The 46,797-nt window shown below is 43.0% G+C and carries 50 protein-coding genes, 1 pseudogene and 1 riboswitch (1 of these 52 cut by a window edge); of the genes and pseudogenes, 31 read left to right on the top strand and 20 right to left on the bottom strand.

Translation table 11 applies throughout. From position 1 onward, the window contains the following. Positions 1-127 precede the first annotated feature (127 nt). Complete coding sequence (locus tag BLR82_RS05275; protein ID WP_074597915.1) at positions 128-1,033, bottom strand: Rossmann-fold NAD(P)-binding domain-containing protein; 906 nt, start codon at positions 1,031-1,033, stop codon at positions 128-130. 100 nt (positions 1,034-1,133) lie between these two features. Here BLR82_RS05275 and BLR82_RS05270 point away from each other — a divergent pair, with 100 nt between their 5' ends. Beyond that, positions 1,134-1,355, top strand: coding sequence for a hypothetical protein (locus tag BLR82_RS05270; RefSeq protein ID WP_074597914.1), 222 nt, complete (start codon positions 1,134-1,136; stop codon positions 1,353-1,355). Positions 1,356-1,412: 57 nt separating this feature from the next. Here BLR82_RS05270 and BLR82_RS05265 read toward each other — a convergent pair whose 3' ends face one another. From BLR82_RS05265 to BLR82_RS05255, 3 genes and pseudogenes are all read right to left on the bottom strand, one after another. Next, positions 1,413-2,156 (bottom strand): ABC transporter permease, encoded by a 744-nt coding sequence (locus tag BLR82_RS05265; RefSeq protein WP_074597913.1) that lies wholly within the window; start codon positions 2,154-2,156, stop codon positions 1,413-1,415. 18 nt (positions 2,157-2,174) lie between these two features. Continuing rightward, entirely contained in the window at positions 2,175-3,083 is a 909-nt protein-coding gene (locus BLR82_RS05260; RefSeq protein WP_074597912.1) for an ABC transporter ATP-binding protein, read from the bottom strand. A gap of 350 nt (positions 3,084-3,433) precedes the next feature. After that, positions 3,434-4,009, bottom strand: a pseudogene (locus BLR82_RS05255) (peptide-methionine (S)-S-oxide reductase MsrA); the annotation flags it as partial. A gap of 203 nt (positions 4,010-4,212) precedes the next feature. Here BLR82_RS05255 and BLR82_RS05250 point away from each other — a divergent pair. Then, complete coding sequence (locus BLR82_RS05250; RefSeq protein WP_074597911.1) at positions 4,213-4,824, top strand: YpjP family protein; 612 nt, start codon at positions 4,213-4,215, stop codon at positions 4,822-4,824. A gap of 320 nt (positions 4,825-5,144) precedes the next feature. Here the strand turns inward: BLR82_RS05250 and BLR82_RS05245 are convergent, their stop codons facing one another. Next, on the bottom strand, positions 5,145-8,093 hold the full coding sequence (locus BLR82_RS05245) for a PBP1A family penicillin-binding protein (protein WP_074597910.1): 2,949 nt from the start codon (positions 8,091-8,093) through the stop codon (positions 5,145-5,147). 272 nt (positions 8,094-8,365) lie between these two features. Between BLR82_RS05245 and BLR82_RS05240 the strand changes: the two genes are divergently transcribed. The 7 genes from BLR82_RS05240 (at position 8,366) to BLR82_RS05210 (ending at position 13,093) form a co-directional block, all read left to right on the top strand. Further along, positions 8,366-8,578, top strand: a complete 213-nt coding sequence (locus BLR82_RS05240) for a CDGSH iron-sulfur domain-containing protein (protein ID WP_074597909.1) — start codon at positions 8,366-8,368, stop codon at positions 8,576-8,578. A 47-nt stretch (positions 8,579-8,625) separates the two neighbouring features. Further along, positions 8,626-8,880: a hypothetical protein gene (locus BLR82_RS05235; protein WP_074597908.1), complete on the top strand. Its 255-nt coding sequence runs from the start codon at positions 8,626-8,628 to the stop codon at positions 8,878-8,880. Positions 8,881-8,911: 31 nt separating this feature from the next. Beyond that, on the top strand, positions 8,912-9,526 hold the full coding sequence (locus tag BLR82_RS05230; RefSeq protein WP_074597907.1) for a PH domain-containing protein: 615 nt from the start codon (positions 8,912-8,914) through the stop codon (positions 9,524-9,526). Between the two features lie 301 nt (positions 9,527-9,827). Further along, entirely contained in the window at positions 9,828-11,099 is a 1,272-nt protein-coding gene (locus BLR82_RS05225) for an ammonium transporter (protein ID WP_074597906.1), read from the top strand. Between the two features lie 25 nt (positions 11,100-11,124). Then, entirely contained in the window at positions 11,125-12,087 is a 963-nt protein-coding gene (locus BLR82_RS05220) for a DUF294 nucleotidyltransferase-like domain-containing protein (protein ID WP_245693644.1), read from the top strand. Continuing rightward, positions 12,084-12,815 carry an exonuclease domain-containing protein gene (locus BLR82_RS05215; protein ID WP_074597905.1) on the top strand — a complete coding sequence of 244 codons (732 nt, stop codon included), beginning with the start codon at positions 12,084-12,086 and terminating at the stop codon, positions 12,813-12,815. The genes BLR82_RS05220 and BLR82_RS05215 overlap by 4 nt, the downstream gene beginning before the upstream one ends. A 38-nt stretch (positions 12,816-12,853) precedes the next feature. Further along, positions 12,854-13,093: a MerR family transcriptional regulator gene (locus BLR82_RS05210; protein WP_074597904.1), complete on the top strand. Its 240-nt coding sequence runs from the start codon at positions 12,854-12,856 to the stop codon at positions 13,091-13,093. Between the two features lie 175 nt (positions 13,094-13,268). On the opposite strand, the gene BLR82_RS05205 is transcribed toward BLR82_RS05210, so the two are convergent. The 3 genes from BLR82_RS05205 to BLR82_RS05195 all read right to left on the bottom strand — a co-directional run bounded on the left by BLR82_RS05205 (position 13,269) and on the right by BLR82_RS05195 (position 17,987). Next, entirely contained in the window at positions 13,269-14,477 is a 1,209-nt protein-coding gene (locus BLR82_RS05205; RefSeq protein ID WP_074597903.1) for a S8 family peptidase, read from the bottom strand. Positions 14,478-14,768: 291 nt separating this feature from the next. Then, on the bottom strand, positions 14,769-16,754 hold the full coding sequence (locus BLR82_RS05200; RefSeq protein WP_074597902.1) for a methyl-accepting chemotaxis protein: 1,986 nt from the start codon (positions 16,752-16,754) through the stop codon (positions 14,769-14,771). Between the two features lie 135 nt (positions 16,755-16,889). Beyond that, on the bottom strand, positions 16,890-17,987 hold the full coding sequence (locus tag BLR82_RS05195; protein ID WP_074597901.1) for an MGDG synthase family glycosyltransferase: 1,098 nt from the start codon (positions 17,985-17,987) through the stop codon (positions 16,890-16,892). A gap of 157 nt (positions 17,988-18,144) precedes the next feature. On the opposite strand from BLR82_RS05195, the gene BLR82_RS05190 reads away from it, so the two are divergent. Next, positions 18,145-18,993 carry a metallophosphoesterase gene (locus BLR82_RS05190; RefSeq protein ID WP_074597900.1) on the top strand — a complete coding sequence of 283 codons (849 nt, stop codon included), beginning with the start codon at positions 18,145-18,147 and terminating at the stop codon, positions 18,991-18,993. A gap of 42 nt (positions 18,994-19,035) precedes the next feature. On the opposite strand, the gene BLR82_RS05185 is transcribed toward BLR82_RS05190, so the two are convergent. Further along, on the bottom strand, positions 19,036-19,605 hold the full coding sequence (locus tag BLR82_RS05185) for a YkoP family protein (RefSeq protein ID WP_083334712.1): 570 nt from the start codon (positions 19,603-19,605) through the stop codon (positions 19,036-19,038). Positions 19,606-19,965: 360 nt separating this feature from the next. Between BLR82_RS05185 and BLR82_RS05180 the strand changes: the two genes are divergently transcribed. From BLR82_RS05180 to BLR82_RS05170, 3 genes are all read left to right on the top strand, one after another. Continuing rightward, entirely contained in the window at positions 19,966-20,790 is an 825-nt protein-coding gene (locus tag BLR82_RS05180; RefSeq protein ID WP_074597899.1) for an N-acetylmuramoyl-L-alanine amidase, read from the top strand. A 191-nt stretch (positions 20,791-20,981) separates the two neighbouring features. Further along, on the top strand, positions 20,982-22,238 hold the full coding sequence (gene cypC, locus BLR82_RS05175) for a CYP152 family fatty-acid peroxygenase CypC (RefSeq protein ID WP_074597898.1): 1,257 nt from the start codon (positions 20,982-20,984) through the stop codon (positions 22,236-22,238). Between the two features lie 382 nt (positions 22,239-22,620). Further along, positions 22,621-22,854: a hypothetical protein gene (locus tag BLR82_RS05170; RefSeq protein WP_074597897.1), complete on the top strand. Its 234-nt coding sequence runs from the start codon at positions 22,621-22,623 to the stop codon at positions 22,852-22,854. Positions 22,855-23,184: 330 nt separating this feature from the next. On the opposite strand, the gene BLR82_RS20970 is transcribed toward BLR82_RS05170, so the two are convergent. The 3 genes from BLR82_RS20970 to BLR82_RS20550 form a co-directional block, all read right to left on the bottom strand. Next, a complete protein-coding gene (locus BLR82_RS20970) occupies positions 23,185-23,328 on the bottom strand; it encodes a hypothetical protein (RefSeq protein WP_175486757.1) in 144 nt (47 codons plus the stop codon). A 50-nt stretch (positions 23,329-23,378) separates the two neighbouring features. Further along, a complete protein-coding gene (locus BLR82_RS05165; RefSeq protein WP_083334711.1) occupies positions 23,379-24,170 on the bottom strand; it encodes a PAS domain S-box protein in 792 nt (263 codons plus the stop codon). Positions 24,171-24,259: 89 nt separating this feature from the next. After that, complete coding sequence (locus BLR82_RS20550) at positions 24,260-24,427, bottom strand: aspartyl-phosphate phosphatase Spo0E family protein (protein ID WP_175486756.1); 168 nt, start codon at positions 24,425-24,427, stop codon at positions 24,260-24,262. Between the two features lie 159 nt (positions 24,428-24,586). On the opposite strand from BLR82_RS20550, the gene BLR82_RS05155 reads away from it, so the two are divergent. Next, positions 24,587-25,639 carry a lactonase family protein gene (locus BLR82_RS05155; protein ID WP_074597896.1) on the top strand — a complete coding sequence of 351 codons (1,053 nt, stop codon included), beginning with the start codon at positions 24,587-24,589 and terminating at the stop codon, positions 25,637-25,639. A gap of 42 nt (positions 25,640-25,681) precedes the next feature. On the opposite strand, the gene BLR82_RS05150 is transcribed toward BLR82_RS05155, so the two are convergent. After that, a complete protein-coding gene (locus tag BLR82_RS05150) occupies positions 25,682-27,184 on the bottom strand; it encodes a potassium/proton antiporter (protein WP_074597895.1) in 1,503 nt (500 codons plus the stop codon). 830 nt (positions 27,185-28,014) lie between these two features. Further along, complete coding sequence (locus BLR82_RS05145) at positions 28,015-28,353, bottom strand: hypothetical protein (protein ID WP_074597894.1); 339 nt, start codon at positions 28,351-28,353, stop codon at positions 28,015-28,017. A gap of 228 nt (positions 28,354-28,581) precedes the next feature. Between BLR82_RS05145 and BLR82_RS05140 the strand changes: the two genes are divergently transcribed. The 8 genes from BLR82_RS05140 to BLR82_RS05105 all read left to right on the top strand — a co-directional run bounded on the left by BLR82_RS05140 (position 28,582) and on the right by BLR82_RS05105 (position 36,064). Further along, positions 28,582-28,977 carry a GntR family transcriptional regulator gene (locus tag BLR82_RS05140; RefSeq protein ID WP_074597893.1) on the top strand — a complete coding sequence of 132 codons (396 nt, stop codon included), beginning with the start codon at positions 28,582-28,584 and terminating at the stop codon, positions 28,975-28,977. Next, the gene (locus tag BLR82_RS05135; RefSeq protein ID WP_074597892.1) at positions 28,964-29,863 is read left to right on the top strand and encodes an ABC transporter ATP-binding protein; all 900 of its coding nucleotides are present in this window, start codon (positions 28,964-28,966) and stop codon (positions 29,861-29,863) included. The genes BLR82_RS05140 and BLR82_RS05135 overlap by 14 nt, the downstream gene beginning before the upstream one ends. Continuing rightward, on the top strand, positions 29,838-31,811 hold the full coding sequence (locus BLR82_RS05130) for a DUF6449 domain-containing protein (RefSeq protein WP_074597891.1): 1,974 nt from the start codon (positions 29,838-29,840) through the stop codon (positions 31,809-31,811). The genes BLR82_RS05135 and BLR82_RS05130 overlap by 26 nt, the downstream gene beginning before the upstream one ends. A gap of 18 nt (positions 31,812-31,829) precedes the next feature. Beyond that, the gene (locus BLR82_RS05125; protein WP_074597890.1) at positions 31,830-32,381 is read left to right on the top strand and encodes an RNA polymerase sigma factor; all 552 of its coding nucleotides are present in this window, start codon (positions 31,830-31,832) and stop codon (positions 32,379-32,381) included. Positions 32,382-32,743: 362 nt separating this feature from the next. Further along, positions 32,744-32,790, top strand: a riboswitch (PreQ1 riboswitch). A gap of 121 nt (positions 32,791-32,911) precedes the next feature. After that, on the top strand, positions 32,912-33,409 hold the full coding sequence (queF, locus tag BLR82_RS05120; RefSeq protein ID WP_074597889.1) for a preQ(1) synthase: 498 nt from the start codon (positions 32,912-32,914) through the stop codon (positions 33,407-33,409). A 73-nt stretch (positions 33,410-33,482) separates the two neighbouring features. Further along, entirely contained in the window at positions 33,483-34,115 is a 633-nt protein-coding gene (locus BLR82_RS05115; RefSeq protein ID WP_074597888.1) for a queuosine precursor transporter, read from the top strand. Between the two features lie 424 nt (positions 34,116-34,539). Further along, a complete protein-coding gene (locus tag BLR82_RS05110) occupies positions 34,540-35,292 on the top strand; it encodes an alpha/beta hydrolase (protein WP_074597887.1) in 753 nt (250 codons plus the stop codon). A gap of 196 nt (positions 35,293-35,488) precedes the next feature. After that, positions 35,489-36,064, top strand: coding sequence for a hypothetical protein (locus tag BLR82_RS05105; RefSeq protein ID WP_074597886.1), 576 nt, complete (start codon positions 35,489-35,491; stop codon positions 36,062-36,064). A gap of 101 nt (positions 36,065-36,165) precedes the next feature. Here BLR82_RS05105 and BLR82_RS05100 read toward each other — a convergent pair whose 3' ends face one another. After that, positions 36,166-36,390 carry a KGG domain-containing protein gene (locus BLR82_RS05100; RefSeq protein ID WP_074597885.1) on the bottom strand — a complete coding sequence of 75 codons (225 nt, stop codon included), beginning with the start codon at positions 36,388-36,390 and terminating at the stop codon, positions 36,166-36,168. Positions 36,391-36,548: 158 nt separating this feature from the next. On the opposite strand from BLR82_RS05100, the gene BLR82_RS05095 reads away from it, so the two are divergent. The 5 genes from BLR82_RS05095 (at position 36,549) to BLR82_RS05075 (ending at position 40,067) form a co-directional block, all read left to right on the top strand. Then, positions 36,549-37,085, top strand: coding sequence for a YkuS family protein (locus tag BLR82_RS05095; protein ID WP_074597884.1), 537 nt, complete (start codon positions 36,549-36,551; stop codon positions 37,083-37,085). Positions 37,086-37,381: 296 nt separating this feature from the next. Continuing rightward, complete coding sequence (locus tag BLR82_RS05090) at positions 37,382-38,341, top strand: ABC transporter ATP-binding protein (protein WP_074597883.1); 960 nt, start codon at positions 37,382-37,384, stop codon at positions 38,339-38,341. After that, positions 38,319-39,260: an ABC transporter permease gene (locus BLR82_RS05085; RefSeq protein ID WP_074597882.1), complete on the top strand. Its 942-nt coding sequence runs from the start codon at positions 38,319-38,321 to the stop codon at positions 39,258-39,260. The genes BLR82_RS05090 and BLR82_RS05085 overlap by 23 nt, the downstream gene beginning before the upstream one ends. An 85-nt stretch (positions 39,261-39,345) precedes the next feature. Further along, positions 39,346-39,876 (top strand): DUF6773 family protein, encoded by a 531-nt coding sequence (locus BLR82_RS05080; protein ID WP_074597881.1) that lies wholly within the window; start codon positions 39,346-39,348, stop codon positions 39,874-39,876. Beyond that, on the top strand, positions 39,873-40,067 hold the full coding sequence (locus BLR82_RS05075; RefSeq protein WP_026571775.1) for a helix-turn-helix transcriptional regulator: 195 nt from the start codon (positions 39,873-39,875) through the stop codon (positions 40,065-40,067). Before BLR82_RS05080 ends, BLR82_RS05075 begins: the two co-directional genes overlap by 4 nt. A 38-nt stretch (positions 40,068-40,105) precedes the next feature. Here BLR82_RS05075 and BLR82_RS05070 read toward each other — a convergent pair whose 3' ends face one another. Further along, positions 40,106-40,468: a cupredoxin domain-containing protein gene (locus BLR82_RS05070; RefSeq protein WP_074597880.1), complete on the bottom strand. Its 363-nt coding sequence runs from the start codon at positions 40,466-40,468 to the stop codon at positions 40,106-40,108. 466 nt (positions 40,469-40,934) lie between these two features. On the opposite strand from BLR82_RS05070, the gene BLR82_RS05065 reads away from it, so the two are divergent. Beyond that, the gene (locus BLR82_RS05065; protein WP_074597879.1) at positions 40,935-41,654 is read left to right on the top strand and encodes a Crp/Fnr family transcriptional regulator; all 720 of its coding nucleotides are present in this window, start codon (positions 40,935-40,937) and stop codon (positions 41,652-41,654) included. Positions 41,655-41,750: 96 nt separating this feature from the next. Here the strand turns inward: BLR82_RS05065 and BLR82_RS05060 are convergent, their stop codons facing one another. Further along, entirely contained in the window at positions 41,751-42,155 is a 405-nt protein-coding gene (locus BLR82_RS05060) for a hypothetical protein (RefSeq protein ID WP_074597878.1), read from the bottom strand. Between the two features lie 277 nt (positions 42,156-42,432). Then, complete coding sequence (gene mobA / locus BLR82_RS05050) at positions 42,433-43,020, bottom strand: molybdenum cofactor guanylyltransferase (RefSeq protein WP_074597876.1); 588 nt, start codon at positions 43,018-43,020, stop codon at positions 42,433-42,435. Positions 43,021-43,187: 167 nt separating this feature from the next. Between mobA and BLR82_RS20750 the strand changes: the two genes are divergently transcribed. From BLR82_RS20750 to BLR82_RS05040, 3 genes are read left to right on the top strand one after another with little or no spacing between them, the layout of a single operon-like run. Next, on the top strand, positions 43,188-43,346 hold the full coding sequence (locus BLR82_RS20750) for a cytochrome c oxidase subunit 2A (protein ID WP_139186890.1): 159 nt from the start codon (positions 43,188-43,190) through the stop codon (positions 43,344-43,346). 18 nt (positions 43,347-43,364) lie between these two features. After that, positions 43,365-43,829, top strand: coding sequence for a cytochrome c oxidase subunit II (locus BLR82_RS05045; RefSeq protein ID WP_074597875.1), 465 nt, complete (start codon positions 43,365-43,367; stop codon positions 43,827-43,829). After that, on the top strand, positions 43,830-45,473 hold the full coding sequence (locus tag BLR82_RS05040) for a b(o/a)3-type cytochrome-c oxidase subunit 1 (RefSeq protein WP_074597874.1): 1,644 nt from the start codon (positions 43,830-43,832) through the stop codon (positions 45,471-45,473). Between the two features lie 566 nt (positions 45,474-46,039). Here BLR82_RS05040 and BLR82_RS05035 read toward each other — a convergent pair. Then, positions 46,040-46,516: a GNAT family N-acetyltransferase gene (locus BLR82_RS05035; RefSeq protein ID WP_175486755.1), complete on the bottom strand. Its 477-nt coding sequence runs from the start codon at positions 46,514-46,516 to the stop codon at positions 46,040-46,042. Positions 46,517-46,535: 19 nt separating this feature from the next. Further along, positions 46,536-46,797, bottom strand: the 3' portion of a protein-coding gene (locus tag BLR82_RS05030) for a helix-hairpin-helix domain-containing protein (RefSeq protein WP_074597872.1). 197 nt of this gene lie beyond the right edge of the window; 262 of the gene's 459 nt are visible here — the last part of the coding sequence; its start codon lies beyond the right edge, outside the window; the stop codon is at positions 46,536-46,538.

The raw sequence follows: 46,797 nt of genomic DNA, 5'->3' as shown, positions 1-46,797 counted from the left end.
GATCAACTTCCGTGAAGAAGAGCGACCATCCCGGGAAGAAGATCAACAACAGGAAAAAGAAGAGCGATAATCCGAAAAAGAGGATCAACTTCCGCGAAGAAGAGGATCAATCAACCAACTAGCTGTACTAAGCAATCCTTTCCAAATGCTTTTTGAACAATCCCATCACCAGTAAATGGATAATTGCCTGACTATATTTATAGACAAGCCATGGCAGGGATGGCTGGAATTCATGAATGGCTATCAGGCAATGGTTGCTTGCTGGAAGCTGACAAAACTCCAGCCTGCCAGCAAGGTCAGCAGCAAGAGCGCCTCCGGCTATGTGATAAACAGCTCGGTCTGTATCACTGTTTTCTTCCGAGTAATGGAGAACGAGCAGCGGACGAGTGAGAGAGCGGAAGTAGACGTTGCAAAAGTTTTTCCTCCACTCTGTCTTAATCAACGGCCAACCTGCTCGATTAAGCCAATTTGGATAATGAAATGCTGCCCACTTTGCGTCTTTTCCATGTGGTAAAGTGACTCGTTGAATGGATCGGACACCGTCGGCTGCACCATGCCATTGTGACTGGTAGCGAAAAAGTCGCACTGGAATTGAGATGGTCCTTATTGGTACCCCGGAACTGCTGAGCACTTTTTCTACCTCAACAAGGCTGTCGTTGGAAATCATTCCATTGCTCTCCTCGGGTTTAATAAAAATGATTTTTTTGATCCCCGTCTTTCTGATTGCCCGGGCAAAGCTGTCAGCGGCAAGTACAGCCATATCAGGAAGGGTGGCTTGGGATAAGCGGGCTGCCGTAAACTCTGTTGGATATAAAAATATAGCCAGATTGGCATGCTGCAATCCTTTTTCTACTGAAGTAGGATTAAAAAGATCACATGTATGACAATCTTGGTTTTTCCATTTCTTTTCGGGTGGCTGTTTGCCCGAAATTCTAATTAGGTGATAATTATTGTCCAGTCTGGAAAGAATTTTTTTAACCGGTATTCGACTGGAACCTGCCACAGCAACAGTCCATTGCTTTGTATTCTTCATGGATACCTCCTGGTAGTTTGTCGTATTGTCTGCTTATAACTGTAAAACACTCTGTCGGATTTGTTAAGATGGAAGGAAAGAAAAACGGGGAGAGGATAGGGTGAAAGAGTTTAAAGTAACCTACTTTTTCGATCAGGAGCATTATATCCGTCGGTTCATTTTTGCCGATTCCCAGGAACAGGCCGAAGAGTTGATTCAAAGTGAGCGGGATGATTATGTTTCCTTTCATGACAGCAGGGGAATTTACCATGAGCTCCACCCGCGAGACGTCCGTGTTATTCAAATATCTGAGTATTTCCGAAAACAAAAAAAGCCAAAGTAGGGCAAGAAACAGGAAAAGCATCCATCCGGCGTTAACTGCAGGATGAATGCTTTTGTATCAACTTTTAGCTAATCGTAAGTACCGCTGATATCCGGTTATGGCAATCAGTACGCCGATTGCGCCACCGACGAGCAAGATGGCTAACGGCTGCCATATATCCAGTACTCCACCATCATGGAGAATGATTTCTTTATAGCCTTCCAATCCCCAATATTGCGGGATAAACTTACAGATGGTCTGCATGATGTCGGGCATGATTTCAATCGGCATCCATAACCCGCCAAGCAAAGCTCCTCCCAGTGCAATGATTTGCGTCAGCGCAATCCCCATATTTTCAGTCTTCACCAGCACCGCCATGGCCAACCCCCAACTTGTTGCAAGAAAGGCCTGGAACAAGGACATAACGATAAGCGCGGTCGGATCACCAAGTGGAAGGTCATAAACAAGGACTCCGAACAAGAACAAAACAGCGATCTGCAGGAGGACAATGATCATAAAAGGAATCCATTTGCCCAAAAAGTAACTGCTGACGGAAATCGGTGTACTGGCAATACGAGCGACCATTCCACGCTCTCGATCCTTTATGAAAGTAATCAGGATGGAGATCATGATAAAAAATGTGAACATGACTGTGTACCCAGGAATGATTTGGGTGACAGTTTCTGCATATTCCACCCCTTCCTGACCGGAAAAAACAGCAACAAAGACAATAATGAAAAGAATCGGTAAAATAAAAGTCCAGAACCAAATTCCTTTATCGTGTATATTCTTTTTTAATTCCATTTGAGCTATAGCCCACAAATTAGTTCCTCCTCTCGTTTAGTTATCGCGCAACTTTGTGCCGGTCAACTGGAAGAAAATGTCCTCCAGCTTCGGATAATACAATTCCAATCTCCGCGGTTGCAGATCCAGCTCGCGAAAACGGACGAGCAACTTTTCTAATGTGGCAAGAGGGTTTGCATCCCTGACTAAATAGCCATCCCCTTTAGGAGCGATTTGGTAGGGGTGGAGATGCTCTGCTTCTATAGTATCGCCGGAAACGTATAAAGAAGGGGTGCCGTACTTTTCCATCAGCCCGTTCATGGTTCCATTTTCCAATAATATCCCTTTATCGATCAGACCAATTCTGTCACAAAGCTGTTCTACCTCTTCCATGTAATGACTGGAATAAATAATTGTGCTGCCGTCTGCTCTTAATTGCTCGATAATCGAGAAAATGGATTTTCGTGACTGGGGATCTATTCCCACGGTGGGTTCATCCATGATAACGATGGCCGGCTCATGCAGCAGGGCACACCCAATGTTCAACCGCCGTTTCATGCCACCGGAAAAATTCAGGACAGTATCTTTGCTTCGCTCCGTCAGCCCGATTTTTTCTAACACGTTGTCAATACGATTGTTCAAGGTTCTTCCTGAAATTCCGTAAAGTCGACCGAAAAGCAGCAAATTATCCCTTGCTGTCAATGTTTCTTCCAGACAGAGTTCCTGTGGTATATAGCCAATCAGCTGCTTGACCGCTTGTTTTTCTTTTGCAACAGAAAATCGATCAACGACAATGTCACCTTCAAACTGCTGTAAAATCCCAGCAAGGATTTTCATCAATGTCGACTTTCCAGCCCCATTCGGACCGACAAGACCGAAGCAGGTTCCTTTGTCGATCGTAAACTCGATATTGGTCAGTGCCTGGATTTTGCCATATGACTTGCTCAATTGGGCTACTTCAATCAAATTTTCCCCTCCTTAAAAGTTTCTTTGTAAAAACATCTAGTTAACTTTACGCAAGTTATTGTAAAAAGTTTCAGAATATTTCACGAATCGGGAGTGCCTAAACGAACTAAAGGAATGATTCTTTTCACATGCCTTGTTGCTTGTTCATTGCAATGTTGATAGAAACTGTGACATTGCTTGATTGATTCTCCCGAAACCTCCCCACTAATGGGGAATCGGAACGCGGTACTGCGGATATCCCCTGCGCTTTCCCTGGGCGGCTGGTGTGTAATAGGGAGAGAGGTAAAAAGAAAAAGCCGCCAATCGTTTGCTATTTCGATTGGCGGCTCGGTTATTTTCTGATTGTTCCTTCACCAGCGGATTGATTTTATTGTATGAAGCAGTTTTTCTTGTTCAGCTTCAGCGATTGGCCAGTTTTTGATTTCGGACCTCAACTCCGCCATCGTGACCCAGCCTTTTACAAAACTGTTTAGGCGGGCTGGTAGGGTGGCGTTGTTAAAGATTTCGAAAGAAGGGTACAGTTCTTGCAATTTGTTCACTGCATCTGGGTATCTTTTTATAAAATATTTTTGGTGTCTTTCTTCAGCTAGTGTGAAGCTGTTAAAAGGGGCAATTTCTGTTTGAATTGCCATTGATGACTGCTTTTCCAGTTTATTTTTAACGCTCTGGATTGCCGCCAACTCACTGGCATCTTGGTATAACAACAGAGACAAGTATTGGCGGCCTTTATAGCTGTCCCGGTTAGGATTATGACTATTCCAAAAGTGTTCAAGCAGTGCTTGATAGGAAAGAAGCGACGTATTGAAGTCGACTTGGACCATTTCGGTATGATCGCCGATCGTTTTATAAGTCGGCTTATTTGTTGTCCCGCCGGCATAGCCGGTGCGGGTGCGGACTACCCCTGGTAAATGCCCGAACCGGGCTTCCGTACCCCAGAATCAGCCCATGCCCAGGGTTGCGGTTTGTAAAAAGTCTGTGGTGCTTGTTTTCATGGTACCCCTCCAAAAATCAACTTTTTACTCATGATACGTGTTTGCTTGGACAATGTCCAGTGGATGGTTAAAAAGTTTGATAGACTTTTCAGCATAAAATGATAAACTAAAAGTAGTACATAAAGGGAGACATTTCTATGAAGCTCTGGTTGAAGAAAATATCGGTCATCTTGATTACGTTCATGACGTTGGGTATGTACATCCCGCCAAACTATCTGGATACAAGTGCAGCGGAAAAAGACGAAGTTCTCTCAAAATCCGATTCCGATACTCATGCTTCTGTTGCCGTTGATGTAGTGGACAGGGAAGGTGAAACGGAAACACTGCCTGATGAAACAGCAGACAGTAGTCAGCTGATTGCTTCTTTCACGGAACAAGCTGCTGAACGGACCGTGGCAAAACTCGGTCCCAGGATTTACCCGAAGGTGGAGGATGAATTTACGGCCAATATTCTACCGGCACTCGAGCAAGTGGTCAATGATATTTTATTAGATGCCGGAGAAGAAAAAATCCCTTATTTTGTTATTACGGAACAACCAGGAAGTGGTTATGGAGAGCGTATTTTCAATATCCATGACCAAAAGACTGGTAAAGATGTAGCTAAATTCCATGTGAGGCGTGATAACCGTCCTGGTGAAGGTTACTGGTTTAATTTTCATTACCATGTAAACAGGGACGGCTTTGAAGGGCACTATACAATAGGCGAGATTTATTGGGATAAAAATACGCCGCCGAAGTGGATGGTATAAATAATAGAAGAAGAGAATGGTTGTGGAATATAAAAAAGTTACTAGAACACGTGTGGGAGACACAATTCGCATAGGAATTGATGTCTCTTTGTTTATTGTTTGAAATCCAATGATAATATGGGATTCTATTGGGAAATGTTGTTGATTCTCAACAATCTTGTTAGTTAATTACTCGGGGGCAGGATTTCTTTTAGTCTTGGCCAAATCAATACTCCTTTTTTGTCACTCTTATTCTACCAAATAAAAAAAACTGTGTAAGCAAGAATGCAATGCATTCTTGCTTACACAGTTAGTATTACACTCCCAGCCTTTCTCAGATTTTAACTATCTGCATTTTCCTCATCTGAAGCATCACTTCCATTTTCTCCGGTATTGTCAGAACCTGCTGCATCAGCAGATTGATTTGTCTCGCTCTCACCTTGGCCGTTTTCTGAGGTTTCTTGTCCTTGTCCTGCTGTATCATTCCCTTGACTGTCTTGACTGGAATTCGCATTTTGATTTCCGTTATCATTATTAGTAGATTCAGTTTCATTATTGGTTTCTTCGTCACTGTTTTCACTTGATTGATCAGTGGAATCAGAGTTCTGTTCTTCTTCACCTTGTCCATCTTCCGTGGATTCCTCATTTTCGGAGCCTTCTCCGGACGATCCGCTGTTATCTTCTTGATTATCTTCATTTTGATCTGCGTTGTCCTGAGAGCTATCATTTTCATCCGTTGCTTCTTCCTCGTTTTCTTGTTCCGACTGATTATCCGTTTCCGTTTCTGCGTTGTCATTATCTTCTTCAGCATTACCATCTTCGCTGGATGGCGAACCGTCTTCTTGATTCTCGGCACTTGTATCAGTTTCCTCATTTTGTTGAGAACTGCTTTGATTGTCGTCGTTGCTGGCATTTTTCTTTTCTTTTTCCTTTTCTGTATCGGTATCGACTACGATGGAGGCAGGATCGCTTTCTTCTTCTTCTGATACAGCACGGACGGTAAAGGTGTAAGATTCTCCGGTTTTGATAGAAGGAATGGTTATTTCGGTTTTGGCCGTTTCTTTAGCTGTGCCGGAGGAACCTCCTTCAATAGAAGCTTCTACTTCAAAATGCACCTCCCGGTCGTCGCTCTCTTCCTGTTCATAGTCCCAGTCTAGTTGGACCGTAGCTTTGTCTTTGTCGTAGTCTGCAGACAACCCAATCGGCGCAGGCAGTTCTGGGATAAATTCCTCTGATTCCTGCTTTGGTACTTCTCCTTTTACAAACAATTCTGTGGAAATCTTATCCTCAGGAGTAAAACTGCTGGCAAGCTTTGGCGGGTTGGTTCCTTCTTCTATTTTTTTCGCTACGACACTATCCGGCTTTTTGAAATCTTTGGTGTCTTTGTCCTCGGAAACTTTGGCCATGACATGCCTGAATAGCTTTTTGGCGATATCTTTTTCATTTCCTGTTAGTGGATTTTTTCTATCTTGATAACCAGTCCATATTGCCGCGGTATAGTCGGTAGTGTAACCGGCAAACCAGGAATCCGGTGAGCTGTCTTTCGGAATATTGTATTTTTCTATTGACTCCTCTGAATAATTGGTGGTACCGGTTTTTCCTGCTACAGGCAGACCGGGAATATTCGCCTTGTACCCTGTTGCTTCTGGTTTTTTGATTACATCTTTTAACATATCCGTAATCATGTAAGAGGTATAATCTTTCATCGCTTGATTGCTCTCATGGTTGGTTTCCACTGTTTCTCCGTCTCTTTCTTCAATTTTAGTAACGGCGTATGGCTCATTATACGTACCACCATTCCCGAATGCGGCATATGCCCCAGCTATTTGCAAGGGGTTTGTACCTTTTGATATTCCACCGATGGCAGCACTTTCCATTAACGGTTTTTCCAGGTTCAAACCAAGCTTTGCAGCGAAATTGGCGGCGTTTTCGTGTCCAGTTTTATTGAACGTTTTGATTGCCGGAATGTTCCGTGAATCCCACAATGCTTCACGTATCGTTATTTCGCCTTTATACTTTCCATCCCAGTTGTGTGGTTCCTCGCCATTTTCATATTTGAATTCTTCATCATCGACTATATGCGCGGTGGACCATTTTTTATATTCAATCGCAGGTCCGTAAGCCAATATTGGCTTGATGACGGAACCAGGCTGCCTGCTTGTATCGGTAGCAAAGTTGAAAGCGCGTTTGGTGTCTTTGCCATAGTTGCGGCCGCCACCGACAGCACGAATCGCCCCGCTGTTTGTATCAAGCAATGTGATTCCAGCCTGGAATGGCTGCCCATCCTTGTCTTCAGGATAATCAATTGCATCCTCCTTGTTCAGCATATCTTCTATAGCTGATTGGGCATCAGGGTCAAGGGTAGTATGGATCTTTAATCCATCCTCATAAATATTGTAATCACCGATAGCTTCTACCTCACTGATCACGACATCTATAAAAGCTTCATAGCCGTCAGAAGCGGACAGATAAGTACGTTCTCCTTCATCCCGTTTAACGAGTCCCTCGGTAATCGGAGTTTTTTCTGCCTTTATCCGTTCCTCATGCGTAATCTTATCATGTTCTTCCATTAATGACAGGACAATGTCGCGTCTTTCCTTTGCACGTTCAGGATGGTCATAAGGATTGTAACCGTTCGGACTCTGCGGCATACCGGCAAGCAAGGCGGCTTGCGGCAGGGTGAGCTCATTAAGCTCCTTGTCGAAGTAGTAATCTGCTGCTGTAGCAATACCATAAATATTATCGGAGTAATAAATTTTGTTCACATACATTTCAAAGATTTCTTGTTTGCTGTATTCCTGCTCCAATTTTACGGCCAGCCATGCCTCCTGTGCTTTTCTTTTCAAAGATTTCTCCGAAGATAAAAATGATCGTTTTACGACTTGTTGTGTAAGGGTGCTTGCACCTTCTGATCCAAACCCTTCGGTTACGTTGGCTATTATTGCTCCTCCTAGTCTTAGAGGGTCAATGCCGAAATGCTCATAAAACCTGACATCCTCTGTGGCTAAAATTGCATCCTCTACTAAGTCGGGAATCTCGTCATAATTTACCTGTTCCCTTTTTTTGTTTCCTATTGCCGCCACGACATTTCCGTCTTTATCAAGAATTTGAGAAGCTGCCGGGTCTACCAAATCCTTTTCATTTAAAGGCGGTGCCTGGTTTGCATAATAAGCAAACACCCCGGCACCAGTCAAAAGACCCGCTAAGCCCAATAAAAAAACCAGGAAAAGCAGCTTCAGCCACAGCGGTTTCTTTTTCCTTCTTTCTATTCGAGATTTCTGTTCAGCCATGATTGTTTCCTCACTTTCAAAATATCGTATATAGTTCTTTTTTTGTTCTCTGATTACACTGCCTAATATGAAGAAATAAAGATCTTTAGTTGTATACCCGATCTATCAATCAGCGGAACTTTCAGTTTCTGCCAAAACTTTATGCCGTTCAGTCATGTTTTCTCCGGGATTGGAATCTACTATAGGTAAAAGTTAATTTGAAAGACAATGGGGAGGAAGACTGGACAGTCTATCCGGCAATCAGTACAATTTTATAGGAGGGGAGGGTGAAGATGAGCGAAAAACAAAAAGCGATTATTCAAGTGAGGGATAATGGTTCCATCCTTGTCAAAGGAGATGTGGAATTACAAGATGCAGATGGCAATGTGTACGAAACAAAACCGGCATTTTCTTTATGCAGGTGTGGTGCTTCCAGTAATAAGCCATTCTGTGACGGTACCCATAAGAAAATTGGATTTGAAAGTAAAACGCGGGTACAGGATTAGACAAAAAAGAAATAAGTGAGCTTTAGAAAAGCAGAAGGGGGGCAGTTATGGAGTTTATCGGATTGATCATTTCGGTTGCGGTAACCATCTATTTGGTGGTCGATGCGCCTAAGCATGGGAAGAGTCCGGTTTTATGGGGGATTCTCGGCTTTATATTCAGTTTGTTGACGCTGGGAATCTATTGGATCCAGACAGGAAGAAAAGTTATTGGCTGGATTCTGACTATTGTAATCATACTTGGTATTATTTTGATTCTATTTGCGTTCTTTGCGTTGTTTTGGTTCATAGTTGATTCTCAATAATTGCCATTTGATAATGAAGGAGGAGTAGAAAATGTTTAAAAAGGTAGCTTCTGATGCGCTTGGATTAAGTGATATTGGGAGTGTAATTACTCCGGAGGATTATGATAAAACGGACGCTGACGATTATGTTATGCATGTGGACGGAGAAAAAATTTACTTTCTGATCAAGTCGAAGTCTGATGAGTATTGTTTCACAAACAAAGCGCTGATTCACTTAGATGGTACTAGCGCCACCAGCAAGAAGAAAACATTGCATCGATATAGCTACTATGCAAAGGATGTCTCGAACGTCGCGCTTGAAACAGCCGGTACAATCGATTTAGATGTAGAAATCAAGTTTACGCTGGGCGGTACTGCTTTTTCCATCGATGTACATAAAAAGTTCATCGCCGAAATCAAGGATCTGTATAAGACGCTCCTCAAGATGGAAGAGATCACCGAGGACAACCAACTTTACCTGGATTATGCAAGGCAGAGTTTGGAACTGGCTTCAGCGACGCTTAACCAAAGCAGGAGCAGTGAGGCTCGTATATCTGAAGAATTCAATGATATTAATCACGCAGCATTTGACTGGCTGAAACAACAGAAGCAGCTTTATACAAGAAAGGACTATGGAGAAATTTTTGAGCTGTTTATCAATCAGTAAGGACAAGAGCTGCACAAAAGTCGATGAATGACTTTTGTGCAGCTCTTTTTATGTCCCCAACACACAGTGGGATTAGCACGCTTAAAAGCAATCTGTTCATACGATATGTTGGTTTTTACGGAATTGGACAAAGTTCAATTCCGTAAAACCATATTCAGGGAGGGATTCAAAAATGGAAACCCTTTCCTGAAAAACCTTGTTAGATAATCTTACAACTAAATTGCGTGAAAATTTCGAAACTGCTAACTTTATACTTAACATTTGATGTTAATAGACATCACATAAAAGGGGAGGAGAACTTATGGATCCTATTTTTTTAATGAATAATGTATGGATCATGGTTAGTGGAGTACTCGTGTTCTTAATGCTTGGAGGGTTTATTTTACTGGAAGCAGGTTCGACCCGGATGAAGAACGCCGGTCATATTGCAGGAAAGACAGTATTCACTGTCGGAATCACCTCGTTGGTATTCTGGGCTGTCGGATGGGGTTTCATCTATGGAAGTGAGGGGACGTTAATCGGGTTTGGTGATTTCTTTTTTGGTGATGCCACTACCATGGGTGAGGGATTAGCTGGATCTACCGATTTCTTCTTCCAAATGGCATTTGCTTGTATCGCAATGACGGTTGCTTTTGGCGGATTTGCAGAAAGAGCGAAATTATCTGCTTATGTAGTATTTGCTGTTCTGTTCTCGGCGCTTGTTTACCCGGTGGTTGCCCACTGGATTTGGGGCGGCGGTTGGCTGGCGGATCATGGAAAACAGGATTTTGCTGGATCGACAGTTGTCCATTTGACTGGCGCGATGGCTGCACTGGCAGCAACCATTATTTTGAAGCCAAGAATCGGTAAGTATAACAAAAATGGTTCTTCTAATGATATAGCTGGTCATAATCAGGTTTATACCGCTTTAGGCGTATTGATTCTCTGGATCGGCTGGTTTGGATTCAACGCAGGTAGTACACTGGAAGTAGCAGACGCATTCTTCGGTTATGTAGCATTGAATACACAATTGGCAGCAGGTGCCGGTGCTATCGGTGCAATGCTTATTGTATGGGCGGTCACAGGAAAAGCGGATGTACCTACCACATTGAATGGTGCACTCGCAGGCCTTGTTGCCATTACGGCATCTTGTGCATTCGTGGAGCCTTGGGCGGCGGTAGTCATCGGCTTTATTGGTGGATTGATTGTTTTCTTGAGTATGAAATTTTTCGATAAAGCAAAAATAGACGATCCAATCTTCGCATTGTCTGTCCACGGTACAGTTGGTGTTTGGGGAACGTTGTCCAATGGTTTATTCGCTACACCGGAACTGGCAAGTGTCGGTCGCCCTGGGTTATTCTATGGCGGCGGCTTCGAGCAGCTGGGTGTCCAAATCATGGGGGTTGTCACAAGTGGGTTGTATGCCTTTGTGGTTGCCTTCATCCTGTTAAAGATCATGGATAAAGTTATGGGTGGTCTCCGCGTTTCGGAAGAAGAGGAAATTGTCGGCTTGGACTTGAGCGAGCATGGCAGCTATGGTTATCCTGAAAACTTGCCACAGACAGATAAAAATACAAAAGCAACTGGAGCGTAATGTTGTCAAAAAGGTGGATTCGGTTGTGACTATCTATCGGGAAATGAAGGCTAACCGTAGTCGTCTTATGGCTGCTGCGGTAAATCATCAAAAACTGAATGCATACCATGATCAACTGATGGCACAAACCGTCCAATTAGCAATGGAAAAAGTCAAAGGAGAGCTGGGGGATCCCCCTGCTCCTTTTGCTTTCTTTTTAATGGGAAGTGCCGGCAGGTATGAACAATCGGTATGGAGCGATCAAGACCACGGTATTATTTTTGCCGGGGATGATTTATGTAAATCTTATTTTTTAAGGGCAGGAACGGAAATATCGAACGCATTGGAATTGGTTGGTTATGAGCGGTGCGATGGAGAAGTAATGTCTTCCAACCCGCTATGGTGCAATTCACTGGTAGAATGGCATCAGCAAATAACGGCCTGGATGACAGAAGCCAGTTGGCAGACCTTGCGTCATTTTTCCACTTTTTTCGATTCACGGGTTCTGATAGGGGATACCAACTATTTGACGGAGCTCAAACATACTGCTTTTTCCATTCTTGAACAACAGCCCGACCTTTTTCACCGTCTGATTGACAACGTGGATTTTTACAGAAAAGGTATTGGGATATTTGGACAGTTGCTCCCAGAACAGCAAGGGGAACAGTCCGGTACCATCCATTTAAAACAGAAGGCATTATTTCCGTATGTCAATGCATTAAGACTGCTGGCTTTAAAGAATAAGATTTTCGCCCCTTCCACCTTATCGAGATTCAGCCAGCTGCCAGAGGGATATCAGTCCTTGCAGACATATGAGAAAGACTTCAGAGCGCTTTTGGATTTTCGTCTGAAATTTCGCAGAGAGGCAAAGACGTACAAGGAAGTCCACCTTATTTCGATCCAGGATCTAAGCAAGCAGGAAAAACAGGAGTTAAAAAGCATGATGAGAAAAGGGTATAAGCTTTTTTCCAAAACGAAAACCAAAATAGAAGAAGCGTGTTCGAAATGATCATGGAGCAAATGATTCAATTTGTAAAACAGATGTCGGGAAAGCTTGGGGCAAGTCCTTACGCCACGCTTTCGAGTCAGACAGATCCGGGGAAAATGGCATACATGCGAGAATTGCAGCGCGAACTGAAAAACAAAGATGTACTTGAAGTCCCTTTGTCTGAATTAAGAGTGGTTGTCTTTGACCTGGAAACGACAGGTTTTTTTCCGTATAAAGGGGATCAAATAATTTCCATCGGTGCTGTGAAAATGCGAGGTAATCAGCTATTCGATAATGAAACGTTTTATGCTCCTGTATATTGTGAAACGCCTCTGACTGAAGAAGTGGTGAATCTTACCGGGCTAACCGATGAGGTGCTTGCAGAAGCCGATACCATTCATGACGTATTAAAGGAATTTTATCAGTTTATCAAAGCAGATCCATTGGTGGCACACCATGCCAATCATGAAAAACAGTTTATGAAGCATGCAACCTGGATGTCGCTTCGCATGAACTTCCAACACCGGATAATCGATACTTCTTTTTTGACAAAAACCGTGGAACCAGAGGCACAATTGACAACATTGGATGAATGTTGCGCCTATTTCGGAATCGATATTGACCATCGACACCATGCGCTCCATGATGCCATGGCCGCTGCACGCCTATGGGCAGCAGGTATAGAAGCGATTCAAAAACTGGGATTTAAAAACCTAAAGGAATTATATGCACATGTGGCATCCAAGTGAGACCACCTTTTGAGAGAAATTAAAAGGAGGGGAAGGGGTTGAATCATGACATTCCTGATGAATTAGCTGCTTTACCAATAAGTGTAGTAAAAGATCTAACAAGTCTGTCTGCCAGGCAAATTCGTTATTATGAAAAACACGGGCTGATAAAACCTGCCAGAAACGCGGCCAATAGAAGAGTATATACCATGAAGGACATTAACAGGCTGAAAGAAGTGAAAAAACTGATCGACAAAGGAATCAATATTGCCGGAATCAAGGCAATGCTTAAATCTTGATGTGAAAATGGATAGCTTATCTTTATTGGTTTTCAAAAAAGGGAGTGCAGAAATAGATAGAATGACCTTGGCATTAAACGAAAAGGCTTATGACTGCTCTTACACAGTCATAAGCCTTTTCTATCCTGCCAAAATGGTCGTGGGGGGAGCAGGTTCGGTTTTGCGTTTCTTTTGCTTAATAATTAACAGCATTATAAGAATTGATTCTGCCATGCTCGAAATAGTAACCAGTTCCGCTGATCGGATCGGCAGTCTGTTCGATGGCCTGACGAATCTGTGCATTGTTTCTTCCTTGTCCAGCCAGTAACCCGGCAAGCCCAGCCACGTGAGGGGAGGCCATCGAGGTACCGGACATGTAAGCATACCCATTGTTAGGAACAGTGGCGGCAATATCCACCCCTGGTGCGGTTACATCCACCCAGGTTCCATAGTTGGAGAAGGAAGCTCTTCTGTCATTTCGGTCGACGGCTCCGACCGCGATGACATTGTCGTAAGACGCAGGTTCAAAAGTAGTGGAAACGCCGTCGTTTCCAGCTGCTGCAACGACAACTGTCCCTTTGTTCCAGGCATAATTTACGGCATTTTCCAATGTTTGTGTATCACAATTGCATCCGAGCGACAAGTTGATGACTTCTGCGCCGTAATCGGCAGCATAACGAATGCCATCCGCGATGTCTGCTAGTGAACCGCTTCCGTTGGCATCGAGAACACGGACGGCAAGAATGGATGTATTTGGTGACATACCGGCGATACCGGCTCCGTTGTTTGTTTCAGCAGCTGCGGTACCGGCTACATGGGTGCCATGGCCGTTTAAGTCCATTGGCGTGTAGTCATTATCGACGAAATCATATCCTCTAATTGTTTTACTGTCCAAATCAGTATGGTTGTAATCGACACCTGTATCCAAAACAGCTATTTCCTGGCCGCTGTTTCCTCTCGTCACATCCCATGCTCTGTCGGTGGAGGTGTTCTGTGGTCCGTATTGATAATTGCGATAGTACGTATCGTTTGGTGTCCAGGTCGCACTAAAGGTATAGTTTGGCTCCGCATACTCCACATTCGGATTTTTCTCGAGCGCCTTAACGACTGCTTCTACATTCCCAACTTGCAGCACTTTGAAAGGGGAGTCCACCTTATCTTCATCAGGCAGGACTTTGGCATTCAAACTCTGCAATGCCTGGTTTTGGAGAGATTTTCCCGCTTTCTCTTTGAATTTGACGACTACCTCGCCTTTTTGGTAACTCCCTTTCTCGACTGATGCTATCGGTGTAGGGGCTTCGTTTGATTTTTCCAGCTGAGCGGCAGAGGATGCTGCGTCAGTCAGCGACGGAAAAATGGCCAAAGAGACGACAAGTGATAAACCGGCAAACAATGAACTTTTCATACAATTCCTCCTTTAAAAGATTTATCTACCAATTCTGCGAATTTATAGGAATACCTGCTAAAATAAGGTTGGGAAAATCTTATGAATTTACTTGGATTAAGGAAGTGTTTAAGCGGTATGTTTCCTGGCGCAAACGTATGCCAAAAGCCCTGGTTCGTCTTTTTTTCTGTAGTAGAAGAGGAAAGCTTAGGGTAGAAAAGGAGGGGGAAACGGGGATATAGCTATACTGTTTGAAAAACAAAGAAAAAACCCTGTGTATGAAGGATACACAGGGTGAATATCGATTGCTTTTTAAATTTTGAATTGTTTTACCAAATCTTGCAGTTCTTCTGCCATTTGTGACAGAGAAGTGGCAGATCCGCTGATCTCCTCCATGGATGCCAGCTGTTCTTCTGTGGAAGCAGACACATTTTGGGCACCATCTGAAGTGAAGTCAGAGACCTTGGCAACTTCTTCAAATGTGCTGACAAATTGCTCTGTACCAGAAGCGATTTCCTGGATTTTAGAAGTTACCTGTTCGATTTGCTGGGAAACAGTGGTGACAAACCCAGTGATTTCTGTGAACGATTCGCCAGCATGGTGAACGACGGTAATTCCTTTTTCCACTTCTTCTGTACCGGATTTCATCGATTCCACCGCATTGGAAGTTTCGGTTTGAATCGTTCCAATCATTTGGCGGATTTGGTCTGTCGATTGTGCCGATTGTTCAGCTAATTTCCGCACTTCATCAGCAACGACCGCAAATCCTTTGCCGTGTTCGCCAGCCCGTGCCGCTTCAATAGCAGCATTTAATGCGAGCAAATTGGTTTGTTCAGCAATATCTGTGATGACATCGACAATTTTACTGATTTCTTTGGAATGACTGCCAAGCCCTTGAATACTGCCGGATAGTTCATTGACAGTTTTCTTGATGAATTCCATTTGCCCGACAGTAGTTTCAATTGCTTTGTTTCCTTCTTTAACAGCGGATGATGCACTAGCTGTCGTAGTTGACACTTCATTCGAGCTCTCCGCAATTTGCTGGATCGATTTGGACATTTCCTCTGCCATTTGCGTACTTTCTACTATCCGGGAAGATTGACTGTCCATTCCAGAAGCCACTTCCTGGATGGAGGAAGAGATCTGTTCGGTAGCGGAAGTGTTTTGTTCGGTGCTGGCGTTCAACTGTTCGGAAGATGCTGCCAGGCTGCTTGCTTTTTCCCTTACTTGCAAGATGACGTCGCTTAAGTTGTTGCGCATTTTGTTAAATGCTTCGCCAAGCTTACCTAGTTCATCGTTGCGTTGGACATCGACATTGACACTGAGGTCTCCGTCACTGATACGATCCGCTGCGCTTACCAGGTCGCTGATTGGTTTATCTATGGAGCGGATAATAAAGAAGATGACTGCTCCACCAAGTAAGATTGCTATGGCGATGACGATGATGGTAGTAATCAAGATTGGCATTACTGCAGATGTGACTTCGTTCTGATACATGGTGCCGACAACTTTCCAGCCAGTCACCTCACTTGTCGCAAATGCGAGTTTTTTCTGTTCTCCTTCGAAACTATAATTAAAACTCCCTGAGTCATTGGCCTGGATATCTTGGAAAAAATCTTCCGTTGCTTCAGAACCAGGTTCATTGGTCGGATGGCTAATATAATGGTTGGTACTATCCAATAAAAACAAGTAGCCTTCTTTTCCAATCGAGACCTGGTTTGTCATATCAGTAAGACTGCCAAGTTTCAGGTTGACTGCTACGACACCCTGGTTGTCGGCAGTTGCTTTTGCCAATGTAACCACGACCTGCTCGGAAGACTTTGAAACATATGGATCTGTCACGATAACATTGCCTTTATTCTCCATTGCCTGCTGGTACCACGGTCGTTCACGTGGATCGTAGTCGGGCGGGTTTTTGAAGGATGTCGGTGAATTCATGAATTGTCCTGTCTCGGTACCGATAAAAGTCTGCTCCACATCTGCCTTGGAATCCTGGATGGTATCCAGTAATTCGCGAGTCCGGGCATCACTGTCGTTTTCAATGTCGGCAGCTTGAATCGCGTTGGATAAGTAATCGATGTTTTCCTGTTGGGCGGATACGAATTGGTCCACCGTTTGACTAACAAGATTGACATTCTTTTCTGCGGTCTGTACCATTTGGCTTTCCACTTTGTTTGCGGAGCTCATGTAGGAGCTGATTGCGATTATGACGCTCGGAATCAACAATACTCCTAAAAAAGCAATGATCAATCTGTTTTTCAAACTGAATGATCGATTGCTGCTCTTTTTCTTTTTCATTTGTTTTCCCCCTGTTCTTGTTGCAAATTAAAACATTATTTTCTTTTGTTTATGCCCGCTCTGATTATATCGTCTTAATTTACAACAATTTTAATAGGGGAAGCTCATTTTCTTTAAACAATTTAAAAAAAGTCGTTATCGGCTAATCAACTTCTTGTATAGCAATGTGGAGGCATCAAGGGAGAGGTCGCGATGGTAGGCAGCAAGATTTGCTTCCAAACGGGTAGCTTCCATATCATCGTCGAAAAAGCGGATGATCTGCTGTTCCAAATTTCCCCTCCCGATGCTGTCTTTGGCAATGCCTAGTTGTTTGATCAGTTTCAGGTTGATCTCTTCTTGTCCTGGTAAAGCATGATAGATAAAGACCGGTTTTTGCTTTCTTATACACTCGCTGATCGTAACGCCGCCGGGCTTGCTGATGACGGCATCGACTAAGTCGTATATTTCATTCATCTGTTCTCGGGACTCAATATATCTTAGCGGTCTAATCAATGCGGAATGTTCATTGTGTAAGCTGGTGTACAATTTTTGATTTTTTCCGCAAAGAACAAAACAGGTACAGCTATGATCTTTCATATCGCCAATCAGCCGTTTTAAGCCGCCTACCCCCAAACTTCCTCCACTAATCAACAGGTTCGGTTTACCCTGGTCCGGCATGCGGAATTGGGAGGGTTTAATCGCCTTGTGGATGGGGATTCCAGTTAGGTAGATGGTATCGGGATGCGCTCCTTTTTCAACCAAGTCATCTTTGAAAATACGAGAGGAGACCAAATGCATATCTGCTTCTTTCTTTGCCCACATGTGATGGGCAAAAAAATCAGTATAAACATTGATAAGCGGAACATTCACATGTTCCTTTTGTTTCAAGCGGCCGATAATATAGGAGGGAAGGGAATGTGTACAAATGACAGCATCTGGTTGTTCCTCTTCCAAAAGCGTTTTGATTGCTTTGGTGAACAGCATGTCATATAAATGAAAATCTTTATGGGTAGTTGGCTCGTCATACACCGATTTTTGGTACAGCCAACTGTAGGTTTGCGGCAAATATTGTATCCATTTTAAATAGGTTCCAGAAATGAGTTTTTCTAGTTTGCCGAAAGTATAGGCAAGGGGGTCGACCTTCTTGCAAATCAAACGGTTATCTAACTCCAGCATATGGTTGATGATTGTATCGGCTACTTGGTGATGTCCTGACGGAAGCTGTAAAAATGGCAAAAAGAGAAGCTTTTTCACATCGGGTTCCCTCCATTTTTTATCCTATAGATTAGTATGGATAAAAATTGTGGTTTTTCTTCGTCTGGTATTGAGTATCTCTCTGGCAGCGAAACCAGTAATTACTAGTCCGGTGTTATAGCGCATTCCTGTATAATGGAGGACGGAGGTGCTGACGATGTATCTATTTTTGATAACTCTAACCATTCTTTTGACCGTGGTTGGAATTCGAGCTTACCAGAACACGAAGCATGTTGTAATCAATACGCTGGATCTCGATCCGGCCTTCGATACTAGACAGGAAGCCCCGCTGCAGATTCTGCATCTGTCAGATTTGCACTTGGAAAATATATCGATTTCTCCCCAGCAGCTCTACGAAAAATTAAAAGATGAACCGATTGATCTAATTGCTCTAACAGGAGACTTTCTCGACAGAAAACGTACAATTCCCAAATTGGAACCGTATTTGCAGAAGTTGAATCTACTTGAACCCGCTTACGGAATGTATGCAGTCTTTGGAAATCATGATTATGTACTGAATAAGGAAAGTTTTCAAGATTTACGAGAGGTTTTGGAAGCGAACAACTGTATCGTGCTTCAGAATGAAAACAAAACCATCTTTTTAGATGAGCAGCCACTTCATATTATCGGAATTGATGATTATGGTACTGGCCACAGCGAACTTTCGCGGTCCTTTAATGGGTTAGGAGACGGATATCGACTTGTATTGACCCATGATCCGAACGTTGTGTTGGAAATGGAGGATTATGCTTATGACTATCTGTTATCCGGCCATTTTCATGGCGGCCAAATTCTTTATCCAAAAGCTTTCCATTTAGTAAAAATGGGAAAGCTGGTCAGGATGAATATGATTAAGGGGTTACACCAGCACAAGGGTAAGACGTTTTACATTAGTGAAGGTCTTGGTCAGACCGGCTTGAATATTCGGATCGGAAGCCGACCGGAAATTACCATCCACCGGCTACAGTCTGCGGTGGAAGCAATCCAAGAGAAAGTGGTAGGCTAAAAGCCAGCCAGCTGTAAACCAGCTTGGTTGGCTTTTCGTCTTTTACAAGGGATTATTTTTATAGACACTGAGCAATTTTTGTTTGGACATAAATAAATACATTGGCTCCTGTTTGAGTTTATGAAGGCTGGAGGTGTTCGTCGCAAGCTTATTGATGGTCGAAAATATAACTTGCTTGAACCATTTGTAAGCCGGATTGGAGATGGCGTAGGTTTCAAAGCCAAGTCTTCGGCAGATTTTGTGATTCAGGACCGTAATACCGATGATGCCTTTTATTTGCTCATGCTTCACATGGTCTCTTACATAGGCAGCCAATCCGGGAAGCGAGGCTTGTACCGTTTGATAAATGTGTCGTCCTTTTCGGATTTCGCTCGAAATATCATATGTTTCATTGATTAACCGGATGTTATGAAGATGGATTTTGATCAATGTATCATTTTTGGTGATCGATGTGCCATCTGCCAGTGTAATATCTTTCCCCTGGTAAGAAGTGAGCCGCACCCTGAAAATATTTTGGAAGTCGCTAGTATTTTCTTTAATATAGGAGAGCCGGGTGCATTGAAAGTAAATGGGATCTGAATAAGTCCAGAACTGAATAAGGTTCCTTCTCACTTTTTTCATTCCTTTCGTTAGGATAGCCATATTTATTTTGGAGAAAAAAATATATATTATTTACTTTCCATGGAGTTACAATAAATTCCCTTTTTTAAATAGATCCTCGGGGGAATACACCTAGTTTGATCTATTGAACTAATCGTATTCTATCGGGTTAGGTCGGCTCTTAACGAAAATTGGCCCCGGCAGAAGAAAAAAATAAATAATAGGTTGTTAAATAGACATGCCTGTCTTCTTTATTTAGTAACAAGGGGTTGAATGACCACTTAAATTGTCGAAGATTTGGCGCCGCTTCGACAGTTTGTTGTCAGGATGCCAAGCCCTTGTTTCTAATCATATTTGAAGGAGCTGGTATAGATGGTAAGAGTAGCGATTGATATTGGCCATGGATCAGATACATGGGAAAATGGCGGAGGAAAAGGGGTTATTCGCAATGGAGTCGTATATGAAGAACATGACTTCAATTCACTGGTCGCCCAAGAACTGGACCGTCTGCTCCGCAGTAACGGGATCGACACATTGCTTTATCAGCAGCCGTTTTCTCCAGAGGTAGGCTTGACCCAGCGTACAAATTACTATAATGCCCAGAATGTCGATTTGGTCTGGTCGATTCATGCGAATGCAAGTTCTTCAACGAGTGCGGAAGGTCGTTGTGCCTTTTACTGGTACACAGCGAACGAAGCACGCCGGCTGGCAGAGTTGTATGTCGAAGAGGTGCAAAATGCCGGTTACAGCACGCATGGAACCGGTCTCCATGCCAGTCAGCCGGGCAGTTGGACTAATCTGCACATTTGCCGGGAAACCAACATGACTGCAGTTCTGACGGAAAATGGATTTATGACCAATAATAATGATTTTCAGCGGATTTTCGGTTCCGGCCAATCGACCTATGTGGCTAACATCGCCCGGATTCATGCAAAGGCTATTTGTCGATTCTTCGGCATCAGCTTTGAGGATGACGGTGGCGGAAATACCGGGCAACAATATATTGAAATTCTGGCTGATTCTTTGTGGACGTACAATACAGCGGATTGGAATGACAGGGCCGTCATTGTCAGCCGGGGTGAAGTGTTTACCGTCATTCGCGATCGATTTTATGTGGACGGCGGGTATATGTATCAAATCAAAAGCGGATTGTATATCACGGCCAATCCGACATATGTGCGAGTATATACACGGTAAAACGTTATTTCAGGCTGTCAAGGAAAACTTGGCAGCCTTTTTCGTTTTTCTTCTCTTCCAGTTATTACATATTCACGCCGAATCTGGAGAAGCTATTGTTTGATAACAGATGAACCGGGGAACCGGAATGAAAATTCTACCCAGGTTCCAATAATTTACTGGAAACTGCCCCTTAAAAGGAGATGCTACCCATGGTCAGAGATACTCGCATACCTCGGGAAAAAGGGTTGGATAACAGCCTGTCGCTCATGCAGGAGGGATACCTTTATATTCCGAACAGATGTCGTCGGTTTCAATCAAATATTTTTGAAACACGATTGCTGGGACAAAAGGCGATTTGTATGAGTGGAGAAGAGGCTGCAGAGATATTTTATGATAACGACCGTTTTAAACGGAAGGGAGCTGCGCCAAAACGAGTACAAAAGACTTTATTTGGTATGAATGGTGTCCAAACAATGGATGGAGCAGCCCATCACCATCGAAAGCAATTGTTTATGTCGCTGATGACAGAAAAAAGATTAAGGGTATTGAAAGATATTACTGCAGAACAATGGCAGGCAAGCATTAATGAATGGGAAAATCAAGATAAAGTAGTTCTCTTAGAGGAAGCCAGACAAATCATGTACCGCATGGGCTGTAAATGGGCTGGGGTGCCGGTCAATGAAGAGCAAGTGGAGCAGCATGCTGGCGACCTTGGCGCGATGATCGATGCATTTGGTGCAGTCGGTCCCCGTTATCAAAGGGGACGCAGGGCACGGGCACGTATGGAACAATGGGCTCAGCAAATCATAAAGGATGTACGTAACGGGAAATATGAGCCGCCTGAGCAAACAGCTGCCTATGAGATGGCCTTTCATCGTGAACTAAGCAATAGAAGATTAAGTACGCAAATGGCAGCAGTGGAATTACTGAACATCATCAGGCCGATTGTTGCTATTTCATGGTTTATTACTTATGGTACGATGGCAATGCATAATCATCCGGAAGTTCGAGAAAAGGTAAAACAGGGTGGAGAAAGTTACCGGAAATGGTTCGTACAGGAAGTCCGGCGTTTTTATCCATTCGGTCCATTTACTGGAGCAAGAGTACGACGGAATTTCACTTGGAAAGGGCATGCCTTCAAAAAGGGCACGCTTGTGCTGCTTGATCTCTATGGAACAAATCATCATCCGGATATTTGGGAAGAACCGGAACAATTCCGGCCAGAACGTTTTCGAAACTGGAAAGAGAGTCCCTTCGATTTTATCCCGCAAGGCGGCGGGGAATATGATATGGGACATCGCTGTGCCGGCGAATGGGTTACCATAGAGGTCATGAAAACCAGTCTGGCTTTCTTGACGATGATTGATTATGAGGTTCCTCCACAGGATAAGAGCATTGACATGGCTAGGATGCCGACCTTACCAAAAAGCAGGTTCGTCATCACCAATGTAGCCAGTAAAAGATAAAAAACATGCCGATTGTAAAATCGGCATGTTTTTTTAGATATAGTCGATAATTCCAGTAACACTTAATTTTGTAGCATCCTCGTATAGAATAGAAAGCTGTTTTAAGAAAGACTCCAGCGAGAGGAAGGGCATCGGTGATATCTCGCAGAGCACGCACATGCTCGAGGAACTCAACTGTTGTCCGCGGAAAGGGCAGGGTAGTTCCGCAGCGCGCCACTGCTACTCAATAAACCATAGTTAGAAAGGTTGAATCAAATTATGCAGTAATATAAATCTTTTGTGAAAAGCAACAATTTAATAGAATCAATTATTAACTGAAAATTCGAAATAAACATTGAAATTTTGTTGGATCAGTGTATAGTAGACGCAAGGGGGAATCAACATGAAGTGGGAAATACCACCACATAGCAGTACAGGATTCAAATTAATTGGAACCCAAAAGGTAGAAGGAGAAATCCTATTATATTTTATCGGTTCCAATGTGAACAAAGAGAGGGTATGGCTAAGCCATATTCACAAGGAAAATGAAGCTATACAACATTACGTTTTTTCTTATTTACCTAAAATACTTTCAGGTGTATACGATATTGGCTTGACGAGTCCTAAACCTTATTAAGTCAAGAGGGAGGATGTTGGTTCGATTATTCCATTTCAGTTAATAGCTCTCTCAAGGTTGGAAAACCTGTAATAATAGCGAGTGTGGATCTTTAGGGGGGATTGTTTATTAATAAATATTTTGATTAGCGGATGCACGTGAAAAGAAAGGGGGGAATACAGCACTCTTCAGGGTGTTGAATGGTACAAGGGGCAGATAACTCTTCTAATTGTTATATACAGAAAAAGGATCAGTAAATTTGAGCTGATCCTTTTGGTAGTGGAAAGGATTGAATACTTGTTCCGTTCATCCCTTGATGCCTTGATAAGTCAGCCAGACTGGGACGTTATCTTACTTTAACAGTTTTCTAATTGCTTTACCGGCTGATTTACCCGCGGCACGTCTGCTGATTCTTTTTCCGACACGCCCTTTCCTGACAGCATCGATATCATTCCAAATTCGAAGTATTTTGTAGATGTTTGATTTTAATCCCATCTCTCACCTCTCCTGTCAATCACCCGACAAAGTTTGTTTTATTATTCCTTTTAACCTCTTACTCCAATAAAATTCAGAGCTTGCCGGACAGAGCCAAACGACTTAATGGAAAATTTGATTCCAAGCTGGGTGGCAACTTGAGCCAAATCCGGCCGCATCCCGGTGATGATTGTTTCAATGCCGAGCAAACGGATGGTTTCATTGATTTTAAACAAATAATCGGCAACATAGGTGTCGAGGTTGATAATGCCGGAAAAATCTAGTATCAACCACTCGATATTTTGTTCCGCAACCGTGGCGGGAATATGATCCAAAAACTGTTGCGCCCGTTCGGTTTCAATGGAACCAATCAAGGGAAGGACGGCAATCCCATTAAGTATTGGAACCACTGGTGAAGCAAGCGCATTAATTTCTTTTAATGCGTTATCAAGCGATTTTTCAGTTTTTTTTCGTTCTGTTATATCCCGTATGACAGATTGAACTGCACGCTGATTCTCCATTTGCAACGGATTGCAATTAACTTCAACTTCAACGGTGGAACCATCTTTACGTTTGATTACCTGTTCGCTGGTAGATACAGATGCGTCGTTTACTACTATCTGATGGATATGGTCCTGCACGGTTTGATGATAATCTTCCTGGATAAAAGAAAGAAGCTCTTTACCGATAAAATCCTGCGTGGTTCCTCCAAGAAGTTCAGCACCTGATTGATTAATATAAACAATTTCCCCATCAATATGGATGATAATAGATTCTGTCAATCGCTCTACCATTTGTTTGAATATATCATGATGATCCAGAGAACCTTCATTAAAACGACCGATAACAACACATCCTTTCAATATCCTTCCTCTTTTTTTACCATGACACAGTTTGCTATGTTTGTCGATGTTGCTTCTTCACTATTTCCTTGGAAAAAGTACGAAAAGATTTATTCCGACTCGCTTGAGTCTTTTAAAGCATCAAACAAATTCAGCGCTTCATCCAGTGTCTGGGATATTTTTAAAATATCCGAGCTTTGTGGATTGCACGTGAACACTTGATACATTTTCGAACGAAGCGTTTCGATCTTTATTTCTACTTGCTCTATTTCTTTCATGCGCATCCCCCTTTGCTATCTATCTTCAAGAACATGTGTTCTAGATAGATTAACGCCATTATAAGTGATTTTTCAGAAAATGGATAGGGAATCTTGAAAAAACACAGATTCAGATGGTTATGGTATAGTGAAAGTATCTTTTTATGGAGGTGAACCATAATGGTTAAACAACAAATCCTCGGTTATATTGGTACATATACGAACGGGGACAGCTTAGGCATTTATTCGTTTTCGCTGGATCAGTCAAATGGGGAGGTTTCCGTTATAGCGGATGCTGCTCACTTAGAAAAACCAACCTATTTAACGATAAGCAAGGATAATCGATACCTTTATTCCGTTATGCAGGAACAGGATGGAGGAGGTGCAGCAGCATATTCCATTAATGAAAACGGTACCCTTTCTCTGGTGAACAAGCAGGTGCTGGAGGGAGCTGCCCCTTGTCATATCAGTATTGACGAATTAAACAAACAATTGGTTACGGCCAACTATCATAAAGGTACGGTCGATACCTACCCAGTCGATGCTGACACAGGAGCAATTGAGCCTGCTTCATCCATGGTCGAACATGCTGGTTCCGGACCTCATGAAAGACAAGAAAAACCGCATGTCCACTTTTCGGGCTACACGCCAGATGAAAAATATGTCGTTGTAGTTGATTTAGGCTCCGATACGATAAAAACATATGAAATCAATAATAGGAATCTGGAAGAGGTAAGCAGTTTTTCCACAAAACCAGGGAGCGGGCCTCGCCACATTGTGTTCCATCCCAATGGAAAGTTTGCCTATGTAATGACGGAGTTGAGCAATGAAGTCCTTGTACTTGCTTATGACCAAACAAACGGAAGTTTCTCTCAAATTCAGGCGATTTCGACCATTCCTGAAAGTTTTACTGAAAATAGCCAGGGCAGTGCCATTCATATTTCCTCAGATGGCCGCTTTGTTTATGCCGGAAACCGTGGTCATGATAGCATTGCCATGTTTGCAGTGGAGGAGGACGGGGAAAAGCTAACGTTTGTCGAGCACTATTCGACAGAAGGTGATTGGCCACGCGACTTCAGTCTGGATCCGTCTGAAAGATTCTTGCTTGCTTCCAATCAAAACTCCAGTAATTTGACTTTGTTTACACGTGACCCGGAAACCGGGAAGCTGGAGTTAAAGCAAAAAGGTGTGACAGTACCGAATCCGGTTTGTGTGAAATTTATCCATCAGTAAAAAGAAAGAAGGCATTCGCTCGTCTGCAGTGAATGCCTCCTTTTAGTCTTTAGGTGCTTTTTTTGCCTTTCTCTCGTCTTTTTCTTCTGTTCTCTTCGGTTTCTTTTTGCCAAAAAGGAGAGCCCTGACCTGGTCGCGCTGCTTTTTGTGGGTAAGAACATACAATGTATCTCCGGTTTGGAGAACCGAGCTCCCGGTTGGAGTGATCACTTTTCCTTCCCGTATGATGGCGGTAATCAGTGTTTCTTCTGGTAAGGTTAAGTCCTCAAGCGTCACACCTGTAGCCGGTGTATCTTCACTAATGGTTGCCTCCATGATTTCCGCTCCGGATCTACCCAGTGTAATCAATTCCATTGTAGGAAAGGGACTTGCCTGTCTCGTTTCTGTCAATTTCAGCTTGCTGCCAAGCCAGGATAACGAACTTCCTTGAATCAGTGCAGAAGTAAGCACGACGAAAAATACGACATTAAAAATCAATTGACTGTTTTCCACCCCAGCGAGCGTAGGATAAGTGGCGAGGATGACGGGTACTGCCCCTTTCAAGCCTGCCCAGGAGATGAATGTCTTTTCCTTACCTGTGTATTTCATAAAGAGCATGCTGAGGAATACACCGATAGGACGTGCGATGAACATTAAAACCATAGATAACAAAAGGCCCTGCCAGAAAATCTCAAGTAATTGTTCAGGAAATACCAGTAACCCCAAAAGAATGAACATGATGATTTGCATCATCCAGGCAAAACCTTCGTTGAATCGCAAAATGGAAAATCGGTACATCAAATCATTGTTGCCGATGTACACCGCCATAACGTAAACAGCAAGCAGACCGCTGCCACCGACAGCGGAGGTGAAAGCATAGGTGAAAATAGCACATGCAAGTGCGAGAACAGGATACAAACCGGAAGCGTCGAGCGTGATTTTATTGATAACAGTGGTCGTTGCTTTACCAAGCAGGATACCGATTACCAATCCAATCCCCATCTGCCAGAAAAAGCTTCCGATTGCAGTCCATATGGAGCTGTCCGGCAGCTGAATCACTTCAATCAGCGTCACAGTTAAAAAGACAGCCATCGGATCATTGGTACCGGACTCGGCTTCCAGTGTTGAAGTGATCCGGCGCTTGATATTTTTGTTACCGAGCACAGAAAATACCGCCGCAGCATCGGTGGACCCCACAATGGAACCGAAGAGCATTCCTTCAAGCAAGGAAAGGTCCAGGATATACATAGCAGCCAGACCAGTGACGACTGTGGTAATCAACACGCCGATTGTAGCTAAAGAACCAGCTGCCCCAAGTACAGGGCGGATATTTCCCCACTTAGTTTGCGTACCGCCCTCAAATAAAATGATAATCAAGGCGACAATACCAATTAATTGGCTAAGCTTGGCATTTTCAAAGAATATGTAATTGTTTAGAAACATACCGAGCAGCAGGAAGAGTACAAGCGAGGGAAGCCCTAATCGTGTGGAAAACTTTGTGGCCAACACCCCGATGATCAACATAGTAGAAAATAAAAAAATCAAAGCTTGAACCGATAACTCCAACTTTTGTTCAATCCTCTCACAAACGGAAAATTTTCTTTCTATTATCAATAGTAATCGTATTTAAAGTAAATAACAAAATACTCGTCTTGATGAAAAACAAAAATATACATGAACAAAAAACAGACTGCCGAAGTTCGGCAGTCTGGCGAGCCTGTAATGAGCTCTATTTTTAAGGGGGGAGGAAGTTTCATTTACTTCTACCTCACCAATAGGAAGTAGAGAATAACCATTTAGATGAGATGTATAGATACAATATCCTTAAATTTGGAGGATTAAACCTACTTTTTAAACGAAATGTGATGACTTTTTTATTCAGAATATAGAAAAGCCCCTCGTTCAAAACACAATTATCAACAAGGTAGTATTCTGTGTTTTTTTGCTGTTGCGCAAAATGTATAAACTGTGACTTCGTTTGGATTTGTCTTCCTAACTTCTTACATTGGTAACAAGCAGAAAGTCCAAGAGAAGGAGAAAAGACGTAACCCCCCCACTGTCTTTTTATGAAAAAAAAAGAACCTACTTCCTGACAACCGTTTTTAAGACAGCTTGTTGAGTCTCAAGGAAAAATTTCTACGCTTGCGACATTCAGCATGCCTCTTAGCGCAGGTAGCATACGCAGACTCCAACGGGAAAAGCGCGAGCTGAAGATTCACTTGATAAAGGGTTTTCCTTACCAAGTTAGCTGAAGCCGTGCCCGCGGAAAGCGTAGTATGCTCCGAAGCGTTGGTTAACACGCTTTTTGAATAGAAGGGCACTTCCCATTACAGTTACTGCGCAGTTTCTGTCCAATACGCCAATGAATGAGGAACGAGAGCCTTTAACAATCGGGGTTATTTATCATTGTTAATCAATAATAAATGAACAAAATATTCTTGTATCGCTACAATTACCGAAATCAGAATTGCTCCGGTCAGGGTGACGTCGATATCCGAAAAAACAGCGGAAATAAGCAACAGTAATCCTATAGTGGCTACGAAATCGAGTAAGATACTCAGCCAAAATGTTTTTCTCCGCAAAAGTAAAGCTTCCATCACCACTCCAACAACCGCTAGCAAAACGATAGCTGCAATGGTCTGCCACACAGATTCAAATTGTACTCCTTCATAAGTAGATGTGAAGAGCAAAATAATTAATGGCAGCATAACGATTTTAATCAGTAGACTAATCATCCAGCAACCTCCTCTTTCCCAAGTATTACCTTAGAACCTTTTTATAAAACCAACGATGTGTGATGACCACAACTTTTCCATATTGGAAATATCTTTTATAGCAGATTTTATAAAAAATCTAAAATATCTCTTCTCAAATTCATGTGCGTAGGATATACTTTAACTGTATTACTAATATTAATACAGTTAATACAGTTAATACAGTTAACCGGAAGCGGAGGTTACGCGATGTTCGATCTCGATGTTAGAAGCCGGAAGCCCATATATGAACAGTTGGTCGATAAACTGAAAGAGATGATCATCAACGATGTACTTCAAGTAGATGAAAAACTCCCCTCTGTTCGTGTACTGGCCCAACAATTGACAATCAACCCAAATACGATTCAAAAAGCTTATAGAGAACTGGAGACACAAGGCTATATTTATTCGGTAAAAGGAAAAGGCAGTTTTGTCAACCAACTGGTAAAAACGGAGAATTCGGAAGAACTGCAGAAAGTGAAAGCACAATTGGAAAAATTAATAGCCGAAGCAATGTTTTTCGGAATGACGAAGGATGAGTTGCAGGCATTGATCAATGAAATAGAGGATCAAGGAAAAAGGGGGGATCGCGATGATCGTCAGTAACAGTATTAGCAAGAAATATGAAAAATCTCATGTATTACAACATGTCGGTTTACAGGTTCGCAAGGGCTCTATTTACGGCTTATTGGGATCGAATGGAGCCGGAAAAACGACTTTAATGAAAATCATTGCCGGAATTGCCAGACCGGATGATGGAGAAATAACAATAGACGGCAAAGGTGTTTTTGAGGATACAGAAGTGAAAGCGAAAATGTTTTTTCTCTCTGACTCCCTTTATTTCTTTTCCCAATACACTATCAAACAGATGGCTGACTTTTTTCGGGATACGTACCCTAACTGGAATCAGGAGCGGTTTTTTAAACTACAGCAGTTATTTCAGCTGGATATGAAAAAGAAAATCAGCCAGTTCTCGAAGGGAATGCAGCGACAGGTCGCATTTTGGCTTGCTTTGTCCACCATGCCGGAATATTTAATTTTAGATGAACCATTCGACGGGTTGGATGCCGTTATCCGGAAAAAAATCAAAAACTTGCTTGTACAGGACGTCGCAGAAAGGGAGATGACAATCATCATTTCTTCTCACAATCTTCGAGAAATAGAGGATATTTGTGATTATATCGGCATTCTTCATCAAGGGAAGCTTTTGTTGGAAAAAGATATTGACGATTTGAAATCAGACATCCATAAGGTACAGGTAGCCTTTCGGGAAAAGCCGGACACGGAAGTCTGGGATGGCCTGGACATATTATACAAAGAGAAGCGCGGCAGTGTGATTTTGGCGATTGTGAGAGGGAAGGAAGAACGTATCGTATCTCATTTGGAACAATTTCACCCTGTCATTCTAGACCTGCTGCCATTAACACTAGAAGAAATATTTGTGTACGAAATGGGGGACGCCGGTTATGCAATTGAAAACATCCTTGTTTAATAAACAGTTATTGAAGCAGGATTTACTGAGTACAGGCTGGATTGCTATTGTTTACTTCGTAGGACTAGCATTTTCGCTGCCGTTGAACTTGCTGATGTTGGAAACAAATGAACGGATGGAATATTCCTTTAATAGTTTATTTGAATCTAATGGAGAGATTCAATTATTTCTTCTATATATTATCCCGGTACTGGTTGCCGTGTTTTTATATCGATACATGCACGTGAAAAATGCTTCAGATTTCATACACAGCCTGCCAATCACTCGAAGGAAAATCTTTAACCATCACTTCCTAATTGGAATAGCGCTTATAGTGATGCCTTTACTGTTAACAGCGGTAATTTTGTCATTGATGCTGCCGGCCCTGGATTTGTACATGGTTTACACGCAGGCAGACATTTGGGAGTGGTTTGGCGCTTCTGTCGCATTTTCTCTCTTGCTGTTTTCAGCGGGAGTTTTAGTTGGAATGTTTACTGGCATTTCTGCGGTGCAGGGTGTATTGACGTACATCTTTCTCTTGTTCCCAGCGGGGATTCTTGTACTGATTTATTCAAACCTGAATGTCTTATTGGATGGATTTCCAACATCGTACTATCACCTTACCAACTTGAATTTGTATTCACCGTTAACAGATTTTGTTGATATGTATGATTGGAAGTTTCATGGATGGAAGTTCAGTATCTACTTGCTTCTTTCTGCGGTATTTTACGCTTTGGCTTGGTTCATTTATCACAAAAGACCGGCTGAAGCTAGTGGTCAGCCTTTGGCATTTCACCAAGTACGGCCGATCTTTAAGTATGGGGTCACCACCTGCATGCTGCTGTTTGGCGGGTTTTATTTCGACGAAACCGACAACCATTTTGCTTGGATTGTTTTTGGTTATATATTGGGCTCATTAATTGGTTATTTAGTAGCTGAGATGGTTTTGCAAAAAACGTGGCGTGTATTCGGCAAGTGGAAAGGTTATGTGCTATTTCTAGCAGCCGCAGGCGCCGTTCTTCTTGTTGTTGTTTTTGATATCACGGGTTATGAGAAAAGGATACCAGAGGCGGAACAAATTGAATCGGTTTACTTTAATGAAAATCCATTGTACTACAATGATGAACGCTCAACGAAAAACATAAGAGAGCTGGCAATCCAGGATCCTGCAATTATTCGAAAGATCCATAAGCTACATCAACAAATTGTTGAGCAATCGATTGGTGGTTTGCCAGAGAATCGTGTCAATAAAGAAAAGTTGTTTTTTAGTTACCAGTTGAAAAATGGAAGCAGGATCAATCGGGAGTACTATATCGATTTAGACGAAACGTTTGCAGCATACTTGAAGCCCATTTATGAGTCTCGTGAATATAAGGAAATCAAGAACCGGATTTTGACGGTGGATGAAAATGATTTTGGCAGTTTGGTCATTTCCAATGAATTTGATCGTTCCGGCAGTACTAGTATTGTGGAGAAAGAAAAAGTAAAGGAAGCCCTACAGCGATTGAAGCAAGATATTTATGATCAAACATATGAGGAAATTGTCCATCCAATCGACACCATGGCTTATATTGAATTTCCAGAAGGAGAGAACATGATATACCAGCTTCCAATACTGCGTTCTTATGAAAGATTTGGAGACTGGCTGAAAAAACAGGGCATTTACGATCAAACAATTCTCCAAGCTAAAGATATTTCTTATGCAGTCATATTGGATGACAGAGAAGAAAGCGAAGACGTATATCAGACGTTTTATGAAAGCAAAAATGGCGATAACGGGCTGGTTGTCGAAGATAAACAAAAAATAAAGAAGACCCTGGAAACGACAGCAAGTGATAATCGTGGAACCAATGTTTCTTCCCATTACTATGTAGGTTTTTTCCTAAAAGGGAATGAACAGCCCGTTATCCGTCCTATATCCAAAAATAAAGTGCCAGCATTTGTTACCGATTATTTTGGAAACAAGTAAAAAGGAGAGAGAATAAAAATGAATGAAGCTAAGACGGAGGAGGGAATTTGTTTTGAAGCCGTTTATCAACAGTATTACCAACGAATGTATTTGGTTTCGGTCGGTATAACGAAAGATCGTTGCCTAGCAGAAGATGTCGTGCAGGATGCTTTCATCAAGGCATATAAGCATTTTGACAAATTGCGTGATCATGACAAGCTCGGAGCTTGGTTGACGAGCATCGCTTACAGAACCGCTATCGATGCAATAAGGAAAGAGAAAAAGCGGACGTTTGTCCCGCTTGAGGATGTGTATTTGACCAGCCAGGAAAGCAGTTCTGAAGAACGGATTGTTGAAAAACAGGTGGAATACAAATGGACTGAAGAACAAATAAAGCGGCAGGTAGTCTTACTAAGTCCTAAACTACGCAAGGTCTTTACCTTGAAATACCAAAACGATTGGACCGATAAAGAAATAGCCGGCAGCTTAAGACTCGCCCTTGGAACCGTCAAAGCCAGATTATACAGGGCCAGAAAACGTGTCAAAGAAGGAATGGAACAGACAAACCCAACCACCAATATCAGCGCCTAAAACCGGATTGAACCAGGATTTCAGGAACAATTATCGGGGGTCAGTCCCCGCAATTAAGGGGGACAGACCCTCCGGGCAGGGGATTGGGTATTTAGCCGCCATTGGGGCCAGACCCTTAACCGTACTTTTTACAGGTAAGAAAAATAAAAAAGCTTGAAGTAGCAACAGATTTTGGTGTTTGGGGTCAGTCCCCGTGACCATGAAATACCAGGAAAAGCAGGCTTGTGGGGTCAGTCCCCTCTCATAGAAGTTGAGCATTCTGGTGGGGAGTTGGGGACTGACCCCTGGTCTTTTGTTCGATGTTGACTTTTATGGCGATGCTCTTTATAATTAATCGGGAATAATGGAGACAATCCGTTTGATCGGGAGAGGTTCTTAGCGTAAACCCTCTATAAAAAACTAAGGACATTAACAGGTGTTTTAGGCCATGTCCGTTAGGGGCATGGCCTTTTTGTTCCGATCTTTTAAGAAGATGTGTTTAGATAAATAATACTTGCTGGAACACGGACAAGTAAAAAGGAGCGTTTAAGATGGCAGGAAGAAGAGATGAAGAGCTGACTGATATAACATTGCTGGGAAGTCAGGGGACGACCTATCAATTTGACTATACTCCAGAAGTACTTGAAACATTTGATAATAAACATCCGGGGCGTGATTATTTTGTGAAATTCAATTGTCCTGAATTCACTACTCTTTGTCCTAAAACAGGACAACCCGATTTCGGAACCGTCTATATTAGTTACATTCCGGATGAAAAAATGGTGGAGAGTAAATCCTTGAAGTTATACCTGTTTAGCTTCCGCAATCATGGTGATTTTCATGAGGATAGCATGAATATCATTATGAATGATTTAATTAATTTAATGGACCCGCGATATATTGAAGTATGGGGGAAATTCACTCCTCGTGGAGGAATTTCCATAGATCCATTTTGTAATTATGGTAAGCCGAACACTAAATTCGTTCAGATGGCTGACCATCGAATGATGAACCATGATCTCTATCCCGAAAAAATAGATAACCGATAAAACATTATTTTAAGTTAATAGAGGGTACGACTTTGTTCCTTTCCTTGTTTTAAAACGAAAGGGAGAAGAAGTTATGTTAATATATTTGAATGCACTATTTACTGGTCTCTTGGTAATATCAAATGTGCTTGGTGTGAAACTATTTGCTGTAGGGGACTTTGTCTTGCCAGCAGCCGTTATTGTATATGTCATCACCTATTTAATCACGGATGTAATCGGTGAAGTCTATGGTAAGGATGCTGCCCGAAAGACTGTCCAGGCAGGATTTGTTACCCAGGTATTAGCCATGCTATTTATTTTTATTGCGATTCAACTTCCGGCAGCACCTGTATTTGCAGGGCAAATAGAATTTGAAACGGTGCTGGGCGGTAGTTTCCAAGTGATGCTGGCAAGCTTGGTGTCCTATTTAGCTAGCCAAAACTTGGATGTATCCATCTTCCATTCTTTAAAGGAGAAACATGGAAGTGAGAAACTATGGCTGCGCAATAACTTGTCGACAATCACCAGCCAGCTGATTGATACGATTATTTTCGTCACTATAGCTTTTGGAGGGACAGTCCCCGTTGGTGTACTTATCGGTATGATCGGTTCGCAGTATCTGTTTAAAGTACTTGTAGCGCTCATCGATACACCAATTGCTTACCTATTGGTCAAGCTGGCAGGAAAGCAGGAAACTAAACAACATGCTATCCTTTCCTCCAAGTAAAGATGAAAATCAAGACCGCCGTTTCCATCGGAACGGCGGTCTTTTCTTGTTGGGGATAATATATATAGGGGACTGACCCTTATAATAACCTCGTCATAAAAAACTACATTATATATTGAGCCTAGGGTCAGTCCCCAAACTGCTTGCATTCTGCTCCAATTAACTTCCTGCCAAGGGCTTCAGTGGAATTGGAATACTAGAATGACCGGCTCTATCAGGTGAAAATGCCTAAATGGGGTCAGTCCCCCATATCTTCAAAGTCAACAAAAATTCTATTTTATTCTGTTTTGGGGACTGCCCCCCTTAGCTGACCCCTTTAGTTTTTAAAAAGATGGTTTGTATTTTTTCTGGGTTATGGTAAGATTTAACTGTTATACATGAAAAGTAGAGATACATATTTATGTTGAAATAGGGAGGTAGTATGATGGCGGCTAATTATCGTGTGATGAAGGATGCAGATGCATTTTACTTTGCCGGCAATGAAATTGGCGTGCTGGTTGTGCACGGATTTACGGGTACAACGCAGAGTATGCGATATATAGGTGAACAGTTTGCGGCAGAAGGTTTTACTGTCCTGGGACCGAGATTGGAAGGCCATGGTACTGACCCGGAGGATATGGAAGCGTCTACTTACCAGGATTGGATTGATAACGTAGAAGCGGGCTTGGCAACGTTAAAGGAGGAATGCTCCAAGTTATTTGTCGCCGGCTTGTCCATGGGTGGTACGTTGACATTATACTTAGCAGAACAGCACCCGGAAATTAATGGGATTCTGCCCATTAATGCTGCTGTGGATATTCCGGAAATGGCTGAAAATTACCGGGAATTGGCCCAGACGGATACTAGATTTGTTAACGGAATCGGCTCCGATATCAAAAGGCCGGGGGTCAAGGAACTTGCCTACGAAAAAACCCCGGTAAAATCGATGGGGGAGATTGTCACATTAACGGAGATGGTCAAGCAAAATTTAAGCAGTATTACTACCCCGATTGTGATCTTTTCTTCTACGGAAGACCATGTCGTTCCGCCGGAAAATTCCCAGCTGATTTATGATTCGGTTTCTTCGACTGAAAAAACGTTGTTTAATTTGGATGCAAGCTATCACGTTGCCACTTTGGATAACGACAAAGAAGTGATAGCGAATAAAGCGATTCAATTTATTAAAGCAAACTGTTAAAAACAGCAATTATAGCAACTGGACATATAAATCAACCACCCTTATTCTACTGGGTGGTTGTTTTATTCTATGTTATGCTTGCAAACTACTAGTCTGAAGTAAGGAAAAAGGCTAAAATAATCAGTAGAGTATTCAAGGATGCACCGAGCGTTCATAAAAAATAATAGAAAAGTGTATAGGAAAGGATGCTGCAGACATGCCGAGAAGCGGGAAAAGAAAACGAATGGGCTGGTTCGGCTGGAGTATGACTGCTTTAGGTGTCACATTGGTGGTTGCGATTGCTTTTTTCTCCTTTGTTTTTGATCTAGGAGGCATCGGACTATTTAATGACCAGCAGACAGAAACTAGTGAACAGCAGACAGATGAATCTTCTGGATCTGGACAAAGCCAGGAGGAACTGGAGGAAAAAGCGGAGGAGACGAGAGAATCAGTAGGCAAAGAATATGAAGATGTTGGCGACTTTGTAGCCGAGACTCATGACTTTTATAACGATACAACGGGTTATGGCCGAATTGACAATCTTGATTGGTCTGAACAGGAAACAGAGGCAGAGGAGATTATCACTGTGCTGGATGACATGCTGCCGAAAGTAGAGGATGATGCCTTAAAGAGTGATTTGGAGAAAATTCAGCAGCTGGCAACTTCTGCTGTAGAGGATGACGATAAAAAAACGATTAGAAGCTTGCACCGTATGTTTCATGATTTGGATATTGCCCTCAATGATTACCAGGGTACAGATAAAATTTGGGGAGTAACCAACACCTTGAAGTAACAGTCCAAAAGGTCAAACAAAAAACGAGCTTAGCTTATAAGCTCGTTTTTCGCAGGTTTATCATCTATATGAAAACCTCAACCTTCCTGCTGCATAATCCATTAAGAATTGTTGTTTTTATTTTGCTGTTGGCGTCCGCGTGTTTCTCCGCCTTTTTTACCGATTTCTTCATAGAATTCTTCATCATGGTTCTTAGACGTTGTTTCTCCGCCTTTTTTACCAATCTCTTCATAGAATTCCTGGTCGTGATTACGAGAAGTCTTTTCCCCGCCTTTGCGACCTGCTTCCTCTACAGACATTTTCTTGTTATTGTTCTTGTCAGCCATTCTATAAAACTCCTTTCGTGAGTGTTATATGATGCTTACATAACTACTATTCACGCTGTACAAAAAACTAAACATACTAGAATCGGAAAAATATATTGTTTACTCTTTCTGGATAACGGGCAAATTATAATCAACAACAGCTGAGGAGGTAAATACAGATGGTAAGAGTTGCAGTGGAACAACCATTCGAAGATGTGAAAAAGCAATTAAACAAAAAAGGGTACCAAGCGGAAATGCTGGAACGAAAAGTGGATGCAGCCGACTATGATGCAGTCGTTGTAAGAGATTTGGAAGACTTGACTGACATCCATATGAATGTACCCTTGATTTCCGCCCGCGGACGAAGTGTAAAAGAAATCGTATCTGAAGTGGAAGAAAGACTACAACGCGCAGGAACGATTGATAAGAAATCCGGTGGCATTTCCGGTAAACAGTTTGTAAACGGCATAGCTGTAGGAAGCATTGTCGGAGCGACCATTGGTTTTATGCTAGCTCCCGCCAGCGGTAAGAAGACACGCGATAATTTGAATCAAAAACTTCAGCAGACAAAACAGCAGACCATGAACCTGACCGACAAAGTGAAGGATAAGGTGCCTGGCCAATCCAGCAGTAATCTGGATGACGACAGTAAAAATGAACTTGCTGCCCAAGAACGTGATTTAGAATTAATCGGCGGCACAGAGCTGAAAAAATAAAAGTTTGAAGAAAAGGCATCCTCCTATGGATGCCTTTTTACATACGGAAAACGGACATTGGGTAGAGCGTTATGGCAAGCACACGATCCATAAAGAAGCATACGAATCAACCCCGATATCATCCAATCACTGTTTTTCTATCCGGGGACAAAGGCGCATCAGCCATTAGGCTGATGCGCTCTTTCATGGTTGCAAAGAAAAGTATAATAATCAATATGACAAATATATATTGCAAAAAGACATTTTTAATATATAATGAAAATAGAACGAGTAGAAAATAAGAGGAGGGATGCAAGTTGACCTTAGGAATTCAACTGAAAAATGTAACGAAAAAAATCGGCCGTAATACGATTATCGATCAGCTGTCGCTCGACATCCATAAAGGCGAGGTATTTGGCCTTCTCGGACCAAACGGAGCAGGGAAAACGACGACCATCCGAATGATGGTTGGCCTGATGGGGATTACATCGGGGGATATTCTGATAGATGGTATATCCATTTCCAAAGATCGCTCAGCTACAGCCCAAAAGCTCGGTGCGATTGTCGAAAATCCGGATTTTTATTTATATATGAGTGGTTTAGATAATTTACGTTACTTCGCCAAGCTTCAGGATAAAAAGATCAGCAGGCAAACCATCGATGATGTGGTACGTACTGTCGGGTTAACCGAAAGCATTCAAAAAAAGGTGAAGACCTATTCACTCGGCATGAAACAGCGTCTCGGTTTAGCGCAGAGCTTGTTGCATCGACCCAATGTGCTGATATTGGATGAACCAACGAATGGACTGGATCCTGCCGGTATCCGCGAATTCCGTGAGTACATTCGCTGGTTAGCCAGCGAACAGAACATGACGATAGTCGTTTCGAGCCACTTATTATCAGAAATTGAATTGATGTGTGACCGTATCGCGATTATACAAAATGGACGGCTGATACGTACCGAAACGATTCAAGATACGACGGGAAGAACGGCCGGTGTTCAACCAGCCCGCCAGGTAGTGATGGAACTGGCCGATAGCAGGAAGGCGGAGCAGTTTCTTCAAGAAAAATTGCCAACGCTGGAGGCGCAGCCCCGTGGACAGCAGGAACTTTTGATTCAAGCGGACAAAGAGACTACGGCCAAGGTCGTTCATTTGTTGGCGATGCAAAACCATGCGATCTATCGGGTAAGGGACGGCCAGCAAACATTGGAAGATCGCTTTTTGGAAATAACCAACGAAAAGGGGGAGGCACATGCTCACGCTCATTCGCAATGAATGGTTTAAACTAAGAAAAAAACCATCTATTTATTTGATGGCAATCATTATTGTATTGCTTGTCATAGCTACCGGGATGATTGGTAAAATCACAGAAGATGCTCATTCGGTACCGGATAACTGGCAGGAGAATCTGGCGGCAAAAAACGAGCAGCTGAAAGAACAGCAAAAGGAAAATGCGAATAATCCAATTTTGACAGAAAACAACCGTAACCAGATTGCGGTCAATAACTATCGAATCGAGCATGATATCAAACCTGGCTCCGAGCTGAGTGTCTGGTCGTACACAGTAGAAAATGTTCCCTTGATTTCTGTGGCCGGATTATTGGTGATGATTATTGCAGCCGGAATTGTTTCTTCGGAATTCAGCGGGGGAACGATTAAGCTGATGATGATCCGGCCTGCCGCTCGTTGGAAAGTATTGCTGGCCAAATATTTAACGGTATTGGCCTATGGCTTGCTGCTTGTGGTGCTGTTGTTCATTGTCTCGTTGGCAGTAGGGGTTATCCTGTTCGGTACGGGTGAATCCATGATCCATCTGACAGTTAATAACGGAGTCGTTGCCGAAGAGAATGTGCTTGTTTATCTGCTGCGTTATTTCTTTTTTTCCACCATCGACCTGTGGATGATGGTGTCACTGGCTTTTGCTTTGTCTGCGATTTTCAGGAACACAGCATTATCTCTCGGTGTTTCGCTGTTTGCATATTTAATGGGAGGCACTTTCACAAGCTTGTTGGCAGAACGGTTCGATTGGACAAAGTATCTGTTATTTGCCAATACCGATTTAAATCGGTATGTGAGTGGAACCCCCTTCGTAGAAGGAATGACGATGACATTTTCGGTTGTTATGCTGTTTTTGTACCTGACAGTGTTTCTTGCGGCTGCCTTTATGACCTTTTCGAAACGGGATATTGCATGAATTAAGTTGCAGAAACAAGGCTTTCCGTTATCTGTGACCCCTGCTAAAATAAAACAAGAACCTGCATAAAAAAAGGTGGTAAAAGATGAACAATCCTTTCAAAAAGAATCGAATAAAAGATGAGCGGATTATTAACCTGCAAAACAAAATCTATCGGGAGATTTATCATTTGGTATTAGTCATTTGTGTTTTTTCCTTGGTTTTCAAGTATGCAACAAGCGGTGCTGAGTTTAAGAACGTATGGCTTGAACTGGTTATCTTACTAGGTACCTCGATTTATTATTTAGTTCGTTCAACCGGGATGGGGTTATTTTCAGCAGAAGTAGATTTCCATGACCAGACAAACAAACGCCCGATGAGTCTCAAAACCATTCTGATCGGCGCTCTGTTTGGGGCCGGACTGGCGATCTTTTTAGGAATTCACAGTGCAGTTAGCTACGCAGATTCCTCCGCTCAGGCTGTTTATTATTTCCTGCTTACGTCAGTTGTTTCCTTTATGATCTATATTCCTTTTTTGATGCTCGCGAATGGTTTCGCTTATTGGGGAGCAAAGAAAAGGAGCGACAGGGCGGTTGAAAAAGAACTGGAAGATGAAGAGCAGGATGAGGAAAGATGAAGAACATCCGGATGAAAGTAGCAAGAACGGAAATGGATCTATCACAGGAGGAATTGGCTAAGCGTGTCGGTGTCTCACGCCAAACCATCGGACTAATTGAACTGGGAAAATATAATCCAAGTCTGAATCTGTGCATTGCAATTTGCAAAACGTTGTCCAAAACCCTCGATGAATTGTTTTGGGAAGAATAAGAAACCTCCGTGACCGTTTGGGTCCGGAGGTTTTCCGATTATTCCACAATCAAAGTCGAGGACATGTCTTCATGTCCTTCGCCACAAGGCAGGGCACATTTTATGACGTACTCTCCGGCTTCCAACGTTGCTGTTGCAGATCCCTCATTTTCAATTTTGACATCTGTTCCTTCAATTTCAACTGCATGAACGCCTTCTTCATTGGTCAGATTGAATGTTATTTCTCCAGCGGGAGCGGTGTATTCTTCTTTGTCAAACTGCCAGTTACTTGCTGCAATATCGACAACTGCGGCAGATCCACCGTCGTCTCCTTCGGCAGCGCCGGCATCATCACCGCCGCCGCAAGCCGCCAGCAATAAGATGAACATCGAGACCATAAGTGCTAAAATTGCTTTTTTCATCGCTAAAAACCTCCTGAAAATTGTTTGAATGCTTATCACATTTTTAGTGTAAAGCACCATCCGGATGCCTGGCTGTGAGAAATGTCACATTTACCATCAGTTCAAAATACCGTAACATTTTTTTACAAAACGGTAATGCAAAAGACTAAAGCGAGGCGTATGATAAAAGTATCAAGAAGGATATTCTGCCTGCGCCTATTTCATTCCAGGTAAAGGAAACAGACAATCAGCAATGGAAATACACGGAGACCCAAGCGGAGGAAACGCATCGGTGAGATCCCGAAGAGCGGAGCTCAAGGAGACTCACAAGCCGCTCGCGGAAAGCGCGGTGTATTTGCGCAGGGATGGATATTAGCAGATTTCCGGTAAAGGAAAGCCTGTGGGCATGTTATTATCGGTTGATATCATGTATCGTAGAAAATTCTTTAGAAAATAGAAGGAAAGAAAAAATGGGGAGGCGGATTACATGGAAGCAGCTGTAAAGCAGGAGCAGGCAGTCGGTAACACCTGGCAATTCACCAAAGAAAGCTTTGAAAAAATACAAGGGATCATGTATCAACACGCGTTTCCGGCGGGAACTACATTGTTTTGGGAAGGGGACGAAGCAGAAAAACTTTATTTTCTCGAGAGTGGTTCCGTTCGCCTGGTGAAAAATGCGGATGATGGGAAGGACCTGTGCCTCTATTACTTTCATGAAGGTGATTTGTTCGGAGAAATTCAATATCCCGGGCAGGAAGGGCAAATGTCGTATACTGCCGAAGTACTGCAGGATGCGCGGGTAGGTATCATCCAGCAGCGTGACCTGGAAATTCTGTTATGGCAGCATGGTGACCTTGCAATTGAATTCAGCCGCTGGCTCGGATACATGCAGCAGCTTACTCAAGTGAAGCTGAGGGATTTGATGTTCCATGGGAAAAATGGAGCGCTTGCTTCCACCTTGATCCGTGCTGCCAACACGTATGGCGTGCAGGATGGCGCAACCATCCGCTTCACCGAAAAATTCACCAATGCAGAGTTGGCCAGTCTAATCGGCGCTACCCGTGAGACAGTTAATCGGATGCTGAACCAATTGAAAAAGCAACAGATAATCGACATTGAACACGGCCGTATCGTGATTCTTGATCTGGCTGAGCTAAAAGCGATTTGTCATTGCGAGGAATGTCCGCTTGGCATCTGCAGATTATAGGTGTGAATCCGTCTCCCCGGGGAAATCCCCGGTTTTTTTGTTTCTATGAAGGCTATAGCGGGTGGAATCGTTTCCTGTCTAATCGAGTGAAGCATTTTATCTTGCCTTGGATGGTGTTTGAAATGTTATGTTCATCTTTCCATCTCTGAATCGGACATATGGATCGTCTCTTCCCGCTACCAATAGTTTTCCTTTCCATACTTGTGCTATTTCATGGTACTCCTTCTTTTTTCCATTCACCTCTGCTGTTACCAAAACATGGTGCCAGAAAGTATGACTATCGGCATATTCCGCCTTAATAATATCATAGTCTTTGAAGGCGTACTTCTGCTCTTTTAAAAAGGCTGTTTTTTTATATAAAAGTCCTTCGCCTTCTTTCATTGACGCTGTTCCTGTAGATAAATATTCGTTCGTATTTTCTTGATAATCGTATAGATTTAAAACCCCAAATGCGTCTTCACATCCTTCATTAATTAGGGCTCGGTAATAGTAATTAATCATATGTTCTGCTTCTTTTTCGGGAAAGTAATTTTTCTTATGTGGGCCAGGAAAGCACAGCTATACAGAAGTGCAGCAAAAATAACTAGCGTAACTATTTTTTGATAGTAATCCCCCTTTTTCATGCATCGATCGAATGATTCTATCACATATTTGCTGAAAGAGAAGCGAAAAAAGGAATTGATATATAGGTGGGTATTCATTTGACCATCTTTAAACATAACCAAGCCTACTAGCGAGCTTTCTGAAATACCTGATCCCTCCTTTACAGCATGCAACGCTAAAGAGGTTTGTACAGCATATCATCGGGATATCGTCTGTAAAACAGACTGTCCGCTCCATACCTTTGCAGTTCCATCTCATCCATGCCCAGCCATTCCAATGACTGAAAACATTCATAGAACGATACAGGTTTCCTTTGTTCGATAAATGCACATACGGCTTTCAGTGTCGGTTGGCGCCGATACATCCCATACAAGGGCTTCGGGGTGTTTCGTATAATAGGAACCACAGCCTTATGACAGGTTTGTTGGAGTCTCTCTTTCATTGCTGCTGCCGCTTGAGAGGATAAAGCAGGTATATCACAGCTGACTAGCCAGATAAGAGGATGGCTGGCAAGAGAGAACCCAGCATGAATCGCACCTAACAACCCTTTGTTTTTGTGGAAAACAGTAACAACCCGGATATCCGGACCGACTACTGGTAAAAATGCCATCGGATTATCGGTGACGAGAACAATTTCCTCGACAAATTGCCCCATTTCCCTGATTTGCCGGTCAATCAATCTTTCTCCATCCAGATTCTGTAGTGCAATATCTTCCGCATATGGACGAATGCTTCGATCTGCTACTATAATGCCGCTTTTCATTCTTGTCCCTCCCTTATTTTTCTTGTTCAGTGTAACTGTTTGGAAAATACAAAACTGTAATAGAAGTCACATCCAAAGCTTTTTAAGAGGATGTGATATTTATCACAGAATCGACCTGTTGTGTTCGGCTACAATCAGATTAGATTAAAGGGAAGGGAGCGTTCACGATGGCGAAATTGGATTCTGCCAAATCGTTCGAAACCGAAAAAGAGCAAGCCGGGAAAACAGAACCGAAGCTAAACGGAACCTTGTTGTCCGTCATGCTTGTCGGAGGATTCATCATATTATCCTGGATCGGGGTGTACGCACTTTATCTATCCAGATAGGAAAAGGGGGAGTAACAGATGCACATGCATAAGTATGAAAAAATATGGCTGGTTTTTGGCGGTATCACCTTGATAGTCTTCTTGTCGGTAATCGGTGTCAGCGCGTTTGCCATGGGACATCATCCGCCAAGCGATATGACGACAATCGACCCGGAAAAAGTAAAGGAAACAGCACCTTTCGATGACCCTGGTTTAAAGAAAATCGGGGACAATGAATATGAGGCGGTGATGGTCGCCCAAGCGTTCATGTTCGGAGAACCCTTAGAAGTGCCGAAGGGGGCGACTGTTCATTTTAAGGTGACGAGTGCGGATGTGGTTCACGGCTTCTCGATTCCGGGTACCAACGTGAACATGATGATCACACCGGGGCATATTAATACGATTACCCACAAGTTCGATGAAGCCGGTGAGTTTTTGATCATTTGCAATGAATATTGCGGAGTCGGCCACCAGGCCATGAGCGGAAAGATAGAGGTGAATTAAATGGAAACCACGTTGATCAATCGGAAAGATGCCAAGTTGAGTCTCGCCCATCTGTACGTAGGCTTTATCGCCGTACTGCTTGGTGGGATTGCCGGATTGCTGCAAACCTTTGTCCGCAGCGGCGCGATCACTTTGCCGGCGGGGATTGGCTATTATCAGCTGTTGACCGCCCATGGCGTTTTGTTAGCACTTGTTTTTACTACTTATTTTATTATTGGATTTTTGTACTCGGGTATCAGCAAAACAACGGGAACACTGGCTGAAGGCCCGCGTAAACTTGGCTGGGCAGGCTATTATGTCATGACAACCGGTACCGTGATTACCACAATCATGATCCTGACCAACGATGCCAGTGTGTTGTACACGTTTTATGCGCCGCTTCAGGCGTCGCCATGGTTTTATATTGGGCTGGCACTTGTCGTGATCGGAAGCTGGATTAGCGGAGCCGGCATGTTCCGTCAGTATCGTAATTGGAAAAAGGCCAATCCAGGTCAGCTTTCTCCGTTGTTCAGTTTCATGGCAGTGATGACGATGCTGCTTTGGCTGATCGCCACACTGGGAGTGGCAGCGACCGTCGTCCTGCAATTGATTCCATGGTCATTCGGTTGGGTGGACACCATCAATGTCCTGTTGAGCCGTACACTGTTTTGGTATTTCGGCCATCCGCTTGTCTATTTTTGGCTGCTTCCTGCTTATATTTGCTGGTATGTCATCATTCCGAAAATCATTGGCGGAAAAATTTTCAGTGATTCGTTGGCCAGATTGTCCTTTGTCTTGTTCCTGTTATTTTCGATCCCGGTCGGCTTTCATCATCAATTGCTCGAATCCGGCGTATCGCATACATGGAAGTTTATCCAGGTAACCCTGACCTTTATGGTAATCGTTCCTTCGTTGATGACAGCCTTCTCCTTGTTTGCCACCTTTGAATTGAGCGGCAGGCAGAAGGGCGCAAGAGGACTGTTCGGCTGGGTGAAAAAATTGCCATGGAAGGATGCACGGTTCTTTGCGCCCTTTATGGGGATGCTGATATTCATTCCTGCCGGGGCAGGGGGCATCATCAATGCCAGTAACCAGTTGAATCAGGTCATTCATAACACGCTCTGGGTCACCGGTCACTTTCACTTGACAGTAGCGACGAGTGTAGCCTTAACCTTTTTCGGAATCGCTTATTGGCTGATTCCGCATTTGACAGGGCGGACATTGACGAAGAAGATCAACCTGCTTGCCAACATCCAGACAATCATTTGGGTAGTCGGGATGGCGATGATGTCCGGAGCGATGCATACGGTCGGATTGCTAGGTGCGCCAAGAAGGACCGCTTATACGACATATGGCGATTATCCCGATGCATTAGGCTGGATTCCTTATGAAGTGGCAATGGCTGTCGGAGGGAGCTTCTTGTTTATCGGCATTCTCGTCCTGATTTACATTGTCGTCCATTTGAGCTTTTTTGCTCCAAAAGGGGTGGAAGCGTACCCTATCGGCGAAGTGGCGGATCAGGCAGAGCGTACTCCGACAATCCTGGAAAATTGGAAGCTGTGGATCGGTGTTTGCATCGCATTGATCTTGTTCGCTTATACGATCCCGATTATGGAAATTATCGAAAATGCTCCTCCAGGGTCACCTGGATTCAGGCTTTGGTGACATTAAAAAGTAAGAATCTATTCCATTGAAAAAACATGCCGGAATCCTCGAGGACACTGAAAAAGTCCTTTCTAATCTAAAAGAGCTGTTAAAGTTTGTTGTTGATTCTCACGAATCGCTTATCGGTGGATGCTTGCCGCGGGCACGGCCTCAGCTAACTTGGTCAAGAAAATCACTTTACCAAGTGGATCTTCGGCTCGTGCTGTTCCCGCAGGCGTCACCACCGAACGCTCAACGTGGAATCAACAGATGGTAAAACGAAAAAGAGTGATTTTCTTTGATTTATAAAAGAAAGTCACTCTTTTTTCTTACCAGGAAAGTAATACATAAAAGGAAGGGATTCAATGTTAGACCGATGGCGATTTTTACAGCTAATGTGAAACGAATCGTTAAACTAATGAAGGAATAGAGGGCATAAATCACTTGAAATTAGATAAAAAGCGGTCTGTATGGAAATTCAGTTCCATACAGACCGCTTTTTTAAAATTCTACTTTTCAAAGACCTCCAGTTTTTCAGTGGCCTCGAATCCTCTGGCATGTTTTTGTTTTTCTCTTTCTAAGTGAAATCAGTTCAGTATCCGGTACATCATCAGGTCATCGACATACTTTCCATCTAAAAAAAACTCATCTACCAATCTTCCCTGTTCTCTATATCCGTTGCGTTCATAAAAGTGGATTGCTGAGAGATTGGTTGTCAATACGCGCAGACATAGTTTATGGATGCCCTGTTTTTTTGCTTCTTTTTCGACAAATCGCAAAAGGGTTGAACCAACTTTTTGTCCCTGGAAGTCTGGATGGACGCCAATCACCAACTCCCAAACGTGCCGGTTGGAATCTAGCGGTATAGGACTCCGATAACTGATAAAACCTGCAACAGATTCATCGATTACAGCAACGTATTGACTGCCGGGCGGACAGCGTTCCTCATAAGCGGCAAGCGATTCCCACTTATGTGGGTGTGGTGTGTTTTCTGCATTCCAGATGAGATTGTTCAGCTTCATTAATAGTTGTGAATCCTTGTGCAAAGATGGACGTATTTTCAAGATATTCCTCCTAGACGGATTACCCGACCGGCTTCGGCCTTGACGCTGGATAACCATGTCTCTGCCGATAATTTTTTCTTTCAGCGGTAAATTCAAACCACTGTTTCTTGCTGTCCGGGTTTTCTGCATAATGTACCACACAGCGAAGTTGATCCTCTACACACGGATCAATTGGTGTTTGGAGCTTCTTTTCCAGGCAATCCAGCAACTCAGCAGGATTTTCGCCACGCACCTCTTCAAGCGTGTACTTTCCAAGATGATGAACCAGGTTTTCAGCCAGG

Source organism: Sediminibacillus halophilus (assembly GCF_900103695.1).
Classification (GTDB): Bacteria; Bacillota; Bacilli; order Bacillales; family Amphibacillaceae; genus Sediminibacillus; species Sediminibacillus halophilus.
This window is presented reverse-complemented; position numbering and strand designations above follow the sequence as displayed.

What these genes read in the sequence shown, in the direction of transcription:
- BLR82_RS05145 (WP_074597894.1), bottom strand. Translation starts at nt 28,353, where the DNA reads ATGATTAGTCTACTGATTAAAATCGTTATGCTGCCATTAATTATTTTG.
- BLR82_RS05080 (WP_074597881.1), top strand. Translation starts at nt 39,346, where the DNA reads ATGAACAATCCTTTCAAAAAGAATCGAATAAAAGATGAGCGGATTATT.
- BLR82_RS05125 (WP_074597890.1), top strand. Translation starts at nt 31,830, where the DNA reads ATGAATGAAGCTAAGACGGAGGAGGGAATTTGTTTTGAAGCCGTTTAT.
- BLR82_RS05180 (WP_074597899.1), top strand. Translation starts at nt 19,966, where the DNA reads ATGGTAAGAGTAGCGATTGATATTGGCCATGGATCAGATACATGGGAA.
- BLR82_RS05205 (WP_074597903.1), bottom strand. Translation starts at nt 14,477, where the DNA reads ATGAAAAGTTCATTGTTTGCCGGTTTATCACTTGTCGTCTCTTTGGCC.
- BLR82_RS05130 (WP_074597891.1), top strand. Translation starts at nt 29,838, where the DNA reads ATGCAATTGAAAACATCCTTGTTTAATAAACAGTTATTGAAGCAGGAT.
- BLR82_RS05200 (WP_074597902.1), bottom strand. Translation starts at nt 16,754, where the DNA reads ATGAAAAAGAAAAAGAGCAGCAATCGATCATTCAGTTTGAAAAACAGA.
- BLR82_RS05065 (WP_074597879.1), top strand. Translation starts at nt 40,935, where the DNA reads ATGGAAGCAGCTGTAAAGCAGGAGCAGGCAGTCGGTAACACCTGGCAA.
- BLR82_RS05225 (WP_074597906.1), top strand. Translation starts at nt 9,828, where the DNA reads ATGGATCCTATTTTTTTAATGAATAATGTATGGATCATGGTTAGTGGA.
- BLR82_RS05110 (WP_074597887.1), top strand. Translation starts at nt 34,540, where the DNA reads ATGGCGGCTAATTATCGTGTGATGAAGGATGCAGATGCATTTTACTTT.
- BLR82_RS05230 (WP_074597907.1), top strand. Translation starts at nt 8,912, where the DNA reads ATGTTTAAAAAGGTAGCTTCTGATGCGCTTGGATTAAGTGATATTGGG.
- BLR82_RS05240 (WP_074597909.1), top strand. Translation starts at nt 8,366, where the DNA reads ATGAGCGAAAAACAAAAAGCGATTATTCAAGTGAGGGATAATGGTTCC.
- BLR82_RS05155 (WP_074597896.1), top strand. Translation starts at nt 24,587, where the DNA reads ATGGTTAAACAACAAATCCTCGGTTATATTGGTACATATACGAACGGG.
- BLR82_RS05140 (WP_074597893.1), top strand. Translation starts at nt 28,582, where the DNA reads ATGTTCGATCTCGATGTTAGAAGCCGGAAGCCCATATATGAACAGTTG.
- BLR82_RS05100 (WP_074597885.1), bottom strand. Translation starts at nt 36,390, where the DNA reads ATGGCTGACAAGAACAATAACAAGAAAATGTCTGTAGAGGAAGCAGGT.
- BLR82_RS05060 (WP_074597878.1), bottom strand. Translation starts at nt 42,155, where the DNA reads ATGATTAATTACTATTACCGAGCCCTAATTAATGAAGGATGTGAAGAC.
- mobA (WP_074597876.1), bottom strand. Translation starts at nt 43,020, where the DNA reads ATGAAAAGCGGCATTATAGTAGCAGATCGAAGCATTCGTCCATATGCG.
- BLR82_RS05190 (WP_074597900.1), top strand. Translation starts at nt 18,145, where the DNA reads ATGTATCTATTTTTGATAACTCTAACCATTCTTTTGACCGTGGTTGGA.
- BLR82_RS05275 (WP_074597915.1), bottom strand. Translation starts at nt 1,033, where the DNA reads ATGAAGAATACAAAGCAATGGACTGTTGCTGTGGCAGGTTCCAGTCGA.
- BLR82_RS05105 (WP_074597886.1), top strand. Translation starts at nt 35,489, where the DNA reads ATGCCGAGAAGCGGGAAAAGAAAACGAATGGGCTGGTTCGGCTGGAGT.
- BLR82_RS20750 (WP_139186890.1), top strand. Translation starts at nt 43,188, where the DNA reads ATGGCGAAATTGGATTCTGCCAAATCGTTCGAAACCGAAAAAGAGCAA.
- BLR82_RS05215 (WP_074597905.1), top strand. Translation starts at nt 12,084, where the DNA reads ATGATCATGGAGCAAATGATTCAATTTGTAAAACAGATGTCGGGAAAG.
- BLR82_RS05135 (WP_074597892.1), top strand. Translation starts at nt 28,964, where the DNA reads ATGATCGTCAGTAACAGTATTAGCAAGAAATATGAAAAATCTCATGTA.
- BLR82_RS05235 (WP_074597908.1), top strand. Translation starts at nt 8,626, where the DNA reads ATGGAGTTTATCGGATTGATCATTTCGGTTGCGGTAACCATCTATTTG.
- queF (WP_074597889.1), top strand. Translation starts at nt 32,912, where the DNA reads ATGGCAGGAAGAAGAGATGAAGAGCTGACTGATATAACATTGCTGGGA.
- BLR82_RS05250 (WP_074597911.1), top strand. Translation starts at nt 4,213, where the DNA reads ATGAAGCTCTGGTTGAAGAAAATATCGGTCATCTTGATTACGTTCATG.
- BLR82_RS20970 (WP_175486757.1), bottom strand. Translation starts at nt 23,328, where the DNA reads ATGGGATTAAAATCAAACATCTACAAAATACTTCGAATTTGGAATGAT.
- BLR82_RS05245 (WP_074597910.1), bottom strand. Translation starts at nt 8,093, where the DNA reads ATGGCTGAACAGAAATCTCGAATAGAAAGAAGGAAAAAGAAACCGCTG.
- BLR82_RS05045 (WP_074597875.1), top strand. Translation starts at nt 43,365, where the DNA reads ATGCACATGCATAAGTATGAAAAAATATGGCTGGTTTTTGGCGGTATC.
- BLR82_RS20550 (WP_175486756.1), bottom strand. Translation starts at nt 24,427, where the DNA reads ATGAAAGAAATAGAGCAAGTAGAAATAAAGATCGAAACGCTTCGTTCG.
- BLR82_RS05115 (WP_074597888.1), top strand. Translation starts at nt 33,483, where the DNA reads ATGTTAATATATTTGAATGCACTATTTACTGGTCTCTTGGTAATATCA.
- BLR82_RS05170 (WP_074597897.1), top strand. Translation starts at nt 22,621, where the DNA reads ATGAAGTGGGAAATACCACCACATAGCAGTACAGGATTCAAATTAATT.
- BLR82_RS05095 (WP_074597884.1), top strand. Translation starts at nt 36,549, where the DNA reads ATGGTAAGAGTTGCAGTGGAACAACCATTCGAAGATGTGAAAAAGCAA.
- BLR82_RS05070 (WP_074597880.1), bottom strand. Translation starts at nt 40,468, where the DNA reads ATGAAAAAAGCAATTTTAGCACTTATGGTCTCGATGTTCATCTTATTG.
- BLR82_RS05085 (WP_074597882.1), top strand. Translation starts at nt 38,319, where the DNA reads ATGCTCACGCTCATTCGCAATGAATGGTTTAAACTAAGAAAAAAACCA.
- BLR82_RS05040 (WP_074597874.1), top strand. Translation starts at nt 43,830, where the DNA reads ATGGAAACCACGTTGATCAATCGGAAAGATGCCAAGTTGAGTCTCGCC.
- BLR82_RS05075 (WP_026571775.1), top strand. Translation starts at nt 39,873, where the DNA reads ATGAAGAACATCCGGATGAAAGTAGCAAGAACGGAAATGGATCTATCA.
- cypC (WP_074597898.1), top strand. Translation starts at nt 20,982, where the DNA reads ATGGTCAGAGATACTCGCATACCTCGGGAAAAAGGGTTGGATAACAGC.